This is a genomic window from Lacticaseibacillus jixiensis (assembly GCF_042847315.1).
Lineage (GTDB): Bacteria > Bacillota > Bacilli > Lactobacillales > Lactobacillaceae > Lacticaseibacillus > Lacticaseibacillus jixiensis.
This window is the reverse complement of the sequence record NZ_BAAFPR010000020.1, coordinates 1-56,611: the sequence shown is the minus strand read 5'-3', so window position 1 is coordinate 56,611 and position 56,611 is coordinate 1. Positions and strand designations below refer to the sequence as shown.

Genomic DNA, 56,611 nt, shown 5'->3' with positions numbered 1-56,611 from the left:
AAACTATACTTTGCATCGTAGTGACCTCCTATTGTCATTGGGTAAGGGCTTTTATTGTTCTGACAAACGATATTATGCCTCCGAATCCCAGGCCTGACAATCTAGGAGGTCACTTCATATTATCTAACTTTTGAGCTTTGCACTCGCCTGCGGCTCGCCTTGCAAATCTCAAAAGTTGCCGCGATCAACACCGCAAGCCATGCACAGCCCGCATGGCTTGTGGTGTTGATCGTTTCACGGCCTGACCGACGCTTTCCCCACGGTGCTCCGCCACCCCTGTCCTTCGGTAGTCGAATCAGCCGACAATTTGAGCAATCAATGTTGTTGTTCGCACACGATGCATTCTCAAACACAAAATGCGTTTCGTTTCCCTTGCGCTGCTTTGATGCGCATGGGAAAGAGTGGCGTCAATTTGGATTTGAATGCGGTCGCCAATTTCTGCAATTTCTTTGAATATTGTCTCGAGTAAACCTGATTCAGACCACTCGTTGTCTAACCTGGCCATTTAGAACCACCTCTCTCTTCTGGCATATCATGTTGGATAGGGGGATAGTATCTACGACGGATTTTCAGATGCGTCCTAGTGTTCTCGCCCTTACATAGGGCTAAGACTGTCATTTAGCACTTGTCTAAAGCAGACAGACGCACAAAAAAGGGACCGATTATCGGTCCCCAATGTTTATCGCGTAATATGTACCTTTAGTTCTCGCGGCGTTTTGCGGTTAATCCCAAACCGCCAAAGAGCGCGATGATCGCCGCACCAGCTAACGCCAAACCAGACTGATTGGCATCACCCGCTTTAGGCAAGGCCTCAGCGCTACTTTGAGAAGTTGCAGCTTTTTTCACAGATGATTGAGTTGCAACAGGCTTTGTGACCGCTGACTTAGAAGTTGAGCTTGCTTTGTTCCCAAGTGTTTGAACAGGCGTGCTAGTGGTTTCTTTAGTCGGAGTCGAAGTAGTTGTCCCTTTAGCTGGGGTAGAAGCTGTGCCACCCTTGGCTGGAGTTGCGGTAGAACTGCTCTTTACTGGAGTCGAAGTTGTTGTCCCTTTGGCTGGAGTTTTGGTAGCACTGCTCTTTGCTGGGTTCGAAGTTGTTGTCCCTTTGACTGGAGTTTTGGTAGCACTGTTCTTTACTGGGGTCGAAGTTGTTGTCCCTTTGGCTGGAGCTTTGGTAGCACTGCTCTTTACTGGGGTCGAAGTTGTTGTCCCTTTGGCTGGAGCTTTGGTAGCACTGCTCTTTGCTGGGTTCGAAGTTGTTGTCCCTTTGGCTGGAGTTTTGGTAGCACTGCTCTTAGCCGAAGTCGAGTTGCCCTTAGCAGGAGTTTTCGCAGCGCTGCTCTTAGCCGGTTTTGTTCCGGTAGATGGCTTTGATTGAGTTGACGAAGAATTCTTCGTGTAAACCAACCCAGTAACCTGAGTCTTTGTCCCTGCGATCGCTTCAACAACACTTGAACTAGGCGTGTAACCAGGGACTACAGGTGCCTTAACGAAGTAGTGGGTTCCAGCTTTTGGAAGAGCGTACATACCCACAGCAGCATAATGAGCCGTTGTATCACCATAAATATAGTACCCCACGTAAACCCTAGTCGGACCAGCAGGCGCAAGTGTAGCTGCATGAACAGTTTGAACAGGGCTCACAGCCGACGCTGTTTCAACCCCCGCACCGAACAATGCAACAGCAGCGATTGAAGTGAACAGAGCCTTCTTAGTAGTAATTCTCATAATATCCACATCTTCCTTTCCCCAATACCCCATTTTATTTTCATCGTAGAACAGAGTGATTGTATCACTTTACTAATTCGGCTGCAATCGTATTCAATGCCTGCTTTGAGGACTTTTTCTAACACGATAATTTCATAAAATAAAAGGCGGCAACCGTTGAATTGTCGCCTTTGCTTTGGGGTATTTAGTGCCTTAAGCATTTCGCTTGCGATCAGACAAAAACACGCCTGCTGAAAGGCAGGCGTGCTTGAATCAATCTATTCTTAGCAGATCTTATTGCCGAGTTGTTCTTGGACTTCTTTGGTTACCACTTGCGGCTTGTTAACCATCACAGCACCATCTAAGATCCCGGTGTCATCGCGCAACACCAAGGAGCCAAGCTGGTGATCTAAGACCAAGCCGTGACCGAGATACATTTGTTCCAAATCCCCGGTGGTCAATGGTAAGTTGGCGTTATTGCTTAATGGGAAGGCGTACTCAGGATCGAGTTCATCAGCCACTACAATCTGGAACTTGTTGCCAATCGCACAGGTCCCGCCAAGCTGCGAATACTTACTTGAGCCATCGTCTAACGCCAAGAACAGGTGCTGATCTGCCGTGAACTTATTGTGCAGATAGTTCAGTGCAGCTTCTTTGATCGTAATTTCCATAAGCGGCCTCCTCATAAAGGTTGTACACAACTTTCTTTACTAACATTAGTATAGCAGAATCTTGTGGTTCCGTCAATTCTGCACTGCTTGCACAACTCATCCCCAGATGTTATCCACACACGTCTGCCCTTGACCCCTAAATCTGGTATCGAGCTGTGAGTTTGACACTAGATAGTCAGGTTGTAAAAATCAAGGGAATTATTTTTACCAAGGGCTTATCCACAGTTGTCAAGTGTTCGGATACGTTTTTTGAAAGCGGCGCAACCCTTGGGCGCCAAGGGTCAAACCCGCGTTCGTTGTCGGGGAATTATTTTTATCCACAGGTTGTGCACAGCTCGGTTCAAAACTTTCACACACCCGCTCAGCCCACTTATAAACAGTATCCACAGAGTTATCCACAGGGTGGCCGGCAAGTTGTGCCCCAAGACTATCCACACTTGACAAGTAAAAGCTGAACAAATTGTGGTTAACCCTCCTAATCGACCGTAATCAAAAAAACGCTGCTCCCCGATTTAGGAAACAGCGTCATGGATCAGTTGCTGGAAGCGCTGGACGAATTCAGCGAATCCGTGGTTTGCGTCAGCTTAAGGTTAGTCGTCTTCTTGGTGCCTTCGTGATAGTAAGTGACTTTGACCGTGTCGCCAACCGCGTGCTTGTACAAAGCTGTGCGCAAGTCAGCGATGCTGGTCACGTTGTCGCTGCCGATGCCGACAATGACATCATATTGGTCAAGCCCTGCCGCCTTGGCGATACTGCCTGAAGTGAAGCCGGCGATCACAACGCCTCCAGTCACACTTTCCGGCAGCTTCAAAATCGACTTCTGCTGGCTGGCAGTGACGCTGGACAAGTCGCGGATCTCAACACCTAATGCTGGGCGTACAACTTTGCCATTCTCAACTAACTGATTGATGATAGAAACCACTTCGTTAGACGGAATCGCAAAGCCCATGCCTTCGATCGTAGCGGTGCTGGAATCACCAGAGTTGCTGGACAGCTTCATCGAGTTGATCCCGATGACTTGCCCTGACAAGTTGATCAAAGGCCCACCAGAATTCCCGGAGTTGATCGCCGCATCGGTTTGAATAACCGTTTGTTGGCCAACCGTTTGGCCAGAGTCTTCATCGGTAACATCCACCGTCCGGCTGGTTGCCGAAACGATCCCTTGCGTGACAGAGCTGGCATATTGGGAACCCAGCGGCGAGCCGATGGCCAGCACCGTTTGGCCGGCTTGCAAGGCACTGGAATCGCCGAAGGAAGCCACGCTAGTCACCTTGTCTGCGGAAATGGACAACACGGCTAAATCAGTTGTTTGATCGGTACCGACTTTCTTGGCAGTGACCTTAGTGCCATCGCTTAAGATCACTTCCAGCGCATCAGAGTCTTCGACCACGTGGTTGTTGGTGACGATATAGGCCTTACCGTCTTTCTTCTGATAGATCACCCCAGAACCTTCGGAATATTCTTCCAAATCGCTGGAGCTGCCGGAGCCGGAATTCGAATTGGAATCAGAATTGTTCGAATCACTGGAACCTGAGCCAAAACCATCAGAGCCATCACCAGAGCCGAAAATATCATTCCATTCATCCAAGCCGCTGGAGGTACTCTTGGCATTCTGCAAGTTCACCACTGATACCACCGCGCCTTTAACCTTGGCTGCGGCAGTAGTGGCAGAACTGGTTTCTTTAACAGAGACGTTAGACACAGACGTGGTACCAGGCTTTTGCGCGGTACTAGTCACGCCTAAGCTGCTGCTGGCAGTATTCTTAAAGCCAAGATAGGCCGCACCACCACCGACGCCACCGCCGATGACCGCTGCTACCACAGCAACCAGCGCCGTTTGCTTCAACCCATTGCGCGGCTTCTTTGGCTGCTGGTTCTCCTCTTTGAAGTTGTGTGATTGATTATCCATGATCTAGCCCTCCTCGAGTACGATCCTTATTTACATTATCTATACTACCGAGTGGATTTGATGAAATTATGACTTTTGTTCGCAAAACTCCGGAACTCTGTCACCAACTTTGTGAACCAATTCCACAACCACCACCGAATGAATTTGGAAGCTTGTAGCGATAGAAGCCATGCAGCGGCAAGACTTCACAACACCATCGCTTCAGTACTTAGCCATAGTGTTAGATTCACCCTACTGCACTGGTCCATCATCGCACTGGGCAGTGATCACCTGCTCCAAGCTTACGGCAAAACTCGCATTAGCTTAGGCCTCTGACACACACTGCGAAGTGTCCGCTTGCTTTACCTCGGTTTCCTCACCGCCCTTTTCAGATCCTGATTCACACAACGTAGGACAGGTATTGCGTAGGCGCGCGGGGGTCGGCGAGACGGTCAGGCCGTGAAACGATCAGCAGCGCAAGACAAGCGTTCTTTGCTTGGCTCGCGTTGCTGATCGCGGCAAGTTTCAAGACCCGCGTTGAGCGCAGCGATGCGGGGCTTGAAACTTAGGCGGAAAACGCGCGTTTCTCCGCGCGGTTGCAGCCGGCCGCACCGCCTGCACCGTCTCGCCGACCCCCGCGCGCCGAAGCAATACCTGTCCGGCATCCCCGCTTGATACGCTGTGGTCTTCGTCGAGCTGCGTGGCGCAACGCGGCGTGATATAAGTCGTGACGCCGCCAAGGCAAAGAGCGCCTTTGCGTCATCCCGCCTTATATCCACCGCTAAATGCGCGCCACTCCGCTCTGGTATAAAAAAAGCCGGTATCGCTACCGACTTTATTATCCAAGCTTCCCGCTTGCTGTGTCAAACTTTATGCATCCTCAAACCGTAAACATCGGATCGGCGATGGCTGGATCGGTATCATAAATATCAAAATCCCGACCAACCCCTAGACCTTGCTCCCGCAACATATTTGCCACGGTGATATGGGCTAATTCCTTAACGTTATTATGTGGCGACAAATGCCCTAAGTATACCCGCTTGGTGCGCGTACCGATCACATCCAAAATGGCGTTGGCACCATCTTCATTCGACAAATGCCCTGTATCGCTCAAGATGCGCTGCTTCAGCGGCCACGGGTACGGGCCCATGCGCAGCATTTCCACATCGTGATTGCACTCCATCACATATGCATCGGCGTCTCTGATCGTGCCTTCCACCGCATCAGACACATAGCCGGTATCCGTCAAGATCGCAAACGCCTTATCATCATGATGAAACTGATAGAACTGCGCATTGGCCGCGTCATGCGACACCGCGAAGCTTTCAATATCCAGATCCCCCAGGCTCAAGGTCTGCCCTGGTTCGAACGTCTTCACCTGCGCCGCCGGCAAATTGCCGATGGTTTGTGGTAAAGCTTCCAGCGTTAACTGATTCGCATACAGCGTGATATTAGGATAGCGCCGCGTCAAAACGCCTACGCCTTTAGAATGGTCGGTGTGTTCATGGGTCAGAAACAAGCTGTCAACATCGTGCAAATCGCGCCCGATGCTTTGCATCAACGCTTGTAACTTCTTGCCGGAAAAGCCGGCGTCAACTAATACCTTGTGCTTAGGCGTTTCAATATAAGTGGCGTTGCCAGAACTCGAACTGGCCAACACACTGACTCGCATACCATAATCTTCTGTCACGATCGTTTCCTTCCTCGTTACTGCTTTAACACTCATTGCTGAGCGGCTAATCTGATCCGTCGCGCTCTTTGGCCACTGTTTTGGTGATGGCATTGAGTTTCTTGATCGTCACACTTTTGGCGCCTTGGCTCTTCACCCCGACGAACCAAGTTGGCACATACACGGTACTGCCTTTAGTGTCTAGCAGGTAATTATACGCTAATTCCAGCCACTGGACAGTAGCAGCGTTGGGGATCTCGTTGTCTTTATACAACGTGACCACTGCTTCTTGCGGCGAGATCAGCTCCACATTGCTTTTCAACACGGTCATATCGGCGATATACGTTTGGGTATAGCTGACCAGCTTGTCATTGACCACCGTGAAAGTCACCTGCGCGCGCCGGTCGTAAACCAAATGTCCCCCGACTTTCTGCGCAAACACGAAAGTGCCGCCGCTAGACAGCCCAGTCGCATAGTGATATTGCGCACCATATAGCACATGCGCCGCGTTGCTCATCCACCGGCGCAGTTGCGCCACGGCCTTCTCATGGTCTTCTGATAAGCGCAGCGGGCTGCGCAGCGTCGCATGCAAAGTCCCTGACGCATATGCCGTATCCAAGCCGCTTAGCGTGTTGCGGCCGGTTTGCAAGGCATTGTTGGCTTGCGAAGCCAAATAGCCGCCGGTGGGTTTTGTGCTGCTGAGTTTAGGCAGCTTGATTTGATCTTGCTTGATGTCTTGGACAATTTCGCTGGTGGTCGATTCGCTAACGGCTTGATCGACTTCTTGGCTTTGATAGAAGCTGATGCCTAAGAAGATGTCCACCGCCACGAACACGACCAAGAAGATCCATTCGATGCGTTTGAAATCCATGTGAATGACCTCCTTTTACTCTTGTTCGACGGCTTGGACGCTGGTTTGGGCCTGCTTGTCTTTATTCGGGCCCAGCCATTGCGTGTAGCGGCGATAAGTCCCGTTCATCTCAACAAAATACGTTGGCGTCAAATTCACCACTTGTGAATTCTCGTCTTGCGCCGCCCAATAATACCCCAGCTGCAGGTCCTGGATCGCCGTTTGTCGATAACCGAGGCTCGTCAAGTGATCCAACACCGCTTGCGTCGTCGGTAATGTCACCTTGGCGGCATCAGTAGGAATCGGCACCGTCAAGTTGTTGCTGGAAAATGAGAGCTGCTGGCCATTGCCGGTAGTCGCCACGGTGACGCGCCCATAGAAATTGCCGTTATAAATCGGCAACCCTTGGGCAAAAGAGCGATACGTCACCGTTTTGCTAGGGGCATCATAATGTTCATAACGCATGCTGGTTTGACCTTGCAGCGCCATTTGGCTTAACGCCGTATAGCTGCGGTCAAGATTGGTGGCCAAAGACTTGCTGGCATCAGTCAATGCCGCGTTATCAAACAACATTTGCTGCGTATCGGTGTCTAAGGTCAAGCGATAATCGGTCCCAGCGGTATATACCGTATCGGTGCCTAATTCGCGCGCATCAACATTGCTGGTGGCCGAAGCCGGCATCAACAAGCTGACGTAATGGTTGGCACTTTGTTGATCCAACAAGAACACATACGGCTGCACTTGCGGTGCTTGCGTATACGCCACCACTTGTTTGCCATTATCCAAGCGCTTATTAGTCACGGCAAAGCCGCTGGCTGCCGCTTCTTGGGTTTGTGCCTTAAGTTTGGCAATGCTGTGTTTGGTCAAAATGCCGGTGTGACTGTTCTTGGTGGCATCATTGACAAATATCAGCGACCCGGTGTGCTTGGCCAAATTGACGATGATCCGATTAAAGGTGAAATCTGCATTGGTCACTGACGCTTTCTTGGTAAAGAAACTTTTGTTGAAAGTCTGGTAAGCCATTTTGTCGGCGTACACCAACTGCAAGGTCTCATCGGAATTCAACAAAGCATTATATTCGCTGGTGGTTAATTTGCCACCGGCAGTCACCTTGCCTAAGCGCCATGATTTCATGGTGTCACGCAAGTTCAACGCCACATCTTGATCTGGGGTGAACAACTGGCGCAAGCTGCCTTTGCTTTGATAGAACGCCGCAGTTGGCGCCATCACCACGCCGCGGTGTTTCGTTGTCGAAGTCGCGGCTTTGTGCTGCACTGTGATGGCTTGTTCTTGGCGGCCTTGCCGCGAAGGATTCTGCCAAATCAGCCAGGTGAAAACCAGCGACAAGCCGACCATAATGATCAACAAGATCCGCAATACCCATCCGCTAAGCTTCATCCCAATCGTCTCCTTCCTCTAATGGCTCATAAGGCAAGGAAATGTAGAACGTGGAGCCTTTGCCTTCTTGTGAATCGACCCAAATGCGGCCGCCTAAAGCTTCCACAACTTCTTTGGAAATCGCCAAGCCTAAGCCAGTGCCGCCTTGTTGCCGGGAGCGGGCTTTGTCGACACGATAGAAGCGATCAAAGACCTTGTTGATGTCTTTGCGCGGAATGCCTAACCCTTGGTCGGTGATGGACAAGATCACATGATTATGCGTCTCCACCAGCCGGGCGGTGATCACGCCACCTTCTGGCGAGTATTTGATCGCGTTGTTCATGATGTTATCGATCACTTGCATGAACTTATCTTGATCAACTTCCACCCACAAATCGCGCCGCGTGATCTCACGGCGAATGGTGTAGCGTTTCTTGCGGCTGGACGGTAATGGCTGCACGCGGTTGTTGTCGCCGCCAGCCGCTTCGTTATCGGTTTTAAGCATCATATCGAAGCGGTCGAGAATGTAATTGAAGAACTCGTTTAAGTTGATGGTTTCCATTTCGATTTTGCTGGTACCGGAATCCATCCGTGACAAGCTCAATAAATCGTTGATCATGCGGATCATGCGATCAGTTTCTTCTTGCGTGACCTTCAGAAATTGCGGGGCGATTTCCGGATCTTGCCATGCGCCATCAGACAAGGCTTCGATGTATGAGCGCATCGAAGTCAGCGGCGTGCGCAATTCATGCGACACATTCGACACGAATTCGCGCCGTTCCCGTTCGTTCTTCTGCTGTTCGGTGACATCATGCAACACCGCCACCAAGCCGGAAATAAAGCCGGTTTCGCGCTGGATCAGCGAGAAGTCCACCCGCAAGATCAAATCATGGTCGGCTTTGTCAGAGAAATCCAACAGCAATTCTTCTTGGTTCTCCAACAAGTCGCGCAAGGTGTAATCTTTGACAATATTCAGCAGCCGCAGAATCGACATGCCGATCACATCTTCATTGCGGGTGTTCAACATGTCCAGCGCCGTTTCGTTAATGATGATCACATTGCCGCGCCGATCAGTGGCGATGACGCCATCGGTCATATGCGCCAGCACCGAATCCAGCCGCCTACGCTCGGCTTCACTGGCTTCTTGGGCTTCTTCAACGCGCACCGACAAGTTGTTGACAGCCACCGCCAGCTGGCCTAATTCATCTTGGCCATAAATGCGTACCTGCCCGGAATAGTCGCCGCGGGCCATACGAATGGCTTGTTTCTTCATTTCGTCGATTGGCCGCGTGATCGCCCGAGAAATCACAATGGCCAAAATCATCCCTAACATCCCGGCAAAAAGGCTGGCGATCAAGAAGATCTTGACGATTTTGTCGATATTGCCATACACCGACTCCATCGACGCCGAAATCACAATGGCGCCAATGACATTAGAGCCGTCACCGGTGGCGTTGGGATTCTTCAACGGAATGATCTTGCTGTAAGCCGGCCCGGAACTGCTGGACTGAAAGCCTTCAAAGATCTGACCGTTATACAGCACCGACTTAACGTTGCCAGAGCCGGATTTCTGCCCGACGCCGGATTGATCGTTGATATCGGAATTGGCGCGGATCGTCCCTTTGGCATCGACCACCTGCAGCTGCGCCGAGTTGGCGATTTCCGCTTGCGAAATGGTGGTTTTGATGTCGGCATTGGCATCACTGGTGTCGGTGCGCATTAAATCAGTTTCCAGTTTATTCTGAATATAGGTGTCAACATTCAAGCTGGACTTGAACTGCTCGACGTTCTGTTGTTCCAAGGAACGCACAAAATACGCGCCAATGAGCTCCACAGTTACCAACAGTAACAGGATAAACACTAGCGCGATCTTGAAGTGGATCGATTGGAAAAAGCGGATCTTCTTGTTCATGAAAGGCTCCTAAAGCGTACGCATCCAGCCGAATTATTCAGCGTCTGGATTGCGCAAATAATAACCGACTCCACGCCGCGTCACCAGCCATTCAGGATGTGACGGAGCGTCTTCGATTTTCTCGCGCAAGCGCCGCACCGTGACATCCACCGTGCGCACGTCACCGAAATAGTCATAACCCCACACCGTTTGCAGCAAGTGTTCGCGAGTCATCACTTGGCCCAAATGACGCGCCAAGTAATGCAGCAATTCGAATTCACGGTTGGTCAATTCGATTTTCTCGCCGCGCTTAGACACAGTGTAAGCATCTGGATGAATGGTTAAGTCGCCAACGGTGAGGTCTTTATTCTCATCGTCTGGTTCTTGGGCTTGCAAGTTGGCCGATTGCCGACGCAAATTGGCTTTGACTCGCGCCACTAATTCGCGATTGGAGAAGGGCTTGGTGACATAGTCATCAGCGCCCATTTCCAGGCCTAAAACTTTGTCGATTTCCGAGTCTTTGGCCGTTAACATGATGATTGGTGTGTCGCGTTCTTTGCGCACTTGACGGGCCACTTCCAAACCATCGATTTTCGGCAGCATGAGGTCCAACAAGATCAAATCAGGATTTTCTTCTTTAACTTTGGCCAGTGCTTCTTCACCGTCATAGGCGGTGACAACTTCATAGCCTTCTTTAGTGAGATTAAATTTTACGATATCAGAGATGGGTTTTTCGTCATCAACCACTAGGATCTTCTTTGCCATATTTGGCTCCCTCCTTGGCTTTCGCTACAGGTTGCCTCTATTATAACGGTTTATGCGCAGTTGAGCAAAAGCACCCCCGCTCCTGCTTGGCCTTGCTAGCACACCTGCGCTTGGCGGCGTACAATAAATACTGATACTAATTCCTTTATGATGCGGGCCGGGAACGGCGAGCGGGGGCAGCTGGGACTACGGCCAAATGGCGTGGAACGTGGTGGGCGGCGGACGAGCTAACTCGACAACTCCGCTGCGCTGCGCCTGTCGAGTGGATCTCGTCCACGCGCCTTCTTCTAGGCGCCTCCGCGCTTTGCGCTCCGTTGCCAAGAAGAACGACACCACTGACGCCATTTGGCCTCCGCCCCAGCTGCCCCCGCTCACCGTTTCCTTCTGAGTTTGTTTCAAGTTCTGGTGCACCGCAACTATACATTCGTCTGTGGGGGTTCTAGCCCACTACGCCTGTCTGACGCCAAACGAGTAGACTAGAACATAGTCTGTATAACCGTTGATTGCTATACGCTATAACCAAATCCCACCGTGAAGTCACCTTTTCTTTACAGTGGTTTCGGTCCATCAATCAAGTGTTGTCCAGCAAGATTCTATTCCATTACGACTATCGTAGGGCAAGGGTCGCGGAGCACCGTGGGGCAAGCGTCAGTCAGGGCGCGAAATAGTCAACACAGTGAGAATTTAGACGCGCCAGCGAACGAATGGCTAAATCCTTACGCGTCAACCACGCTCACTTAGCACGCTTGAAGCTAGCAACACTGTTTACATCGACGCCTCGTCCTACCCTACATGAAACGCAGTTGATTAGAACACAATCCGATTAACAGTTGACCGATATTCAAAATAACCTAAACCCCATTGTGAAGGAACCGGCACCTGGTGGTCGCATTGTGCGGAGGTCAGATGGCGTCAGGGGTGTCGTTGTTCTTAGCAACGGAGCGCAACGCGCGGAGGCGCTTAGAACAAGGCGCGCGGCAGAGATCCACTTTGCATACGGAGCGCAGCGGAGATGCAAAGTTAGCTCTGCCGCCGCCCACCCCGTTCCACGCCATCTGACCGGAGCACAATGTAGCCACCAGGTGCCGGTTCCGGCCACGGTGCGCAGCAACCCTTACCTGGCCACTACGCCTAAACACAAATCATTGTATAACACTGAATTCGTATCACCAAACTGGAGGTGTGCAACATGGAAATCAAGCTCAATCAAGTTACCCTTTTCTACACGCAACAAGGCCACGGCCAACCGCTGGTGTTGCTGCATGGCAACGGCGAAGATCACAGCATATTTAATGATCTGATCACGCTGCTAGCCAAAGACTACACCGTCTACGCCTTAGACGCGCGCGACCATGGCCAATCACAACACGACGTCCCGATTTCTTACCAACTCATGGCAGACGATGTCATGGCCTTTGCCAAGGCCTTGGATCTGCAAGGCCTGGCGCTGGTGGGCTTCTCCGACGGCGCGATTGTGGCCATGTTAGTGGCCAGCCAACAGCCGCAACTGGTGCACAAAGTCGTGCTGGCCGGCGGCAACATGACCCCAACTGGCGTCAAGCGCGTCAGCCGCGTGGCGATGCGCTTGGATTTCTGGCGCACCCGCGATCCGCGCTTGGCCATGATGTTGGATGAACCTCACATCACACCAGGCGACTTGCGCCGGATCTCGGCGCAAGCGTTTGTGCTGGCTGGTGAGAAAGACGTGATCCGCAAAAGTGAAACCATCGCCATCGCCAGTGCCATCCCCACCAGCATCTTGCGCATCGTGCCAGGCGCGACGCATAGCTCTTATGTGAAGGACAATCAACAGTTCTACCATTACACCCGCGCCTTCTTGGTGCCGTTCCGCTCTGAATAATTTTTGCATATTTTCCCAAAAAGCTTGAATATTCCGCGATTTGGGTATATATTCAATAAAAATTCACTTTTAGGAGTTGGCGGAATATGAGAAAGTTTAAACAATGGGGCATCGCCTTGATCGCCGCCTTGGCGTTCATCATCGCCGGGGCAGCGCATCCAGCGCAGGCGGCAACCAGCCGCCTGCAGGCGATCAAAGATCGCGGCTATATCACCGTGGGCTTGTCCGCCGACTACGCGCCGCTGGAATTTCACGCGACAGTTGATGGCCAAGACAAAATCGTCGGCGCCGATGTGTCTTTGGCTCAGAAGATCGCCAAAGACGCCGGCGTCAAGCTGCAGATCAAGGAAATGGGCTTTGATGCTTTGATCGGCGCTTTGAAAACAGGCAAAGTCGACATGGTTATCTCTGGTATGAGTAAGACACCGGAGCGGGCCAAGCAAGTTAACTTCTCCAAGCCTTACATGTACGAGAAGCAAATCGTCGTGATCCGCAAAGCCGATAAGAAGAAATACAAGAACGTCGCTGATTTCTCCGGTGCAACAGTTGGGGCGCAGAAACAAACCACCCAAGAAGCCATCGCCAAAGCGCAACTGCCAGGCGCAAAGATCCACAGCCTGCAAAAAGCCAACGACGTGGTCGCCCAAGTGTCTTACAACAAGTTGGATGCCGGGGTCATGAGTTCCATTATCGCCGGGGCTTATGTACAAAAGAACAAGTCCTTGACCATGATCGATCCGCATTTTGCCACTTCTGCTTCACCAACAGTTGTCGCTTTGCCTAAAGGCGATACGGCGTTGACCAACCAGATCAACAAAACCATCAAAGACATGCAAGCCAAGAAACAATGGCCGAAGTTCTTGGATGCCGCCTACACCTTGCAGAACCAATCTGATGGCTTCTGGCATAAATACGGCAACTACTTTGTCAAAGGGGCTTTGAACACGTTGCTGTTTGCCTTCTTGACGGTTATCGCCGGCACCATCATCGGCACGATCCTCGCCTTGATGCGGCGTAGCAAGTTGTGGATCCTCAAGGCCATCGGCGCCATCTATGTTGAATTCATTCGCGGCACGCCTTTGATGGTTCAAGCCTTCATCGTGTTCTTCGGGACCCAGGTGTTAGGCATCAGCCTTTCTGCTTTCACTGCCGGCGCGATTGCCATGGGTATCAACTCTGGCGCTTATGTCGCTGAAATCATCCGTTCCGGTTTGAACTCCGTGCCGATTGGCCAAACCGAAGCCGCCCGTTCCTTAGGCCTGTCAGGTAAGCAAACCACCCAATACGTGGTCTTGCCGCAAGCCATCAAGAACATCTGGCCGGCGTTGGGTAACGAATTCGTCACCGACATCAAGGAAAGTTCCGTCTTGTCTGTCATCGGTGCTTCTGAATTGATGTTTGAAGGTTCCACCGTTCAAGGTGCTTCCTTCCAGCCGTTCTTCCCGATGATGATCGTAGCGCTGATCTACTTCGCCATGACCTTCATCTTGACTCGGGCACTTGGAGTTGTAGAACGGAGAATGAACTAAACCCCAGAGCGCAGCTCGACGACCAGAGCGGAGCAGCGCCCTTGCAGCATCATCCCAATTATGTTAAAACACGCATCCATGCATGAAAATCTAGGAGGAAATTGATTATGACTCAAAAGATCGTATTGGCTTATTCCGGTGGTTTGGATACTTCTGTTGCAATTCCGTGGTTGAAAGACCGCGGCTATGATGAAATCATCGCCGTGTGCTTGAATGTCGGCCAACCAGGCGCAGATATGGACTTTATCCAACAGAAAGCCTTGCAAGTTGGCGCTTCTGAATCCTACGCTATCGACGCGCAAGACGAATTTGCTGACAAATACGTGGCGCCTGTCATCAAGTCCAATGCCTTATACGAAGGCGACTATCCGCTGGTTTCTGCCTTGTCTCGGCCATTGATCATCGATCACTTGGTCAAGATCGCCCATGATCATGGCGCCACTGCCATCGCCCATGGCTCCACTGGCAAAGGCAACGACCAGGTGCGTTTTGAAGCCGCGATCCATGCTTTAGACCCTGACATGAAGATCGAAGCCCCGATTCGTGACTTCCACTGGTCTCGTGAAGAAGAAATCGACTACGCCAAAGAACACAACGTGCCGGTGCCGATCGGCAAGAAGTCCCCTTATTCCATCGATTGCAACTTATGGGGCCGTGCCAACGAAGCGGGCATCTTGGAGAACCCTTGGAACCAAGCGCCTGACGATGCTTGGGGCATGAGTGTTTCCCCTGAAGAAGCACCAGACGAAGCGACTTTCATCGACTTGACCTTCGAAAAAGGCTTGCCTGTTGCCACTGATGGTACCCCAATGCCTTTGGCTACGTTGATCAAGAACTTGAACAAATTAGCCGGCGACAACGGCATCGGCCGCATCGACAAAATCGAAAACCGGATGGTCGGCATCAAGTCTCGTGAAGTTTACGAAGCCCCTGGTGCAGCAGTGATCATGACCGCCCACCACGAACTGGAAAACCTCACCTTGGAACACGACATCGCCCACTACAAGCCATTGATCGAACAACAAATCACCAACATGATTTATGAAGCCAAGTGGATCACCCCATTGTTTGACGCGTTGATGGCCTTTGTTGACGAAACCCAAAAGAACGTCAACGGCGTGGTTAAGATGAAGCTGTACAAAGGCAACGTCACGGCTGTGGCCCGCAAGTCTGAGAACTCCTTGTATGATGAGAACTTAGCCACTTACACTTCTGCTGATTCCTTTGATCAAGAAGCGGCTGCTGGCTTCATCAAGCTGTGGACCTTACCGGCCACGGTTTACGAACAAGTCAACCACGTCCACTCCCAAGCAAAGGAACCTGCTAATGACTGATAAGCTATGGGGCGGCCGTTTCACCCAGAAAGCGGCGGCTTGGGTCGACAAGTTCGGCGCATCGATCGGATTCGACCAAGCCATGGCGCATGAAGACCTGGAAGGGTCGCTGGCGCATGTGGCGATGCTGGGCAAAACCGGCATCATCCCGCAACCAGACGCTGATGCGATCACTGATGGCCTCCATCAACTGCAGCAGAAACTAGACGCTGGTGAATTGCATTTTACCATCGCCAATGAAGACATCCATTTGAATCTGGAAAGCATGCTGACAGACTTGATTGGACCGGTGGCGGGCAAGCTGCATACCGCCCGCTCGCGTAACGACCAAGTCGCCACCGACTTGCATCTGTGGCTCAAACACCGCCTGCCGGAAATTAAAGAAGCGCTTTCTGGTTTGCAAAGTGTCTTAGTCGAAAAAGCCGAAGCCAATGCCGACACCATCATGCCTGGTTACACCCACATGCAGCACGCCCAACCGATCACTTATGGACACTACTTGCTGGCGTATTTCGAAATGTTCCAGCGCGATTATGAGCGCTTCACCTTCACCCAGCAACACACCGATATGCTGCCGCTGGGTGCGGCGGCTTTAGCCGGCACCACGTTCCCAATCGATCGCGAATTCGTCGCTGATCAGCTGGGCTTTGATGCGGTGTATCACAACTCGCTTGATGCCGTGTCTGATCGCGATTTCGCCTTGGAATTCTTAAGCAACGCCGCGATCTTGATGCAGCATCTCAGCCGCTTGGCTGAAGAGTTGATCTTATGGTGCACTTACGAGTTCAATTACATTGAAATGTCTGACGCCTTCTCGACTGGTTCATCAATTATGCCGCAGAAGAAGAACGCCGACTTCGCCGAGTTGACGCGCGGCAAAACCGGCCGCGTCTATGGCGACTTGATGGGCTTGTTAACGACCATGAAAGCTTTGCCTTTGGCCTACAACAAGGACATGCAAGAAGACAAGGAACCGATTTTTGACGCGTTTGATACCATCTTAGGGTCTGTGCACATTTTCTCTGGGATGATCGAGTCACTGACGGTGCATCCTCAGCGCATGCACGACGCCACGCTTAACGACTTCTCTAACGCCACTGAACTGGCGGATTACCTCGCCACCAAAGGCGTGCCGTTCCGCCAGGCGCATGAAATCGTCGGCGAGCTGGTGCTTAAAGGCATCCAATCTGGTCAAACCTTGCAAGACATGCCGCTGGCCGACTTGCAAAAAGCCGCGCCGCAAATTGAAGCAGACGTTTATCAAGAGCTCACCAGTGAAGCCGCCGTTAACCGGCGCACCAGCCTTGGCGGCACCGCCGTGGCCAATGTTCAAAAAGAAGTCGCCCGCGCCAAATCAGTGTTGGCTAGCCGCGACTAAAAAAATCAGCCCCGCAAAAGATGCGAGGCTGATTTTTTAGTCTTCTGTAGTTTGAGGCGCAGGCTGCTCACGCAAGAAGAAGCGCCAGAAACTGTTATGGCTGGTCGTCAGCATCGTGTCTGTTGGCAGCACCGTCACCACAAACATGAACAAGCTCAAGGCCACCGACAGCGTCTGAATAATCACACCAACTGAAGAATGCGTCGCCACACTCACATTGGTCTGGCGGCTGAGCAGCGCCAAGTGTCTAAAAGTCGTGCTGTACGAGTCGGCTGCGTTACCACAAGCCAGCGCATATTGCACGAGCAGCAACACGGCCACCCCGCGCCCGCGAATGCCAACATCGCGAAAGCGCCGCACTTTTAATGCCAACGACGGCAGCAGCGTTGCCAACGTCAAGACGATCAACAAGCCCAGCGGCCAAATCAGCGACTGCCAGCGAAAGCCTGGGTCTGCTGTGAACCCGGCCACCAGCCGGGCAATCAACCACCCAAACAAAACCACGAAGATCGCATCCAACACCAGCTGCACCCACCAATAACCGGCTCGCGTCGAACGCCCGAGAAATTCCACATACCCTTTGAAGTAATCTTTCAAGGCGCGGCCAAACCCGACTTGGCCTGGTTCTTCTTTGATCATTATAACCACCTCCATTTACGGTGATTATCGCAGATATGTGCCGCAAACACAATTATTTTACCCCATAACCAAACTAAGCACCGCTAATTGCTGGTCTGTTGTGATCAGCGATTAGCGGTGCTTAGTGATTGGCTGAAACGGTTTGTCTCAGCGATTATTGGGTAACAGCTTGTTGTTGGGCAGCAAGCTGTTGGCTGAAGCGGTGCAAGACCTTGTTAGCCCAAGCGTAGCGCCGCGCGGAAAACAGCGTGGCGTACTCGCCTAGCGGACTCGAACCAGTCCAATTAAAGAAGCCTGGCACAAACAGCTGCTCTTGGGTCAATTTAGTAAATTGATCGATCAACGCCCGATGTGAGCGGCGCAAATGCTTCAGCGCATCTTCGTACGTCACATCTTGATTGGCAGCTTGGATCTTCTTGCTTAGCTTGCCACAATCAGCCCAAGTGTAAGGTTGCGGCAAGAAGCGCACGCGCTTTTCGCCTGCCAAGTTGGTTTGGCTCCAATGCAAGTACATCTCCTGCCAAGCCGTTAAATGCACCAGAACGTCGCGCACGTTGCGGTCGCGGCCTTTGAACTGAAACGTTGCTGTTTTGCCATCTGCGGGCAAGGCGCGCAGTTGCGCCTCCAAGTGATCGAAACGTGTCCGTGTGGCAACCAGCAATTCTTGTCTTGAGTTTATCGACATTACAAAACCCCCTCCAAAAAAATGCCTATGTTTGCCTACAATTCCATTTTGGTCCTAATATTTTAATTATACAAGTGATGATAGTGGAAATATTTATCAAAAATGTGCTATGATGCACACGATACGGTGTTTTCAGAAAGGATCACGGCATGTTACTAACCACAGGCTTGCGTCTGATGACGTTCCTCACTAACTTGATCATCATGATCAGCTTCATCTGGCTGTACGTTTGGATCGAAAGCGACGCCAAGACCCCATTCATCCGGCGCCACCCAGACGCGATCATCATCGGACTGACTTGTGCGTTCCTGCTGTTCTTCCATGTCGATTCGCTTTTGAACATCGCCAATGAAGGACACCCGACTGGTTATGGTTGGACGTTCTTGAATTTCCAAATCGCCACGATTTTGTATGCCCTTTTGTCGGCGACCAATCGCTCAATGTTTGGCACCATGCTGGGCTTGGTTTCGGTGTGGTTCATTTGGATGAGCGATTTGCAACATATTTGGCTGGGCGTGTGGGCAGTGTTGTTGATGTGGCTGGCGCGCCGTTTTGCCTGGCAGCTGACCCACCATCGCTGGTTGTATTACCCGTTTTGCGTGCTGTTTGCGGCCCCTTTTTTTGCGATCAATGCCACCAAGCTGCATGGCATCGACGTCGGCTGGCCTTGGCAAATCGGCAGTTTCTTGGTCTTGGTGTTCACCTTGTGGATGGCCAACGAGTTGTTCAACTCCCGCTCCATCCGCGACAGCCGGCTGCGCAAAGAAGCCGCCATTGACCCGATGACGAAGCTGTATAACTTCGGCCAATTCGACAAAGACCTCTTGGCTGCTTTCGACCGTTATCAAGATCACGGCGAGGTATACGCGCTGTACACATTTGATATCGACCATTTTAAGAATATCAACGACCAATTCGGCCATCTTTCCGGCAATGAAGTCTTGCGCCGCGTCGCCGAGCACCTCGGTGAATTTGCCGACGCGCTGGAATACGAAGCCAGTGTTTATCGCACCGGCGGCGAAGAATTCAGCATCTTGTTGTTTGACGTGGTGGAATCCTTCGACCGCGCCACACAGATCTCTTCGGCTTTGCGCCGCGATTTGACCCAAATGGCCTTCAATTTCGACAATCAGCCGCTGACCATCACGATTTCCTTAGGTCAAGATCGCGCCATTGCCGAAGACAAGAACTATTTAGACATCTACCGCCGCGCCGATGCATTCTTATATTCCTCCAAAAACAACGGCCGCGACGCGTTGACCATCCACGGACAGCTGATCAAATAACCTCAAGCAGCCCAGCTTCTCACCACATGCCATATCAAAAATGCGCCTCTTGCCATTGCTGGTAAGAGGCGCATTTTATTCGCGGCATCATGATATTTATCATGGCAGCCACACTGCGGCTAAGCGGTTGCTGGCTTGTTCAATGTAATGTTGCGGCGTGTTGCAATTGGCCATCACCACCAACGCGTTACGGCCGTCTTCGGTAATGCGCATAAAACATTGAAAACCGTAGCCATAGCCGTTAGACAAGCGGAATTGTTGGGTGGCGTACAAGCCGCCGCCATAAGTCGTTTCAGAACCTGGTGCATACAACCACACCGCCATGCGCGGTGTGAACAATCGTCCGCTGACCAGCGCGGATTGCAAAGCGTACAAGTCATCAACACTCATAAACAGCTGGCCGGTGCCGAGTTCTTGATGTGAGATCTTAGCTGGCGTGTTGATTTGCGGTGCGTCTTTCAAGCCGTGTTTGCCCCAACCATAACCGCGCGCTTCGCCGCTTTGATCATAGGCATAAGCAAAGCGCGTGTGGCGCAAGCCCAGCGGTTTGATATACGCGTTAGTCACCAAGGTTTGATAACTTTGGTGCGTCACTTGCATCAAGATCCCCACTAACAGCACGTAATTTGCCGGCTGATAGCGGCCAACGCCATGCAGGCTCGGCACGTAATGCAGCTTCTTGATCAATGCTTGCACCCTGGCGGCGTCGCCGGTGTAAGTCGGCTCGTTGAAGGCGCCTTGCACTGACAAGCCAGCAGTCATATCCAGCAACTCGCGCACAGTGATTTGTTTGGCGCCTGGCACCGCCGGATAGAAGCGCGCCAGTTTGTCAGCCATTTTTAATTCATGCCGATTGATCGCTTGCATCACCAAGCCGGCGGTGAGCGACTTTTCTACCGAATCGATTTCAAACATCGTGTTGGCCGTGTTGCGAATTTCACGCTTGCGATCAGCCATGCCGCGAGTCAGCACTGCCACGCGCTTGTTGTGCAAATAAATCGCCGCGACGCCAGTGAAGTGATCTCTTGGCAAAGCATGCGCAAGCGTTTCGCGATGATCAATGGGGACTTTTTTGACATGCGGTACCGGCGCCACAGCCACCCTTGGCTTGTGCCACGCATAACCCAAACCGAATGCACCAACCACGACTACCAGCGCCGCAATGACCAAAGGCCATAGCGGTGCCGGGTGATACCTACCGCGTCGCATTGGCCCACGCTTTCGTCATGAAGCGCTGGTTGATATGATAATGATCCAGCGCTTGCGGCCGGCTTAAGAACGGGTGCACCGCTTCATCAACGGCGACCCAGCCGCGCCAGCCCAAATGAATGGTATCTTCCATGAAGAAATCTTCACCGCCGCGCTGCGACAAGTCCAACACGTGGCTGAAGCCTTGGCTGTGCAATTGGGTGTGCAGCTTAGCCACGGTTTGATCACACATTGCCTGGCTTAAGCCGGTGTAGTGCGCCCACTTCTGGTTGATGGGTGGGATGATGAATTGCACTTGCACATGATTCTGAGCAAATTGCGTCAACAATAATTGGAAATCATTATATTCTGGGGAACGCCGGTAATCGAAGTGGGCCTGCTTATTACGCATATGCTTGAGCTTATTGCCGCTGAGGCGCGTTTTGTAGAAATGATTGTCGATGCCTAAAGCATTGTTGCTGGAATCTTTGGCCCCGATCTTCACCGCTAAAGCGTCCAGTTGTTTATCAGTGGCAACAGTCGGCAGGCGCTTGATGCCTTGTTGCACCCGCGCGTACTTGCGATGGGAGAAGAAGCGCGAGAAAAGCGTGTCTTCATTGCGCAATAAGGCTGCTTGCAGCTTCAGGCGAAAGCGCACGCCGGCAGTGACCGGCTGCTCGGCGGCAATGTTCAACAACGCCGTGTGGATCGCGCCGCTGTGTTTGCCATTCAGCTGCAAGATCCGCCGTGCCGCATAACGATCCGTGGCACGATTGGGGTTGGCATGTTGAATGAAGGTGATGGTTTGCAGCGGTGAATAGAAATATTCAAAAGCTGCCGGCTGCACCCCTTGTGGCGTAAACCACTGCGGCGAAATAATAAACACCACCCGTTTGTTGCGATAGTGGCGGATCCATGATTGATCAGCCAAGAAGTGCGTCAGCGATTGCGTCCCTGCTGCGCCTAACAACAATGGACGATAATTGCGGTGATACTTAGCCGCCAACACCGACGGATGCAGCGGATCCAGGCGAGACAATTCGGAGCTGCCGATGAACGGTACGAACCTGCTGGCCAACGCTTGACGCTTGATAGCGGTGCCTAACAGCACATTATCGCTCATCGATACCGCCGCTTCATCCAATGCGTGATGGCTTAATTCAGGCCGCGGCAAAGGCGCCAGCAACAAACCCAACACCAGCGCACAAGCCAGCAGCGGCGGCCCGAACAGCCGAAATAGCCGCCCTTTCATCAAGCCGCCTGCACGTTAGCCACGATTTTGGCCGGCGTGTTCCAAGCGCTGCGGTCGAATTCCGACACCGGCACAGCGATGCCTAATTGATCTTGCAGCGACAAGAGCAATTGCACCGTGTCCATTGAATCCAGCAAGCCGCTATCAAATAAGTCTGTGTCCATTGCCTCATGCAAGTCTTCGCCAGTTAAGTCTTCTAAGATGCTCAATACCGTTTCTTCAGTTGTCATTATCATTATCCTCCTAGAAATAAGTTGTTAACCAAACCACAATGTGTTCAAGAAACCTGAGAAAATCAAGAAGCTAAAGCACACTACATTGAACGTGATCACGATTGCCAACGCCTTGGTATAGCGATTATGCGGCAAGCTTTTGCGGTGCTTCTTCTTATAGCGCAGCCAATAATCATTGATAATGATCGCACCAGCATGAAACAAACCGTATGTGATGTAATACCACGTGACCCCATGCCAGAAGCCCATCACCAAGAAGTTGATCAGATATGCCAGTTGTGAAACGCGGATGCGGTTTTTGACCAGCTTGTGCTTCATGATGAAGAAGGTCACGCGCATAAAGACGAAATCGCGAAACCAGAAGCTCAAGCTCATATGCCAGCGATTCCAGAATTCCTTGATATTCGGTGCGGCAAAAGGCTTGTTGAAGTTCATCGGCGTGTCGATTCCCATCAATAGCGAAATCGCCACGGCAAACAAGCTGTACCCGGCAAAATCAAAGAACAAATACATGCTGTAGTCATACATATACCCCACCAGCGGCCAAGACAGCCCGCCGATATGCAAGGCGATGCGAGCAAGCCTTGGCAACCAAATCGTGCCAAAAATATAACCCAGGATATATTTATACAAGCAGCCCAGAAACAAATAATGCACTGCCCGCTCCAACATCCCCAAATAGGTTTCACGATCTAATACCGCTTCTTCATCAGCTTCAAAGCGCCGGAAGCGATCGATCGGGCCGCTGGAAATTGTCGGCATAAAGCACATGAAGCGCACCAGCGGCCACAGTTTCAATTGCTTAATGACCCCATCGCGCAGCTCCATCACCATTTGCACGGCTTTGAAGGTCAAATAACTGATCCCCAAAAAGCCCACCAATGACGGCTGAGCCGACCACAATGGTGTCAGCTTCACCACCACCAATGGCGCGATCGCAAGCAGCACTGTACCGACGAAAACCTGAGTCGCATTGTGCTGCTGGCGATAATGTGCATAAGCGAAGATCACCACGCTTTGCCAAATCATGTAACCGACTAACGCCACTGCTTGCGGCCACTTATCGCCGCCAAACATCAACACGATAAACGCCAAACTCACCAAAGCTTCATAACTGCGCAGCCGTTTACCATGCCACAAGCCAATGATCAGCGGCAATAACGCGACCAGCAAGTACAAGAAGTACTTGGGATCGGCGTATGGTTGTAAATTGATCATGCGTTAACCACCTGCATCAATTGTTTGATCGCCACCTTGCCATTGGCCGTTAATGGCAACTTGTCGACATATTTGAAGCGCTGCGGGATCATGTAGCTCATCATGGTTTCTTGCAGATGCTGGCGGATCGCTTTGGTCAAAGCCAAGCCGCTGGGGGCGTCTTTGGTCGGAACCACATAGGCGATCAATTGGCTGACTTTGTGTTGCGCGTCATATTTCGGCACCGCCACGGCACTGGCGATCACCGGCGTAGCGTTCAAGTAGTGATTGACCTCTTCTAATTCAATGCGATACCCGTTCAACTTGATTTGAAAATCCGTCCGCCCGCTGTAAAACCACATGTCGCCGTCTTGATAGCCCAAGTCGCCTGTGGCATATCCTGCCGGCGTGAAGGCGGCCTGCGTTTTGTCAGGGTTATTCAAGTAACCTTTGGAAACGTTAGGGCCTTGCAGGTACAATTCGCCGATGCCATCTTGCACATGTTGCAGCGAGATCTTGGTGTCAGGCTGCGCCACGCCAATGGGCAAGCGCGGATACTGATCCAACACCGCTTGGGTGATCTTCACGGCAGTCGTGGCCACCGTGGCTTCGGTCGGGCCATAAGTGTTATACACGTCAGCTTGCGGAAAGCGTGTCAACAGCGTTTGGGCGACTTGATGGGTCAACTCTTCGCCGCAGAAATAAAACTGCTGCAAGGCTGGATAATGTGCCGCGTCGAAATTCTTATCTAACAAGCAGATGCTGACAAACGACGGCGTGGATACCCACACCTGCATGCCCAGTTTCGGCAGTGTTTCAAACAAGTCTTTCAAGTTGGCCGTGACCCTGGCCGGCAGCACTTCTAACTCGCCGCCTGCCACCAGCGTCGGATACAAGCTCATCACCGACAAGTCGAATGAATAAGGGGCTTGCACCAGCGCCTTGACCGCTTGGGGCCAGGCAAACGTCTGCATCCAGTTGACGAAACTCAACAAGTTGGCATGCGAGATCTGCACCCCTTTAGGCCGTCCAGTGGTCCCAGAAGTGAAAATGATATAGAAATTCTGGGCGCCTAACACCGGCTGCAGCACTTGCTGGCCTTGAAATTGCTTAGCTGCCTGCCAAGCAGCGCCGCTTAAAGTCGGCGTGTGCATCGTCAACGGCAACGCCGCTAAAGCAATGATCATTGCCGGCTGGGCGATTTCTTCGATCATCACCAAGCGATCATTAGGCGAATGTGTATCCACTGGAATATAGGCGTGGCCAGCTTTGACGCACCCTAACATCGCAACGATCGTGTCAAAGCTTTGATCACAATACAACATCACTGGACTGCCAGCTGGTAAATGCTGTGCCGCTAAGGCTTGAGCGACGTGATCGGATTCAAGCTGCAGCTGGCCATAAGTATAATGATGCCCTAAGATATTGACCGCCGGCTTTGCTGGATCCACAGCGGCGATCGCAGTTAAGATGTTCGTTAGCATATTGATTCTCCTTGTCATGCTTGAGAGACAGATGAAACCGTGAAGTGACGAGCGGTTGGTTTTTCGTACAGCGCCGCAAAGCAACGCAATTGCGTATAAGTCGTGACGCCACTTAGGCAAAGTGCGCCCAACTGTCATCCTGCCCTATATCCACCGCGCACCCGCTTTGCTCTGCTCTGGGTTAGAATTCGTTGTAAATAAATTTGCTTGCACCGACGCCGCGATAACTATACAGATATACCAAAATCAAGATGATCGCAGCGTACAGCAGCGTTTTGCCAATGAATACGACGGCAGGTTTCTGCCACCAATGAATGGTCTTCATGATTGCCTCCTTCAGTCGATGTGGGCGACGACATATGGGATCCGCGGCGGTTTGGGCCAGCGCAGTTGCCAGACGATTGCCGCCGCCAACACGACGTTAATCGCCAAGGACAACAGCGGCGTCCAGCTTAACGTTGCCACCCATACGACTGCCAGCATCACCACCCACCGCGACAAGTGTGGCCGCGGCGGCCGCGGTCCCAGCCACGCCAGGCGCTTTTGCTTAAAGCCCACTTGCGCCAAATCGCTTAACGCAAAGCCGCTGTGCGCCCAAGTGTGCAACATGGCCCGCCGCACGATCGCCGTCAAAGCAAAATCCTGAAACGAATCAAACTTACCACAAGCAAAACCGATCACATCAAAATGTCCCACGACCAACGCATCCACTAACTTCGGCAGCTGCACAAATTGTGCCATAAAGCGCGGATCCAACCCGATATACGCATCAGCTTGAATCGCCGCCAATCCTGCTTGCACCGCCCCGTAATAACCAAAATGCCTAGACAGATGCAAGCAGCGCAACTGTGGCGTGATCGCCATTTGCTGTTGCAGCAGTTCGCTTGTTTCAGCATTGACACCATCATCGACAAGCCACGGGGTGATCGTGACTTCCGGCCACAACACTTGACATTTGTGTAACTGCTGCTGCAATTTCTGCCATATCTTGGTCAAATCTTCTTGTGCCACCGGTACGATGATCGCGATTTGCATATGGGCCTAGCGCCGTTCCTTTCTCCAAAACAGTGATGCACCAAATTTGATGTCACCTGTTATTAGTCGTCATTTGTGTTGAATTAATTGCGCAATTGCTAACCGTATTCCAGTGATGCAGGAGCGATGTTGCGCCACTATGCTCTGGATTTCTTTGTCAAGCTGCGTGGCGCAACGCGGGTGCGGTTAGCTATGTCATCGAACTCGGGGCAAAAAGCGCCCCAAGCCCGATGACTACGCTACCCGACCCGCTAAAAGCGCGCCGCTTCGCTCTGGCTTTCTTCGTCGAGCTGCACAGCCCAACGCGGCGTGATATAAGTCGTGACGCCGCCAAGGCACAAACCGCCTTTGCGTCATCCCGCCTTATATCCACCGCTAAGAACGGGCTGCTCCGCTCTGGTACACAAATAGCGCCTCAATGCTTATGAACTGAGTCTACGTCAGTCCGCATTGAGGCGCCCCTTAGGTTAATTTAGAATTATCTGAGAAATTCTCAGAAAACCATCAAACTTGGTCACTGCCAGGCAAGGTGATAATAAACACCGCACCGTGCGGGTGATTATCGACCACGCGCAGCGACCCGTTATTCAACGCCACCAAGCGCTCGGCAATCGCCAAGCCCAAGCCGGTGCCGCCGATTTTCTTCTCACGTGACGAGTCGACGCGATAGAATCGATCGAAGACCTTATCCTTGGCAGCATCTGGAATCCCTGGTCCCAAATCTGCTACCGCAATGCGCACTTCACCAGGCCGCTGGGACACCGTCAAAGTCACTGCACCTTGCCGGGCGTATTTCACCGCGTTATTGATCAATGCCACCAGCACTTGACTGATACTATCGGCATTGGCATAGGCTAAAGCCTGCTTAGGCGCCACGACTTTCAACTGCATCGGCTCAGGCGTCGGATACTGCGCCACCACATCTTGCACGACTGGCACCACATCAAACCAATTGTTGGCCAAATGGGCATGGTCCATCCGCGACAACGACAACAGCCGCTCGATCAGCTTTTGCATTTTCAATGATTCTGCTTCAATCGTCGCCAACGAATCTGGAATGATTCCCGGATGCGTCGCGGCGTGCCGGCGGATCAAACCAACATGCCCGCGGATGGCGGCAATTGGGGTACGCAATTCATGCGACGCGTCTGAGACAAATTGATGATCGCGGATCACTTGGCGATTCAGCGATTGCAAAAGCCGGTTAAATTCGGTGCCTAACACGCTAACTTCTTCAGGCCCGGCTGGTACCGGCAGCGTTTCGTGATACGTCTGATCTTGCGCTTCGGTGATTGCCGTTGCGGCATGAGTCAGATCCACCAGCGGTTGATTCAAGCGCCGCGCTAACACGCGGATCGCCAACAACCCCACCACTAATGCCACCAGCGAGACACCAACGATCACAAACACCAACAACTCAAACAAACCAAGCATATTGTTGAGACTCAACCAGATCTCATAAGATACTGCAACGTGATTAACTGTGCGATGCTTCAGCAAATGGTAGAAAACGCCGCGATCATCTTGATACACAATATGCGAACTCAACGCCCAAGTGTCTGGATTGTCCGCCAGAAACGCTTTCGTCCGCCGCGTGTAATAATAACGTGCCTTGCGATTTGTAGGATGGACCTTCACCCGCACGTATGTTGTATGCATATTGATGTTGGCCGTTGCGCGCCAATAATCCCAATCTGGCGTGTTGTCGGCGAAACTTTCTTGCAATGTAGCCATCAAGTCTTGGGCGTCAACTTGCTTGTTGTGCACCAGCCGCGTCCCGACCGTCGTCAGACTGGCAACGACGATCACCGCGGCCAGAATGCTCATTAATATCATATATGCCTGCGACATTTGCGCCGCGCTAGTTGCGATCCTGCGTTTAGCCATGACACCAATCCTGACTCAGCACATAGCCGACGCCGCGCACGGTGTGGATCAACCCCGCCGCCGTACCAAGCTTGTGCCGTAAATAACGGATGTAGACGTCAACGATATTGACCTGTCCGCCAAAATCCGCTCCCCACACCGCATCCAACAACTCATCACGGGTCATCGGCGCATCTGCATGCTGCATCAGCGTCAGTAATAATTCATACTCCCGAGGCGTCAGCTGCGCGACTTGATCCTTCTTGTGCACCGTCCGTGCTTTGGTATCAAGGGTCAAATCGCCGCAAGTATACGTCTGTGCCACACTCGTCGCTTGACGCCTAATGCATACGCGCACCCGCGCCAACAGTTCCTCGATTTCAAAAGGCTTGGTGATATAATCATCAGCGCCATTATCCAACCCCGCGACCTTGTCCCCCACGTAGTCACGCGCCGTCATCATAATCACCGGCAACTGCGACGTTTTACGGATCCGCCGCAAGACTTCCAACCCGTCGAGTTTCGGCAGCATCCAATCTAAGATCACCAGATCCAACTCGCTGCCATGTGCTTGATAATACGCCCAAGCCGCCGCCCCATCGGCCACCGAATGCACCGTATACCCTTCAAATTTCAACTCTGACGCCACAAATGTCGTCAAACTGGTTTCATCTTCAACTAATAGAATATTCTGTGCCATGTCATCCTCCGCTTTCAAGAATAGCACGCACAAGCCACCAAGGACTCAACCGTCGCGTCCCTTAAGATTATTTAAACAACCTTCAGCAACCAAAAAAAGGCGGCTGAGCATCATTGTGCTAGCCGCCTTATGTGTGTACAACAAATACACGATCAGCATTCGCTATCGTGGAAATTTGTCGCAACAGGCTATGTTTCCTTGTGCCTGTTGGGTTTCGTCGAGCTCCGCAAAGCAACGCGATTGCGTATAAGCCATCCCGAGTCCATGGCCAAGACCGCCATTGACTCAGGCTGTCTTATACACATCGCTAAATGCGCTTTGCTCCACTCTGGTTTCGTCGAGCTGCGCAGCCCAACGCGGCGTGATATAAGTCGTGATGGCGCCAAGTGCGGGCTGCTTCGCTCTGGATATTCAGTTAAGTACTCAGCGCCGTAAGCCTACGTGCGCTGAGGTGGTCGTGGTGCAATCTGATAACGTCCTGGCATTGCCCAAGACTACGGACATTGGGCTTCATGGCGCTCTGGCGCTTTGAACGCACGAGCCGCGGTGCATGCCGTTACACATAACACCCTCAGATCAGCTCGTGTAGGGATGCCGGGTACAGACCAACTTGTACTTTGCCAGTCTCAACACCCCACTGCAGGTTGCAAGGATAATATAGCACCGCCGCCAATATTAAGCAAGCGTTTTACAAACTTTTTACAATTTAATTTCAACTGTGTTCTATCGTAATACAAAGCGCCTGAGACCGCGTCTCAGGCGCTTACGTTACTTATTGCGGCTCACTGTTGTTGCCAAGCGCATCAGCAAGCCAAACATTAACAATCCTCCGACGATTTTCCAAGTCTTCGCCGGCACAGCAGCGATCGTACTTCTGACGTCTTCTTTAGTTGGCATCATGTGGCATCGCCCCTTTCTAACTTAATCATAGCGGAGCGCCGGCAGTGTTAGCAACTTTAAGGCTAACCCATAATTCTTAGCAATAACCAAAAAAATCGCAACACTTTAGAAAGTGTTGCGATCTTATCTTGAACGCTTGTGCTAACCAGTAGCCTTAGGTTGATCGTCGCTGTCGTTTAACGACGCTTACGTTGCGCCAATCCAATCAATCCCATAGCCCCTGCAAACAACGCTCCTACCACACTCATCAAACCAGACTGATTATCACCAGTATCCGGTAAGGATGTCCGCGCCGTTTTAGCTGCACGGCTCGACTGTGCATTAGCTGATGATTGGGCCGATTCGACATTGGTATCTGGTAAAGCAGTCCGAGTCATTGTTGTTGCATACCCAGTCTGTGCATTGACCGATGTCTGTGCATTGACCGATGATTGAGCCGACTCGACATTAGTATCTGGTAAAGAGGTCCGAGCCATCGTTGCTGCATGCCCAGTTTGTGCGTTAACTGCCGGTCGATCGGAATCACCATTAGGCGACGATGTGTTGGTATTCGAAGCCTCGCCATTAGTATCTGGTAAGGTCACGCGCGTACCATTGGCCCCATCACCCGTTAATCCGGAGCCACCATTTGATTCAGTGCCAATACTGTTTCCGGCAGTGTTGCTGGAACCAGAACTGGAGATTGAGTTGGATGTGGAAGCGGAGGTACTGTTCGAGGTCGTAGTAGATCCGGAGTTACTGGTCGAATCCGAAGTAGAACCGGAGTTGCTGATCGAGTTCGTTGTAGAACCGGAGTTGCTGATCGAGTTCGACGTGGAGCCCGAATTGCTATTCGAGTTCGTTGCAGAACCAGAATCGCTGGTCGAGTTCGAGATGGAGCCAGAGTTACTGTTCGAGTTCGACGTGGAGCCCGAATTGCTATTCGAGTTCGTTGTAGAACCGGAATTGCTGGTCGAGTTCGACGTGGAGCCAGAGTTGCTATTCGAATCCGAAGTCGAGCCGGAATTGCTGTTTGAGTTCGAGGTGGATCCGGAGTTGCTGGTCGAATCCGAAGTAGAACCGGAATTACTGTTCGAGTTCGTTGCAGAACCGGAATCGCTGGTCGAGTTCGACGTGGAGCCCGAATTGCTATTCGAGTTCGTTGTAGAACCGGAATTGCTGTCCGAGTTCGAGGTGGAGCCAGAGTTGCTGGTCGAATCCGAAGTAGAACCGGAATTACTGTTCGAGTCTGGAATAGATACGGAATTGCTGTTTGAGTTCGAGGTGGAACCAGAGTTGCTGGTCGAATCCGAAGTAGAACCGGAATTACTGTTCGAGTCTGGAATAGATACGGAATTGCTGTTTGAGTTCGAGGTGGAACCGGAATTGCTGCTTGAGTTCGAGGTCGAGCCAGAGTTGCTGGTCGAATCCGAAGTCGAGCCGGAATTGCTGTTTGAGTTCGAGGTCGAGCCAGAGTTGCTGTCGGAGTTCGAGGTGGAACCGGAATTGCTGGTCGAATCCGAAGTAGAACCGGAATTACTGTTCGAGTTCGAGGTCGAGCCGGAATTGCTGTTTGAGTTCGTAGTGGATCCGGAGTTGCTGATCGAGTTCGACGTGGAGCCCGAATTGCTATTCGAGTTTGTTGCAGAACCGGAATTGCTGGTCGAGTTCGAGATAGAGCCAGAGTTACTGTTCGAGTTCGACGTGGAGCCGGAGTTGCTGTCGGAGTTCGAGGTGGAACCGGAATTACTGTTTGAGTTCGAGGTCGAGCCAGAGTTGCTGTCGGAGTTCGAGGTGGAACCGGAATTACTGGTCGAATCCGAAGTAGAACCGGAATTACTGTTCGAGGTCGAGCCAGAGTTGCTGTCGGAGTTCGAGGTGGAACCGGAATTGCTGATCGAATCCGAAGTAGAACCGGAATTACTGTTCGAGTTTGTTGCAGAACCGGAATCGCTGGTCGAGTTCGAGGTGGAACCAGAGTTGCTGGTCGAATCCGAAGTAGAACCGGAATTACTATTCGAGTTCGAGGTGGAGCCGGAATTGCTATTTGAGTTCGTAGTGGATCCGGAGTTGCTGATCGAGTTCGACGTGGAGCCCGAATTGCTATTCGAGTTTGTTGCAGAACCGGAATCGCTGGTCGAGTTCGAGATGGAGCCAGAGTTACTGTTCGAGTTCGACGCGGAACCGGAGTTGCTATTCGAATCCGAGGTGGAGCCAGAGTTGCTGTCCGAGTTCGAGGTGGAACCAGAGTTGCTATTCGAATCCGAAGTCGAGCCCGAATTGCTGTTTGAGTTCGAGGTGGAACCAGAGTTGCTATTCGAATCCGAAGTCGAGCCCGAATTGCTGTTTGAGTTCGAGGTGGAGCCGGAGTTGCTGGTCGAATCCGAAGTCGAGCCGGAATTACTGTCCGAGTTCGAGGTGGAACCAGAGTTGCTGTCCGAGTTCGAGGTGGAACCGGAGTTGCTGGTCGAATCCGAAGTCGAGCCGGAATTACTGTCCGAGTTCGAGGTGGAACCAGAGTTGCTGGTCGAATTCGAAGTAGAACCGGAAGTACTGTTCGAGTTCGATGCGGAGCCAGAGTTGCTGGTCGAATCTGAAGTACTGTTCGAATCTGGAGTAGATCCGGAATTGCTGTTTGAGTTCCAGGTAGAACCAGAGTTGCTGGTCGAATCCGAAGTAGAACCGGAAGTACTGTTCGAGTTCGAGGTGGATCCGGAGTTGCTATTTGAATTCAGCTGGCTAATGGAATTTGACTGGGAGACCAAATCACTCGTTGACGTCGACTGAGAGCTAGAGTCACTCGTTGACGTGGACTGGGAATCAGATTCGCTCGTTGACGTCGACTGGGAGTCAGAGTCACTTATTGACGTGGAAGCTGAGTCAGAGTCACTTGTTGACGTGGTGGACTGAGAGTCGGATTCGCTCGTTGACGTGGAAGCTGAGTCGGACTCACTCGTTGATGCGGACTGGGAATCAGAGTCACTTGTTGACGTGGTGGACTGGGAGTCAGAGTCGCTCGTTGACGTAGACTGAGAGTCAGAGCCACTTGTTGACGTAGACTGGGAATCAGAGTCACTTGTTGACGTGGTGGACTGGGAGTCAGAGTCGCTCGTTGACGTAGACTGAGAGTCAGAGCCACTTGTTGACGTAGACTGGGAGTCAGATTCGCTCGTTGACGTAGACTGAGAGTCGGAGTCACTTGTTGACGTAGACTGGGAGTCAGAGCCACTTGTTGACGTGGTGGACTGAGAGTCGGATTCGCTCGTTGACGTCGACTGAGAGTCAGATTCACTTGCTGACGTAGACTGGGAGTCAGAGTCACTTGTTGATGTGGAAGCTGAGTCAGAGTCACTTGTTGACGTAGACTGGGAGTCAGAGTCACTTGTTGACGTAGACTGAGAGTCCGAATCACTTGTTGACGTGGAAGCTGAGTCGGACTCACTCGTTGATGCGGACTGGGAATCAGAGTCACTTGTTGATGTGGAAGCTGAGTCAGAGTCACTTGTTGACGTGGAAACGGACTTAGAATCACTGGCAGACGCCGAGTTTGATACGCTATCACTTGCTGAGTCACTGGCAGAGTCTGATTCGGAATCACTCTTCGAATCAGATACACTTTCAGATACCGAGTTTGATACGCTATCACTTGCTGAATCACTGGAAGAATCCGATTCGGAACCACTCTTCGAATCAGATACACTTTCGGATGCTGAGTTTGATACGCTATCACTTGCTGAATCACTGGCAGAATCAGATGCGCTTTCGGATACCGAGTTCGATACGCTATCACTTATTGAGTCACTAGCAGAGTCTGATTCGGAATCACTTGTTGACTTGGCCTCGGAATCAGAGTCACTCGTTGATGTCGAAACTGATTCAGAATCACTTGCTGACGTAGAAACTGATTCAGAATTGCTTGCTGACTTGGACTGGGAGTCTGAGTCACTGGCAGAGTCTGATTCGGAGTCGCTCTGTGAATCAGATGCACTGTCAGACGCCGAGTTCGATAAACTATCGCTTACTGAGTCACTAGCAGAGTCGGATTCCGAGTCGCTCTGTGAATCAGACGCACTGTCAGATGCTGAACTGCTCTCAGATATTGAGTCACTGGCAGAGTTCGATTCCGAGTCACTCTGTGAATCAGATACACTGTCAGACTCCGAGTTCGATAAACTATCGCTTACTGAGTCACTAGCAGAGTCGGATTCCGAGTCGCTCTGTGAATCAGACGCACTGTCAGATGCTGAACTGCTCTCAGATATTGAGTCACTGGCAGAGTTCGATTCCGAGTCACTCTGTGAATCAGATACACTGTCAGACTCCGAGTTCGATAAACTATCGCTTACTGAGTCACTAGCAGAGTCGGATTCCGAGTCGCTCTGTGAATCAGACGCACTGTCAGATGCTGAACTGCTCTCAGATATTGAGTCACTGGCAGAGTTCGATTCCGAGTCACTCTGTGAATCAGATACACTGTCAGATGCTGACTTTGATAGGCTATCGCTTACTGAGTCACTAGCAGAGTCGGATTCCGAGTCGCTCTGTGAATCAGACACACTGTCAGACGTCGAGTTCGATAAACTATCACTTTCTGAGTCACTAGCAGAGTCGGATTCCGAGTCGCTCTGTGAATCAGACGCACTGTCAGACGCCGAGTTCGATAAACTATCGCTTACTGAGTCACTAGCAGAGTCGGATTCCGAGTCGCTCTGTGAATCAGACGCACTGTCAGATGCTGAACTGCTCTCAGATATTGAGTCACTAGCAGAGTCGGATTCCGAGTCGCTCTGTGAATCAGACGCACTGTCAGATGCTGAACTGCTCTCAGATATTGAGTCACTAGCAGAGTTCGATTCCGAGTCGCTCTGTGAATCAGGTACACTGTCAGATGCTGAGTTTGATAAGCTATCGCTTACTGAGTCACTAGCAGAGTCTGATTCCGAGTCGCTCTGTGAATCAGATACACTGTCAGATGCTGAGTTTGATAGGCTATCACTTACTGAGTCACTGGCAGAGTCTGATTCGGAGTCGCTCTGTGAATCAGATGCACTGTCAGATGCCGAGTTCGATACACTATCCGTTAATGAGTCGCTGGCAGAGCCCGATTCGGAATCGCTCTCTGAGGCGGATGCACTTTCGGATGCACTTATAGATTCGGATATCGAAATGCTATCTGGTGCTGCGGGCTGACTCATAGAAGTCGAGGCACTTGTCGAAGCGCTTGTTGATGTGCTTTCTGACAAACTTGCCTTGCCTGAATCTGCCGTCGAGGTGCTATCTGAGGCCACCGACTGGCTCGCTGAAGTCGAAGCACTTGTTGAAGTACTTTCTGACAAACTTGCCTTACCCAAATCAACCTTCGAGGTGCTATCTGAGGCCACCGACTGGCTCGCTGAAGTCGAAGCACTTGTTGAAGTACTTTCTGACAAACTTGCCTTACCCAAATCAACCTTCGAGGTGCTGTCTGAGGCTACTGATTGGCTCGCTGAAGCAGAAGCACTTGTTGATGCGCTTTCTGACAAACTCGTCTTACCTGAATCTGCCGTCGAGGTGCTGTCTGAGGCTACTGATTGGCTCGCCGAAGTCGAAGCGCTTGTTGATGTGCTTTCTGACAAACTCGTCTTGCCTGAATCTGCCGTCGAGGTGCTGTCTGAGGCTACTGATTGGCTCGCCGAAGTCGAAGCACTTGTCGAAGCCGACTGTGCATCCCCGGTTTCATCACTTGCCGGCTCATTGCCCCCATCTGACACAGAAGCACTCATCGACTCGCTAGTCGATGCGCTGATTGATTCGCTCATCGAAGCGGATGCAGACGTACTGGTGGATTCACTTGTTGACGCAGACTGTGCATCACCACTTCTGCCGCTAACCGAATCATTATCCACAGCTGACACAGAAGCACTCATCGACTCGCTAGTCGATGCGCTAGTTGATTCGCTCATCGAAGCGGACGCAGACGTACTGGTGGATTCACTTGTTGACGCAGACTGTGCATCACCACTTCTGCCGCTAACCGAATCATTATCCACAGCTGACACGGAAGCACTCATCGACTCGCTAGTCGATGATGATGTCGACACGGAAGCACTCGCTGAAGCGGACTCTGAAGCACTCGCCGAAATGCTTCGTGAATCTAATCTAGACCCACTGGCCAAACCAGAAGTTGAATCACTGTCTGGCTTATCAGCGGTGTTTGACAAAGAGCTGCTAGTCGACAAACTCATCGAACTTGAAGTCGACTCGCTAGTTGAGCTGTCGGATGTATTCGAGCCTGAATTGCTGCTTGGCAGACTCATTGATGTTGATAAAGACGCACTCGTCGACTCAGATAAGGATCCGCTCGTCGAATTATCCTTTTGTTGACTGGTCGATTCTGAGTTGCTCATCGACGAGGCAGGGATCTTCCCTGTTTGCTGAGTCGCCAGCACTTGCTGTTGATCAGCTTCAACTGTGACCGCTTGTGTGGCACTGGCAGACGCTGCAACGGTTGGCATGCCTAATATGCCGGCAACGATCCCGCTAAAAGTTGTGGTACCGGCAACGAGCCACTTCTTGCCATCTTTATAAAGGCGGAAACGAACCTTCTCGTCTGTAACAACAACATTATGATCACCTGATAGATTCTTCTTCATAAGACCCATACCTCCAACGGTGCGCGCACTCAACGCGTCCGTGACCTCCATAAACCTTGCATAACTCAATACCATGTATCCTCGATCGCCCCCACGACCAGCGCCACTCATGCGCTATACCATCGCTGTTGCACACTCACCAGCAAACGGCAGAGATACATTTTTACAAATATTTCTATACATAATATAACGCGGGTTCTGCACCAATCTAAATCATATTTCGTAAAAATCGTTTGTAGTTTATAGAACAGTTTACACAAGTACGGCTTGTGTGGGGCTAATCTGACAACACAAAATGCCTTCTCGCCACTTCAGTCTGATAGTGGCGAGAAGGCATTTTGTGACACGTTGTTTCTGCTTGATCACTTAACGCGCAGTTTCGTTAATGGCATCCCTGCTTGCTTGAGTTGTTCATACTCGTCCAATGACACCCAAACTTCATGCACATATGATACCTTGTTGGTAAGAATATCTGCGAGATTGCCGCGTACCCGCCCTTCTTCGTCAAAAGGCGATTCATTCATTCGCAAGACATTGTGCGACTGTGTCTGTGCCAACACATCTAACTCGATCCCCAAATAACCAATTGTGACCACATCCTCAGCTGATACCAGTTGACCGATTTGGGCACTTAAGAACGTATTGATCGTCGGGTAGTGGGCAATGACTTCATGAGTTTGCGGATCTTCAATAGTAATATAATTGATCACTTTATTATAGAAAAAGTAACGGACAACAGCTGCGTCAGCGTCATTATAAAAGTCAATTTCCTGAATATCATTATTATAGTAATAAATATCACTATAATGCTTGCCGTCCGGTGCAAACTCTTGGATAAAGTCCAGTGAGCCATCATCATTAACATACCGAATATCTTGTACCGCACGCCGCGTATTCGGAAATAGGTATTCACGCGCAATTGGATCACCAGCGTCTTCAACATAGATGCTGCCGTCTTGGTACATGTTAACTTTTGCGCCGGTTGGCACTGGCACATCATTGAAGAAGCGATAGCCTGCTGGATCATAATGCCGGCCAGCCACCAAATCAACCACAGTGCCACCAGTCAGGCCTGCTTGGGCTAATATTTTGGTAAATTGTTGGGCATTCTGCAAGCCGATCACCTGCGCAGCGTTGGCTTTGGCGCGAGCCACCATCGGCGCCCAATCCGCATTATCAGGTGCCGCGCGATTAATTATTTCGTAATGCATTGATCATCACCTGCCATTTCTCTGCGATTACGTGATCTTGAAAGTCCGCGACGGATGTTTGCGTATTTGCGGCCAGTGTCGCATAATCAGCCGCCAACAGCCGCTCAACTCCGGCAGCCAGTTGTTCAGCGCTGTACGTTTCTGAATCGCGCTTGAACGGTTGCAAGAAGCCGTTGATCCCATCTTGAATCAATTCTTGAGCCCCAAAGCGCGCCGCAAAAGTCACCACTGGCAATCCTGCATTGAGCGCTTCGATATAAGTCAAGCCAAAGCCTTCAGAATACGATGCTGAAACAAACGCGTCATATTGCGGATAAACCGTATCAAGATGGTCTGATAAGCCCTTCAACGTGACGATCGACCCAACGTTTTGGTCATCAATGGCTTGCTGGATCGTTGCTTGTTCCCCACCTTGGCCGTAAATATCCAAAGTGACTGGGATCTTCTTGGCATCTAAGATCGCAACGGCCTTAACGATCAAGTCGATATGTTTCTCTTTAGCCAACCGTGATGCCGTGATCAACCGCAAGGCGCCAGTTCGTTGATGAGCAGCCGCCGGTTTGCCCCCATCTGCCACCCCGCCTACAGGAATGGTGACCACCTTATCACCACTGTTTGGGAAGTCACGCAACAGATCTTGCCGTTGCAGCTGCGTCGCCACCACGACGCGATCGACAGCAGCCAAGTAATCAAGCAGGTACTCATAATGATCATTCCACAATGGATGCGCCGCCACGTCCCGATCAGATAAGTGATCAGCATGGACCATATACACCAGCTTGGCGTCTGGAATACGCGAAACCATCAAGGCTTGATCAACATTCTCGCCGCGATCGATCAAGAAAGTGCTCCCGCCGGCGTATGCGCGGTCAAGTTGCGCAAAGAAATACCGATGCAAGCCAACCAAGTTTCGAAAGTACAAGTGCTTGCCTGCTTCATCAAACAAATGAATGTTCACCACTTGGCGGCCGCGATGCAGATCATCACGTTCTTCATACATCACCTTGCGCTGGCCAGTTGCTGCATTAAATAACTCGGTGCGGCCGCTAGAAACCAACAGCATTGAGCTGTCTGGATGATGTTGATCAGGATATTTCACCAAATGATGCACGGCACGGATCCCCGAATCAAACACTTCGATCGACAAACGATGGGTTTGTGTATCATCGATCACCTTAGTTTGGCTGGACGCTTGCCGATGCGTCAAGCCTTGGGTAAGATAGTCCCCGCCTAAAACCAAATACTCCCAAATATTCAGCACATGGTCATCTTGCAGCCCCCATTTATCGATTGCCCGATGCAGATCAAAGATCAGATCCAAGAACACGAACCGATAAGGCAAGCCGGCCTGTTGAAACCGCCGCGCCCGATAGAATTGCGCATGTTCAACCCCTGAATTGCCGATTCCCATCGCCAAATTTACAAAGAAATTCATCTTACCGTCTCCCATCATCCACTGCTTGATCACCTGCTGTGTCCAGCAGCTCAAGCATTGTTTTAACATATGGCCTTAATGCGCGCGTTTGGGCACCCCATTGCGCTTGTTGCAAACGTTGTGTACCAAAGCATGCCATCAACGCCTCAAGTCGCTTTCGCACCCATGTCGCCGAGTCGCCGCAATGCGGCGGCGTTGGGATATACACGCATTCAGCAGCCGGTTGCGGCACAAAACTGGCGATCCACTGCTGCTTTGGCTGCAGTTGAATGACCAGCGGCAATTCGGTTTGCTCCCGCGGGGTCACCACGCAGAAGTCCCTGGCATGCATGTGAATCGCATATGCCGCCAATGTGTCGGCTTCGGCCAACACTAACTGGTGAAACCTTAATGCAGTGGCACTCAATGACACCAATTGCACCGCATAATTCATGTCTTCAGGCGCCAGCGTGAAATCCAGCGTCTTTTGATCGCCAACGATCCGATCAAGCCGAACGCCTTGCTTGGAGTAACTCTCCACCGCTAGCCCAACAGCGTCTGCTGGTGTCGCCGTCCACTCACCGGCTAAGCGATACGCGCGCTTTGGCAGCAACAGCGGCATGCAAGGCCCTGTCACAGGCTGTTGCTCACCGAATCCGCCATGCCATTGATAAATCGCCGCGCCTGGTGTTGCCAGCGGATCGACCCACTCAACTGTCCCATCAGCTTGCGGTACGATTTGCGCACCGGCGGCTTCAACAAAGCGCAAATCAGGCACCCAATTAAGCATATAGATCATGATTGCGCCTCCTGTTGGATCAATTGGATCTGATGACGCAGCTGCGTCACAAACCAAGTCACGATCCCATTGGTATCATCGTTATGGCGTCCAACCAACCCTTTAGCCAACAACCGCGCTTTGGGCCAGCGCGTCTTCAACCAGTCGCGCAAGGTGACAAAGGCAGTCGCGTCATAATCGTCATTTTGCATATACGCGATTGCAAAAGTCGTTTGTTGGTAATCGCCGGCTAAGAAATTCTCGTCAAAGCGCGCATTCAGCGCAGCGATCGCCTCAGCGCTTAGACTATTCTGATAGTACAACAGGCAATCTTTGGCGGTTGCAAAATCCTCTGGTCGCACCAGCTTACCGTTAGCCGCGATCGTGCCAAGATGGATCAACGGCTTGCCGATCACCACGGCCCGCGGCTTTAGGTATCTGGCATAATACAGCGCGCCATAAGTGCCCATGGATAAACCTGTCAAGATCAATTGATCGCTTGCAAACCCTAGGCGGTGCAGAGTATCGCGAATCACCCCAACCAATTGCGCAATCACTTGCGAATCCCCGAGATAAAACGCACCGCCTTCCAGTCGTCCGTCGGCGATCAACAGGAACGGCCCATGCAAGGCGCGCATCATGTGCTTGCCTTCAAACCCTGGCGCCTCCCGATACCCGGCAAAATACACCGTCAGCGGCGGGTGCATATCTCCTGCTTCGAAGTAAGTATACAAGTCAGATTCTGCACTTAACCGCTGACCATTGAGTTCAAACGCGCCATATGAACCGCGGCTGCGGGCGACTCGCACACTGCCGATTTCGACTGTACCAAAGCCGCGGGCATAAAAGAATAACTGCACGTGTACCCCATGCGCCCCTCCGGCAATCATCAGCGGCTGCTTGGTTGTTTGCTCAGCAACCGCTGACTTCAACTGCGCGTGGGTACGATTTGAAGCCACCACTTGCGCACGCACCTGTAATTGCGCGCCATGCGCGGCACTTTCAAAGCGCAACTCATTCACCGCATGCGGTGGGACCCAAAGTGCCCGCCGACTTTGCGCCACTAACTGCCACGCCTGACCGAAATCATCGCTGAGTCGATACTTGACGTTTCCCAATACCTGCCAAGGATGCGATCCGACTAGGGCAATCTTATCCAAATCCAATGCGTACCCGCCACCGCTTGAACCCATTGGAAAGAAGTCATCATTTAACAGCCGGCTCACTGCCGCAGGCTCCTTTAAATCCAAGGCAATGCCGCCACGCAACGCCAACAAAGCTTGTAATTGCGGCGAAAGCGCCAGATGTTGTGCATATAAGATCCGATTAGCCGGCAGTTGCTTGATCACCTCTGCATCCCACGCCCACGAGCCTGCCGACAGGATCATCAATGCCTGCTGATAAGCTTCGCCAAGTCTGTGTGCGGCAAATAACGGCTCCCCAGACTGCAGTTTGGCTTCTGGCTGCTCGGCAACTTCGAAAGTGAAGGCGGCGTCCAAACTTGTTGGATCAACCACAGGGGCTCCGCCCAGTTGAATAATCAGCGTGTGGTCCTTCATGATAATTGCGCCTCCCATCGTGCAACCAGCGTTTGTGCTTGATAATGTTCAGCCAAGGCAACATTTGCCACCACAGCCTGATTAAACCGCCGCAAATCAACGATATAAGTCCATGCTGCATCGGCAATGGCCAGCGGGTCGGTACAAATCATCCCGTTAACTTGCGCGCTGACTAACTCGTTAGCCTTCAAGACGACTTGCGGCACACCAGCAGCAACGGCTGCCAGTTGCGAGAACAGTTGCGGCTTTGTTGCCGTGCCAATGTAGACGCGTGCTGTTGCCATAGCCGCTTGCAGCGCGGCATCAGAACATTCCGTCACGTCAACGCGTTGCAAGTTCAGCAGCGCGGCTTGCAATTGGCCGTCATGCGCTGCATCTTCGCTTTTGGCATGTCGCAGAGGCTGCCGATGTGACAGCGCGGCTTGAGCCGCTGCCAACTCAGGCCAATCTGTCATCGTCAAGCCGGCTTCCTTGAGTGCCCAAGCATTGATAAGATTTTGCATCATGTTGGCTTGGGCCTGATCAACTGCCAACACACAAAGCCGAGCTGATGCGTGACTGGCCAGCTTCACCAACAACTGCCGCAACAGCGCCTGTGGCTCAAACGGTGCATCCCCGACTTCCCACACGATCAACTCGTGATCTTGCTCGTTACTCGTGCCTAACGCCAAGGAAATTGCCGCAGGTAACAAGACTTGAGCTTGGGCTTGCAGCTGTTGGCTGCTTCGCAAAGGCACCCACTGCTGCAAATACCGCACTTGATCTGCGGCGGTCATAAACACCAGGTGGGCATCACCATCGTCAAAATCCGGATTCCAGCCGCCAGCTTCACCGACCAGATACACCGTGTGCAGACGCTTGGCCAACATTTTGCCGACGACTTGATCAGCACTGATCACCATGCTTGAAGCGGGGTTCAACCAGCGCGTTAAGTATTCTTGAACGATCGCTGCCATATTGGGATATGCTTGCGCCTTGAAGCGCGCTTGGGCAGCTTGGGCGATGTGCACCTCGTTAGGTGTCTGCGTCATCACTACCTGTTCTTGGGCATTGTAATACACCCGGCGCACCAATTGATCTGCTTGATCATACCAAGTCGTCCACAAATGCCAGCCGCGATCATCGTATTGATCAACGTGACGGCCTTGTGGGGTGAACCACTCAACTTGCCAAACACAGCCGCGCGCATGCAGGTGCACACACAAGGTGCGCACGCCTGCGACATAATAATTAGTGGTCGGCCAAGCCACCAGCGGCAAAGCATCAGCAGGCACGTCAAGCGTCGCCAGCTCCTGTGGTACGCCGTCACAAGTTTGCGGCAAATCCAACATCGCATCAAATACTGACCAAGTCGCTTCAGTCAATAACCCAGCCGCTTGCAGGCGCCAATGTTGGTCAGGAACTGCCGCAATAATCGCCAAGGTGAAGGGGTGCTTTGCTTGCTGATACGTCTTAGCCAATGCCATCACCGGATCATGGGCTTGCTTTAAATTAGGGATCATTACTGGCATAGGCACCTCCTTGTGACTAGTCGTCAAATAATTGATAGCGATCTTTATTCCACACTGCCAAGAACTGCTGGCTAACGTTATCGCCCACTGTGACTAAGATAAATAAGTTACCGATCATTGGTGAGAAGTTGGCAATTCCAGGGATCGCCAGGCCAATCACCAATGGCAGCCCGGCAATGATCGTGATCACCGTATTGGCCACTAAGTTCAAAGCGATGACATGTTTCAACAAGAAGTGCTCAGTCGCTTCACCTGGTCGCACACTTGGAAAGTAATCCCCAGCCTCTTTCATTTGGCGCGCTTGGCGCCATGGTTGGACATTGATCACCGCAAACCCCCAACCTAACAGCCACACCACCAGCACATACGCCAACACACCTTGCCAATGGGTATAAGCGGTCCAGCTTAAGACCAGCCGCCCCCATGATTGCTCAGTGGCGCCTAATTTGGTCACGACCCAGCGCGGCAAGGTAAACAGCAGCGTTGAGAACATGAACGGCATGGCTCCGGCACCAAGCAGCCGCAGCGGCACATAGCCTTGCACCAACGGACTAGGCGCCAGTGGCCGGATGATCGGCAGCCGTACTTCAGCTTGATAGAAGCAAATCGCCAACGGCAGAAACACCGCAACGATCAGCAATGCGCCAACAATGTGGCCCGGTGTCAATGGATATTGCGTTTGGCCCCAGCCATTAGCCAACAGTTGCGGCAAGCGCACCAACATTCCTGGCATGATCAAGGCCAACGTGCCGCCGAACCCATGCATCACATTCAAGTTGCCCAAGAAAATGGTCAACATCGCCCCTGCAACCAACATCACCACAGTAGCGGCGAATGCCCAGTCCTGCCGACCGATTTCATAGCTGACTAAGGCTGGCGCAAGCGGTTTGGCAAAAGCGATCGCTTGCCCCACTGCCAAGATCAGCGCGATGCCATTTTGAAAGTAGCCATTCTGCCGCCGACTGAGGCGGTTAATACTGGGCAGATCTAACGCCGCCAGCACCTGCCAGCAGATCATGGCCGTCATGTACGGTGCCAGACCTAGCGAAAACAGCGTTGCCGCATCCAGCGACCCACCGGTCAGCGAACCGACGATTTGCCACCACGCCCCTTGGCGCAACACGTCAGCCGCATGCGCTTGATCGATCAAAGGCAGCGGAAGCTGTTGGCCTAACGCATAAACTGTGATCAAAGCCACTGTCCACAACAGCCGGCGTATGATGACTCGATATTTAGACAATAGATGATGCCACCTTATGGATAATTAATTGTGAGCGTGCCATCAGCTTCTGATAACACCTCAGCACACAACAGATTCTGCACGGTGCGGTGCGCAAGCGTTAATTTCATCTGAGCAAAAGCACGCCGCGCTTCTGTTTGATATTCAAACACCACGTCACGCTGGGCAACTTGCCGGCCGGCCACCACCGTCTTAAGTGTATCCAGCGCATCAACTTGCGCGATCCATGCATTATCGATCGCCTTAAGCAATACCACGCGTTGAAAATACAACCATTGATCCTCAGCCGCAAACTGGGCGCGCTGTGCGGCCAGCCGGGAAGTCATTAACGCAACCAGCCAGTCTTTGGTGGGATGCAGCGGCAGCTCATCTGGTTCAAAATCCCGATCGACTTCGTCATACAATAACTGCAACAATTCGCCTCGGGTGTGGCCGGCTGCCAACACGACCTTGGCGCCAGCCACTAAGCGGCGGTGCACGAATTCATCTAAGTTAGGTGCTGTCATGATCTGCTGGCGGGTTTGATATACCAAGTCGCGCTGCACGCGAAACACTTCCCCATATTGCATCGTGGTAAATCGCGCTGTGCGCTGGTCATCAGCGACCTTAGCCTGAGTGCGGCGGATCACGTGCGCAAAGCGGCTATGCCGAGACAAGGTTTGCCGCGGATCATCGTGGTGTTTCAAGACGAAGCGGTTGATTGCTTTAGGCCCATGGGCGATCAAGATCCGATCATCTAAGGCCGAATAGAATTGACTGGCGCCTGGTTGCCCTTGGCGGCCGGCCCGCCCTCTCAGCTGATCATCTACGCGCTTAAATGACATGCGTTCAGTGCCAATGACCAGCAAGCCGCCTAAGGCAATGGCGGCATCGTCGACATGGATATCGGTACCTCGGCCAGCTAATGATGTTGCCACCGTTACCGCCCCACACTGGCCAGCAGCGGCAATGATCTGCGCTTCTTTAGCAGCTGAATGGGCATTGAGCAGGCTATGAGGAATGCGCGCGGCAAACAGCATCTGCGAATAGCGCTGCGATAACGCCAACGAGCCGGTTTCGATCAACACTGGCCGGCCCAGTGCATGCGCTTCTTGCACCGCCAACATGGATGCGGCAAGTTTGGCCTGCGTCGTGATGAACAGCCGATCTGGCTGATCGATTCGCCGGTTAGGCAGATGCGTTGGCACTTTAACCACCGCCAAGTGGTAAATCTCCATGAATTCCTCAGCATCACTAACTGCCGTGCCGCTCATTCCCGCCAATTGATCGAACATCTTAAAGAGGTTCTGATACGTGATCGACCCCATCGCCTGCGTCTCAGGCGAAAGCTTCAGTCCTTCTTTGGCTTCAAGGGCCTGGTGCTGACCGGCACGCAAGCGCATCCCCACCAGCTTTCGCCCGTTATCAACATCCACCAACGCCAGTTCGCCATTTTCCACCACATAGTCGCGATCTTTGTGCATCAACACCCGCGCCCTCAACGCCAGCACCAAATGCCGATACAAATCGGCATGCGCTTGATCAAGGATATCGGCGATGCCAAAATAATGCTCGCTGCGCGCCAAGCCTGCCGCAGTGAACCAAACACTGCGTTGATCGTCACTTTGCGCGTAATCTTCTCCTGCCGTCAATAACGCGACAAAATCATCGGCGAGGTGATACAAGTTGGATTGAACCTTCGGCGCCCCGGAAATCACCAGCGGTGTTGCTGCCATGTCCAACAGCACGGCATCCACTTCATCGATCAACGCGAACTTGAATCCATTCTGGACCTGTACTTGGGCAGTCGCCGCCAAGTGGTCAAATAAGTAGTCGAAACCTAATGCGGAACTGGTCGTATACACGATATCACTGGCGTAAACGTCAGCTTTGTCAGCAGTTGCTTCGCCTTGGCGAGTGATCCCAGCACAACACGTTAAGCCTAAGAACTGATACACCACACCCATTTGCGCCGCATCGCGCACCGCCAAATAATCATTGGCCGTGATCAGAAAATTCCCCGGTCCCGCCAAACCATGCAGATACATGGGCAGCGTCGCCGTCAACGTTTTGCCTTCGCCGGTTTTCATCTCGATGATATTGTCAAACGCCATTGCCACGGCACCATAGACTTGTTCTGGATATGGCCGCTGGTGCAACACCCGCCAATCGGCTTCACACGCCACCGCATAAGCGTCGACGAGCAAAGCTTCCAAACGGCACCCATCAGCCAGGCGTTGCTTAAAGCTGGCCGTTTGCGCCTGCAGCGCTTCATCATCAAGGACAGCCAGCTGCGCAGTCTTGCGCAGAATCGCTTTGGTTAACCGGCGATATTTAGCTAACATATCTAAGCCTCCTTGCTTATGACAATAACGCGCGTTGTCGAACTGAGTCATGACCCAGCACCTTCGATCATGGCCAAACGCCTGGTTTACCGCAGTTGCACCGCATGCGATGGTGTTGCCTAATGATCAATGTGCTTACACTGTAGCATGAATTGGCCGCGATTTTGAATCAGATTTTATAAAAAATCTTTATGAGAATGGTTGCTGAGGCTGTGAGCCAACTAAATCACGCCACAACAAAAGCCCCAAGCAAGCGCTTGAGGCTTCTTAAATCAGTTAAGGCTTGGCCGCCACCCGCGGCGTCACCCGTTGCATGTACGCGGCAAAACGTCCCGCTTCAGCATGCCACGGCGCAGCCGGTGATGAGTCGGCGGCTTCCAGCTCATCAATATAGGCTAAGACTTGCGGCCACTGTTGCGCATTCTGGGCGGTCAATTCCGCCATTTGCGCCGTCATCGCCGCATCGCCGCCAGCTTGTGAGTAGAAGCGCACGATCGTTTTGGCCAAGGTTTTCACGTATTGGTCAGGTGCGATCTTCTGCAACAGCACCAAATAGCGTGTCATCATGCGCACCCAATCCAGCTGCAAGTGCTCCGGTTGCGGCGCCAGCACAGCATCTGGCACCGTGCGGCCCAGAAACTGCACCGACATTGCGGCCCCTAACTGCTGCGGCTGCTTAGCGACAGCGTCGATTAGCTGGCCGACAAACAGCTCCGTGTATGCGCCGAAATCTTCGAAGTGGATCTGGTTTTGCAACATCACTGTCCGTGCGATGAACCGCCCGCGCAGCAAATGCGTCGTGGCAGTTACCTCGTAAGTAAATTTGCGATCAGGCTGCATCGTTTCGTTGAGCAGCAAACCTGAGATCAGTTGAGCCTCTGGATGCGCCTTAACCGCCGCAAAGAGTTGTTGCAACACATCGACGGAATTAAACTGCATGTTCGGCCCTAAAAAGGCCACATATTGGCCAGTTGCCAGCATCAGCCCTTGTTCGAACGCCGTTTGCCATGACCAGATCTTGGCCGGCTTAATATAACGGAACTTCAGCCGATCAAACACCCGCAGCGGTTCCAAGTCTTCCAGCTGATAGCGGCCGTTATCGATCAGCAACACTTCGACTTGGCGAAAATCCACCCCGAGCTGATTGTTGATCGATGATAACGGCACCGCAAGATCCTGCACCGTCGCCGATTGCATTGCAATAATGAGGCTCAAAGTCTTACTCACGCTAAATCCTCCAAATAGTTAAGATACGCATCAATGGCATCCGTTGCCAGATCCCGCGCCTTAGCCTGCTTCAACACCAATTCACCCACCAGCTGGCGCACCCGCAGCAAGTGCCACCACTTGCTGTTTTCTTGCAGCAGGCGGCGTACTTCTTGCGTCACGGCTTGCGGGTTTTGCGGCGGATACTTTTGCATATGGCAATAAATACCCGCCAACAGCTCATAGAAATCATGCGCCGTACGCTGTGCATGATGTGCGTCAAGAAACTGGATCCGCAAGCGGCCAGAGCGCACGTATGCAGCACCATCATGTGCCATGGCAAAATTATCCCGGCGCCCAGTCGACTGCCAATTCAAGCGCCACACATAAGCCGGATCGCTTACCGTTGCGGTAGTGGTCGCAAGATCCAATGCCAGCGCTACAAAATAAACATCTTCATAAACCCGCAAGTCTGGATGAAACCGCAAGCCCAGCTGGTTCAGATACGCCCGCCGGTAAGCTTTGGCATAAACTGCCGAATGATCCTCTGCCGAATGTACAGCATAGGCCACGCCTTCGCCTTCCCGATGCTCCCCCCAAAACGGCGCCTTGACCACATCAGGCTGGTCGACGCATGCCTGCTTGAAATCATGCAACACCTTGGGGCTGGCCAACATGTCATCCGCATCTAGAAACATCACATATTCACCAAGCGCATGATCCAAGCCCACTTGCCGCGCGACGCCGGCACCAGCACTTTGCGCCAAGGCGTATTGGCGCAGCGGCCACCGCTTAGCCAGCGGCTCAGGCAGCGCCGGCCCGCCATCATTGACAGCGATTACTTCGACTTGAGTTAAGTCTACTCCAATCTGAGTGAATACAGAAGCCAATGCGCGATCTAAATCCGCGCCATATTTTAAATTATACGGAATGATCAGGCTCAGCCACGGCTCAGCCATGCTGCACCTCCTTGAGAAAGGCTTGCTTCAAGTATGCCGTCTGCGCGTTGAGATAAGCGTCAACGCCATCCAGCGACTGGCCGGCATAAAGATGATCTGGTTGCGCCAGCCATTTGATATATTTCCGGATTTGCGCTTGCCCGTCTTCAGTCCACAGCTGCCGATTCGCCACCAACAGTTCGGTTTGCTCCGCGATCAAGGCTGCCGGGTCTGCCGGCGCATGCACCTTCACCCGAAAGAACAAGTCTGCCATATACTGATAGAACTCTCGCAGCCAAACCGTCGGCTTCTTGGCGCGTAAAAGCGCCAGACTGTAGCGGTTCGAACGCGCCCAAACATGCAACTGGTGATCAAAGGCATGATTATCTTTGCGCACCGTGGAAGCTGGATTCCATAGCCAAGCATATACCGCACGATCCAGATATTTGAAATTCAGCGCCAATTCACACGCCAAGCCAACGAAATATGTGTCTTCGAAGATCCGCAGATCCGGCCGCCAGCGCAAGCCGATGCGCTCAATATATGCTCGATTATATAGCTTGGCATAGGCGGCTTTCCAGTCCAATTGCTCCGACAGCACATAATTAAATTGCTGTCCGAAGCGCTGCTGTTTGGTGTAGCGCGCGATTACCACATCGTAATCATTGGCCGCCAGCGGTGCCAGCAAATCTCTTAAAGCAAAGACATCTTGCAGCACATCGTCAGCATCGATGAACATGAAGTAGCGCCCGGTCGTATTGTCGATACCAGTTTGCCGCGCCACACCGGCCCCAAGGCTGGGTTGATAGGTCAATTGTCGCACCGATAATGCCTCAGGTGCAGCAAACATGGCCTTGGGCAGTGCCGAAACCCCATCGCCCACCAGCAAGACTTCAATGTCTTCATAATTGATTCCGACTTGCATCGCCACACTGGAAAATGCACGGCGCACTTGTTCCGGTTGCTCATTGTGATAGGTAATAATGATTGAAAGTTTTTTCATTAGGGTTTACCTCGTCAACTTTTATATGTAAGAACAAGCTGACCACCTCTTAGCGAGGTGCCCAGCTTGTCCGAGACTCACATCACTGTGAGTTTAGTACAGTGGTTCATCGTCGTCAGTCTCACGACGCTTCTTTGCAATTGCGAATGCTGCTACGGCATCCAGAATGGTTAAGCCAACGCCGGCCAAAACCACACCTTCATTGTTGGAGTTGCCAGTGTCTGGCAGCGAGTGTCGCCCACTCGTGTTGCCCGCAGCCGGATGGTACTCAACCACGTTCTGACCAAGTTGTGCATTCGCACCTGCTGCTTGACTGGTTTGGCTAGCAGGGATCTCAGTGACAACACCTTGATCTGTACCAGCTTCAGTGCCAAGCGTATCAGGCAATGTGGCCCGATCTTGCTGGCTTTCCTGAACCTTCTGCGCGGTTTCTTGGTTAGCAGATGGCTGCCCATTTGCATTACCAGTTGCCGTTGCGCCGTCGGCATCAGTATCAGGCAGATCGACGCGACCGCTGTTCGTAGCAGTGGTGCCGGTTGTCGTGGTGTTACCGCCATTGCTGCCGGTAGTCCCAGTCGTGTTGGTTTCGACGTTGCTACCATTAGTCCCAGTGTTGGTGTTCGTGGTAGTACCGTTGCCGCCGCTAGTTACAGTTGTTCCGGTTGTGGTAGTGTTGCTGCCGGTGCTGCCAGTGCCAGTAGTCGTACCACCATTGCTGCCAGTGCCAGTGCTGGTTGTCGTACCACCATTGCTGCCGGTGCCAGTGCTGGTTGTCGTACCACCATTGCTGCCAGTGCCAGTGCTGGTCGTCGTACCACCGTTGCTGCCAGTACCAGTGCTGGTCGTCGTGCCACCATTGCTGCCAGTGCCAGTGCTGGTCGTCGTGCCACCATTGCTGCCAGTGCCAGTGCTGGTTGTCGTACCACCGTTGCTGCCAGTGCCAGTGCTGGTCGTCGTACCACCATTGCTGCCAGTGCCAGTGCTGGTCGTCGTGCCGCCATTGCTGCCAGTGCCAGTGCTGGTTGTCGTACCACCGTTGCTGCCAGTGCCAGTGCTGGTCGTCGTACCACCATTGCTGCCAGTGCCAGTGCTGGTTGTCGTACCACCATTGCTGCCAGTGCCAGTGCTGGTTGTCGTACCACCATTGCTGCCAGTGCCAGTGCTGGTTGTCGTACCACCGTTGCCGCCGTTGGTGTCGGTGTTCGTGTTGCTACCGCCATTGCCGCCGTTGGTGTCAGTGTTGGTGTCGGTACCACCGTTGCCGCCATTGGTTTCAGTATTGGTGTCGGTGTTCGTGTTGCTACCACCGTTGCCGCCGTTGGTGTTGGTACCACCGTTGCCGCCGTTGGTTTCAGTATTGGTGTCAGTACCACCGTTGCCGCCGTTGGTTTCAGTATTGGTGTCAGTACCACCGTTGCCGCCGTTGGTGTCGGTGTTCGTGTTGCTACCACCGTTGCCGCCGTTGGTGTCGGTGTTCGTGTTGCTACCACCGTTGCCGCCGTTGGTGTCGGTGTTCGTGTTGCTACCACCGTTGCCGCCATTGGTGTCGGTGTTCGTGTTGCTACCACCGTTGCCGCCGTTGGTGTCGGTGTTCGTGTTGCTACCACCGTTGCCGCCGTTGGTTTCAGTATTGGTGTTGCTACCACCGTTGCCGCCATTGGTGTCGGTGTTCGTGTTGCTACCACCGTTGCCGCCGTTGGTGTCGGTGTTCGTGTTGCTACCACCGTTGCCCCCGTTGGTTTCAGTATTGGTGTTGCTACCACCGTTGCCGCCGTTGGTGTCGGTGTTCGTGTTGCTACCACCGTTGCCGCCGTTGGTGTCGGTGTTCGTGTTGCTACCGCCGTTGCCGCCATTGGTGTCGGTGTTCGTGTTGCTACCACCGTTGCCGCCGTTGGTGTCGGTGTTCGTGTCGCTACCGCCATTACCACCAGTATCAACGTCAACTGTCGTGTTGCCACCGATTACAATATTGTCTCCACCTTCATCTGTGGCTCCAGTGTCACCAGTTGCTCCGGTATCACCAGTTGCTCCAGTATCACCAGTTGCTCCAGTATCACCGGTTGCCCCAGTAGCACCGGTTGCCCCAGCATCGCCTTTATCGCCTTTATCGCCTTTGTCGCCTTTGTCGCCCTTGTCACCTTTGTCGCCCTTGTTGGACTGTTCGTAATCAGTCAAGTCGACCTTGCCGTCCTTATTCAGGTCGGCGCCGCCAGCTCGCATCCACAGCTCGAACGCCGATAAGCCGTCATCCGGTGCGTCTACCGTGCCAAGAATAACTTGATGGCCATCCTTATCAAGGTAGTAGAAGTTGTATCTGATCGTCTTGCCGTCAGCATCTTTAATCGGTTCAATCAGTGGTGTATGGCCATCATCGCCGTCCTTAGGTGCCGGGATAGTGCTGATCGGCTGCTCACTACCGTCTTCACCAACAGTGTAGAAGACATAGGACTTGCTGCCATCGACATTTTCAACCAGTTTGACTTGCGGTGTCTGGCCTGGTTCACCTTGATCGCCCTTGTCGCCTTTTGCCCCGTTAAGCACGGTGTAATCAACGCCATTGAGCGTGAAGGTCCAGCCATCGACCTTGCCTTCAACATCAGTGTGCGGCTTGACGGTTGGCGTCTGGCCATCTTTGCCATCAGCCGGTGCAGGCACAATGCCCACAGAAACCTGCTTGCCATCGTCGCCGATGTAGAAGAACTTGTAGCTCGTCACCTTGCCATTGGCATCAGTAACTGGTTCAACTTGCGGCGTCTTGCCGTCCTTCGGTGCGTCAACCGTGCCAACAGTCGTTTCTTTGCCGTCCTTGCCGACTACGTAGAATTCGTAGCTGGTAGTGCCGTCTTCGCCGACCACAGCGCGGATCTGCGGCGTCTGACCGTCTTTACCCTTATTCACCACAACAGTAGAACCGTCGGAGAAAATGATTTGGGTATTGCCATCTTCATCGATGAACGAATCAGTGACCGTCAGCGGCTTTGCATCTGCGCCGTCTTTGCCATCAACCCCATCTTTACCATCGGTGCCATCTTGGCCATCCGTGCCATTCTTAACGGTGTAATCAACCCCGCCAAGCGTGAACGTATAACCATCGACGTTGCCTTGGTCATCAGTGTGCGGCTTGACGGTTGGTGTTTCGCCGTCCTTCGGTGCGTCAACACGACCCGTAGTGACCTTCTCACCTTTATCATTGATGTAGAAGAATTCATAACTAATCGTCTTGCCGTCGCCGTCTTTGACTGCTTCGACTTGAGGCGTCTGGCCGTCTTTACCATCCTTTGGTGCAAGGACTGTACCGACTGTCGTCTCCTTGCCGTCCTTACCAACGACGAAGAACTCGTAGCTGGTAGTGCCGTCTTCGTTGACTTTAGCGCGGATCTGCGGTGTTTGACCGTCGTCACCCTTTTCACCCTTATTCACGGTGACCGTTGAGCCATCAGAGAAGGTGATCTTGGTGTCGCCGTTCTCGTCGATGAACGAGCCGGTAACGGTCAGCGGTATTGCATTGGTACCGTTCGTACCATCAACGCCGTCTTTACCATCTTCGCCATCCTTACCATCGACACCATCTTTGCCATCGACGCCGTCCTTACCATTCTTAACGGTGTAATCAACACCGTTAAGCGTGAAGGTGTAACCATCGACATCGCCATTGCTGTCAGTGTGCGGCTTAACTTCAGGCGTTTTACCGTCCTTAGGTGCTTGGATCGTACCAGTCGTCACCTTGTTGCCGGCATCATCGAGATAGTAGAAGTCGTAGCTGGTGATGTTACCATCGCCGTCTTTGACAGCCTCGATTTGAGGGGTCTTGCCATCTTTGCCAGCAGCGCCATCTTGAGGTGCGTCGACCGTCCCAACTGTGGTTTCTTTGCCATCCTTATCAGTGACGTAGAATTCATAGCGGGTCTTGCCGTCTTCACCTGTGACTGCGCGGACTTGAGGCGTTTGACCGTCTTCACCATCTTTGCCGTCAACGCCGTCTTTACCGTCAGCACCCTTGTCAATCTTGACTTGTGAACCATCGGAGAAGGTGATGACCGTATTGCCATCGCCATCAGTGATGCTGGTCTTGACAGTCAGATCAGCGCCATTCTTGACGATGTAGTCTTTACCGTTGAGGGTGAAGACATAACCATCAACGTTGCCATTGCTGTCAGTATGCGGCTTGACGTCTGGTGTCTGGCCATCCTTAGGCGCGTCAACCGAGCCCATGGAGACTTTATCGCCAGCTTCGTTGGTGTAGTAGAAGTTATAGTTAGTGATGTTGCCATCACCGTCTTTAACTGCTTCGATCGTCGGCGTCTGACCGTCCTTGCCATCCTTAGGTGCGTCGACCGTCCCAACTGTGGTTTCTTTGCCATCCTTATCGGTGACGTAGAATTCATAGTTGGTCTTGCCGTCTTCACCTGTGACTGCGCGGACTTTAGGCGTTTGACCGTCCTTACCATCTTTGCCGTCAGTACCCTTTGCAACTGTGACTTGCGAGCCGTCGGAGAAGGTGATGACCGTATTGCCTTCCTTATCAAGGGTGGTGCTCTCAACTGTCAGATCAGCACCGTTCTTGACGATGTAGTCTTTACCATCAAGGGTGAAGACATAGCCATCAACATCGCCGTTGCTATCAGTGTGTGGTGTAACCGCTGGCGTCTGGCCGTCTTTAGGCGCGTCGACTGTACCAACAGGGATTTCTTTGCCATCTTTATCAGTGACATAGAATTCATAGCTGGTCTTGCCGTCTTCGCCTGTGACTGCGCGAACGCTAGGGGTCTGAGCGTTATCTCCTTTCTGTCCTTTTGGTACAGTGATATGCGAACCATCAGAGAAGGTGATCACCGTGTCGCCAGCTTCATTAATGGTAGAGCCAGTGACCGTCAGCGCAGCAGCATCCTTACCATTCAGAACAGTGTAATCAACACCATCCAAGGTGAAAATGTAGCCGTCAGTCTTGCCTTCACTGTCAGTATGCGGCTTAACAGTTGGTGTTTGACCATCCTTAGGTGCATCAACCCGACCCATGGATACTTCTTCGCCAGCATCGTTGGTGTAGTAGAAGTTGTAGCCAATCGTCTTGCCATCACCATCAGTGACTGGTTCGATCTTCGGTGTCTTACCATCCTTAGGTGCTTCGACCGTTCCAACAGGAGTTTCTTTGCCAGCCTCATCGGTGACGTAGAACTCGTAGTTGGTCTTGCCATCATCGCCAACAACTGCCTTCACTTGAGGTGTCCGGCCGGCTGCACCATCTTTACCATCTTTGATCGTCACTTTGTTGCCATCAGAGAAGGTCAACGTGGTGGTGCCGTCTTCGTCCTTGGTGTTATCAACAATCGTAATTGGCTTTGGCGCTGCCACTTGACCCACAACGATTCGTTCGCCATCGCCGTTGACATAGTAGAACTCATAGCCAGTGACGTTGCCGTCATCATCTTTGACTTCTGCAACTTGCGGCGTTTGGCCATCAGTCCCGTTGAGCACCGTGCCAGATGGTTGTCCATTCAACGTGAAGGTGTAGCCCGTCACCTTGCCAGAGACATCAGTGATCGGTGTTACGACTGGTGTTTGACCATCTTGGCCATTGTACACAGTCTTCACATCTTGCGACCCATCAGCGTGCTTAATGGTCAGAATGTAGCCAGTACGCGGATCAGCATCTGTCGGTGTGATATCAGTCACCGAAATCGTATCGCCATCCTTCGGTGCTTCAAAATTACCTACTTCTTGCTTATCACCATTGCCATCGATGACATAGAACTTGTACCCAGTCGTTTTGCCAGTCTTCGGATCAGTAACTGCTTCTAACGTTGGGGCATCGCCTTTGTCACCCTTCTCACCTTTAGTACCATTGTAGATCGTGATTGGTTCTTGACCTGGATAAGTGATCGTGTAGCTAAGAACGTTGCCATCATCATCCTTATTAGGGGTAATGATCGGTGCTGTTGCGGCATCGCCGTTGAACAGGTTCTTCGTTTCGGTCGTGCCATCGGCGTGCGTAATCGTGACGGTGTAACCCGTCTTCTTATCGCTGTCGTCAGCCGGCTTGTAGTCACTCACCGCAATCATATCACCAATCGGCACGGTGCCAAGCGTCGTATCATCACTTGGATCGTCTGGCGTACCGTTATCCAGGTAGAAGATATAAGACTTCTTGTCGTCACTCAGTTTCGACTTCGGTGTTTCTGGTACATCGAAAGTACCGACCGTTTCGTGAGTCTGACCGTCGTCACCGATCACGAAGAACTTGTAGCCAGTGACCTTGCCAGTATCTGGGTCCGTTACCGGTTCAAGCTGCGGTGTCTTACCATCATTCCCGTTGTAGACAGGCGTGCTGCTCTTAGTCGTCCCGTCGCTACCAATGATCTCGACAGTGTAGCCGCCATTTGGATGTTCAGTGTCGCCCTTCAGCGGTGTAACGTTGATCGTATCCCCGTCTTTACCAGCTGCCGGCTTATCGATTTCTCCAAGCTTGGTGTCATCTGATGGATCATCTGGTGTTCCGTTGTCCAGATAGAAGACATACTTGTCCCCGTCTGCTTTGACCTTTGGTGTTTCTGGGGTGTCCACCGTGCCAACAGGTACATGCGTTGTCCCATCTGGTCCAAGCACATAGAAACTATAATGTGTCTTGCCGTCGTCGCCTTTAACAGCTTCAACTTGTGGTGTTTGACCATCTTGACCATTGAACAGATCCTTGGATTCAGTATTCCCATTGGCGTGCGTGATCGTGACCGTGTAACCGGTCTTCTTATCATTTTCGTCAGCTGGTTTGTAGTCAGTGACACTGATCGTGTCGCCTGCTACTGTTGGCACTTCTCCAAGATCGACATCGTCGCTGCCATCTTTTGCATCACCCGGAATCACGAAGTGGTTAGTCGTCTTGCCATCTTTGCCTTCAACGGCTTTGATTTCAGGCGTCTTCCCATCAATACCATTCTTCAGGGTGCCAACAGTTTGGCCGTTGACCTTGATGTCGTACCCAGTTACGTTGCCGTCCGCATCCTTAGTCGGTTCAAGAGTTGGCGTTGCACCATCTTTACCGTTGAACAGATCCTTGGATTCAGTAGTCCCATTGGCGTGCGTGATCGTGACCGTGTAACCGGTCTTCTTATCATTTCCGTCAGCTGGTTTGTAGTCAGTGACACTGATCGTGTCGCCTGCTGCTGATGGCACAACACCAAGATCAGTATCGCTACCATCGGCTTCACCACCAGGAATCACGAAGTGATAAGACGTCGTCTTGCCGTCTTCACTTGGTACTGCCTTGATTTCAGGGCTCTTACCATCGACACCATTCTTCAGAACACCGACAGGTTGACCGTTGATGACGATGTTATAGCCTTCGCCAGTTTCCTTGCCGTTTTCGTCCTTGATTGGATCCAACGTTGGTGTTTCGCCGTTGAACAGATTCTTAGATTCAGTATTCCCATTGGCGTGCGTGAT

At 52.1% G+C, this 56,611-nt stretch carries 41 protein-coding genes and 1 pseudogene; 8 read left to right on the top strand and 34 right to left on the bottom strand.

Translation table 11 applies throughout. The features are described from left to right. Positions 1–295: 295 nt before the first annotated feature. The 9 genes from ACGG90_RS11565 to yycF form a co-directional block, all read right to left on the bottom strand. Positions 296–505 (bottom strand): hypothetical protein, encoded by a 210-nt coding sequence (locus ACGG90_RS11565; RefSeq protein ID WP_390409572.1) that lies wholly within the window; start codon positions 503–505, stop codon positions 296–298. Positions 506–699: 194 nt separating this feature from the next. Next, positions 700–1,722: an LPXTG cell wall anchor domain-containing protein gene (locus tag ACGG90_RS11560; protein ID WP_390409571.1), complete on the bottom strand. Its 1,023-nt coding sequence runs from the start codon at positions 1,720–1,722 to the stop codon at positions 700–702. Between the two features lie 263 nt (positions 1,723–1,985). Further along, positions 1,986–2,372, bottom strand: a complete 387-nt coding sequence (locus ACGG90_RS11555) for an iron-sulfur cluster biosynthesis family protein (protein WP_390409570.1) — start codon at positions 2,370–2,372, stop codon at positions 1,986–1,988. A 532-nt stretch (positions 2,373–2,904) separates the two neighbouring features. Then, complete coding sequence (locus ACGG90_RS11550; protein ID WP_390409569.1) at positions 2,905–4,281, bottom strand: S1C family serine protease; 1,377 nt, start codon at positions 4,279–4,281, stop codon at positions 2,905–2,907. 859 nt (positions 4,282–5,140) lie between these two features. Further along, positions 5,141–5,986: an MBL fold metallo-hydrolase gene (locus tag ACGG90_RS11545; RefSeq protein ID WP_390409568.1), complete on the bottom strand. Its 846-nt coding sequence runs from the start codon at positions 5,984–5,986 to the stop codon at positions 5,141–5,143. A 10-nt stretch (positions 5,987–5,996) separates the two neighbouring features. Further along, positions 5,997–6,800, bottom strand: a complete 804-nt coding sequence (locus ACGG90_RS11540; RefSeq protein WP_390409567.1) for a two-component system regulatory protein YycI — start codon at positions 6,798–6,800, stop codon at positions 5,997–5,999. 15 nt (positions 6,801–6,815) lie between these two features. Further along, entirely contained in the window at positions 6,816–8,177 is a 1,362-nt protein-coding gene (locus ACGG90_RS11535) for a YycH family regulatory protein (RefSeq protein ID WP_390409566.1), read from the bottom strand. Continuing rightward, complete coding sequence (walK, locus tag ACGG90_RS11530) at positions 8,167–10,068, bottom strand: cell wall metabolism sensor histidine kinase WalK (protein WP_390409565.1); 1,902 nt, start codon at positions 10,066–10,068, stop codon at positions 8,167–8,169. Before walK ends, ACGG90_RS11535 begins: the two co-directional genes overlap by 11 nt. A 33-nt stretch (positions 10,069–10,101) precedes the next feature. Then, positions 10,102–10,812 carry a response regulator YycF gene (gene yycF, locus ACGG90_RS11525; RefSeq protein ID WP_390409564.1) on the bottom strand — a complete coding sequence of 237 codons (711 nt, stop codon included), beginning with the start codon at positions 10,810–10,812 and terminating at the stop codon, positions 10,102–10,104. Positions 10,813–12,001: 1,189 nt separating this feature from the next. Here yycF and ACGG90_RS11520 point away from each other — a divergent pair. From ACGG90_RS11520 to argH, 4 genes are all read left to right on the top strand, one after another. Then, positions 12,002–12,673, top strand: coding sequence for an alpha/beta fold hydrolase (locus tag ACGG90_RS11520; protein ID WP_390409563.1), 672 nt, complete (start codon positions 12,002–12,004; stop codon positions 12,671–12,673). Between the two features lie 86 nt (positions 12,674–12,759). Then, on the top strand, positions 12,760–14,202 hold the full coding sequence (locus ACGG90_RS11515; RefSeq protein WP_390409562.1) for an ABC transporter substrate-binding protein/permease: 1,443 nt from the start codon (positions 12,760–12,762) through the stop codon (positions 14,200–14,202). A gap of 107 nt (positions 14,203–14,309) precedes the next feature. Further along, the gene (locus ACGG90_RS11510) at positions 14,310–15,536 is read left to right on the top strand and encodes an argininosuccinate synthase (protein ID WP_390409561.1); all 1,227 of its coding nucleotides are present in this window, start codon (positions 14,310–14,312) and stop codon (positions 15,534–15,536) included. Next, positions 15,529–16,914, top strand: a complete 1,386-nt coding sequence (argH, locus tag ACGG90_RS11505) for an argininosuccinate lyase (protein ID WP_390409560.1) — start codon at positions 15,529–15,531, stop codon at positions 16,912–16,914. The genes ACGG90_RS11510 and argH overlap by 8 nt, the downstream gene beginning before the upstream one ends. A 36-nt stretch (positions 16,915–16,950) precedes the next feature. Here the strand turns inward: argH and ACGG90_RS11500 are convergent, their stop codons facing one another. Then, on the bottom strand, positions 16,951–17,553 hold the full coding sequence (locus ACGG90_RS11500; RefSeq protein WP_390409559.1) for a DUF805 domain-containing protein: 603 nt from the start codon (positions 17,551–17,553) through the stop codon (positions 16,951–16,953). A 154-nt stretch (positions 17,554–17,707) separates the two neighbouring features. Next, positions 17,708–18,238: a ClbS/DfsB family four-helix bundle protein gene (locus ACGG90_RS11495; RefSeq protein WP_390409558.1), complete on the bottom strand. Its 531-nt coding sequence runs from the start codon at positions 18,236–18,238 to the stop codon at positions 17,708–17,710. 149 nt (positions 18,239–18,387) lie between these two features. On the opposite strand from ACGG90_RS11495, the gene ACGG90_RS11490 reads away from it, so the two are divergent. Beyond that, positions 18,388–19,524, top strand: coding sequence for a GGDEF domain-containing protein (locus tag ACGG90_RS11490; protein ID WP_390409557.1), 1,137 nt, complete (start codon positions 18,388–18,390; stop codon positions 19,522–19,524). Positions 19,525–19,623: 99 nt separating this feature from the next. Here the strand turns inward: ACGG90_RS11490 and ACGG90_RS11485 are convergent, their stop codons facing one another. The 11 genes from ACGG90_RS11485 to ACGG90_RS11435 form a co-directional block, all read right to left on the bottom strand. Further along, positions 19,624–20,733 (bottom strand): serine hydrolase domain-containing protein, encoded by a 1,110-nt coding sequence (locus tag ACGG90_RS11485; protein ID WP_390409556.1) that lies wholly within the window; start codon positions 20,731–20,733, stop codon positions 19,624–19,626. Continuing rightward, positions 20,720–21,964 (bottom strand): D-alanyl-lipoteichoic acid biosynthesis protein DltD, encoded by a 1,245-nt coding sequence (gene dltD, locus ACGG90_RS11480; protein ID WP_390409555.1) that lies wholly within the window; start codon positions 21,962–21,964, stop codon positions 20,720–20,722. Before dltD ends, ACGG90_RS11485 begins: the two co-directional genes overlap by 14 nt. After that, a complete protein-coding gene (dltC, locus tag ACGG90_RS11475) occupies positions 21,964–22,194 on the bottom strand; it encodes a D-alanine--poly(phosphoribitol) ligase subunit DltC (protein WP_390409554.1) in 231 nt (76 codons plus the stop codon). Before dltC ends, dltD begins: the two co-directional genes overlap by 1 nt. A 27-nt stretch (positions 22,195–22,221) precedes the next feature. Continuing rightward, entirely contained in the window at positions 22,222–23,415 is a 1,194-nt protein-coding gene (gene dltB, locus ACGG90_RS11470) for a D-alanyl-lipoteichoic acid biosynthesis protein DltB (RefSeq protein ID WP_390409553.1), read from the bottom strand. Next, complete coding sequence (gene dltA / locus ACGG90_RS11465) at positions 23,412–24,878, bottom strand: D-alanine--poly(phosphoribitol) ligase subunit DltA (RefSeq protein ID WP_390409552.1); 1,467 nt, start codon at positions 24,876–24,878, stop codon at positions 23,412–23,414. The genes dltB and dltA overlap by 4 nt, the downstream gene beginning before the upstream one ends. 181 nt (positions 24,879–25,059) lie before the next feature. Next, a complete protein-coding gene (locus ACGG90_RS11460) occupies positions 25,060–25,203 on the bottom strand; it encodes a teichoic acid D-Ala incorporation-associated protein DltX (RefSeq protein ID WP_390409551.1) in 144 nt (47 codons plus the stop codon). An 11-nt stretch (positions 25,204–25,214) separates the two neighbouring features. After that, the gene (locus ACGG90_RS11455) at positions 25,215–25,913 is read right to left on the bottom strand and encodes a glycosyltransferase (RefSeq protein WP_390409550.1); all 699 of its coding nucleotides are present in this window, start codon (positions 25,911–25,913) and stop codon (positions 25,215–25,217) included. 504 nt (positions 25,914–26,417) lie between these two features. Next, a complete protein-coding gene (locus ACGG90_RS11450) occupies positions 26,418–27,800 on the bottom strand; it encodes a sensor histidine kinase (RefSeq protein WP_390409549.1) in 1,383 nt (460 codons plus the stop codon). After that, on the bottom strand, positions 27,793–28,479 hold the full coding sequence (locus ACGG90_RS11445; RefSeq protein ID WP_390409548.1) for a response regulator transcription factor: 687 nt from the start codon (positions 28,477–28,479) through the stop codon (positions 27,793–27,795). The genes ACGG90_RS11450 and ACGG90_RS11445 overlap by 8 nt, the downstream gene beginning before the upstream one ends. 768 nt (positions 28,480–29,247) lie before the next feature. After that, entirely contained in the window at positions 29,248–29,379 is a 132-nt protein-coding gene (locus ACGG90_RS11440) for a hypothetical protein (protein ID WP_390409546.1), read from the bottom strand. A gap of 176 nt (positions 29,380–29,555) precedes the next feature. Continuing rightward, entirely contained in the window at positions 29,556–29,756 is a 201-nt protein-coding gene (locus ACGG90_RS11435) for an LPXTG cell wall anchor domain-containing protein (RefSeq protein WP_390409573.1), read from the bottom strand. A 166-nt stretch (positions 29,757–29,922) separates the two neighbouring features. Between ACGG90_RS11435 and ACGG90_RS11430 the strand changes: the two genes are divergently transcribed. From ACGG90_RS11430 to ACGG90_RS11420, 3 genes are all read left to right on the top strand, one after another. Then, a complete protein-coding gene (locus ACGG90_RS11430) occupies positions 29,923–32,145 on the top strand; it encodes a hypothetical protein (protein ID WP_390409544.1) in 2,223 nt (740 codons plus the stop codon). A gap of 633 nt (positions 32,146–32,778) precedes the next feature. Further along, positions 32,779–34,548 (top strand): hypothetical protein, encoded by a 1,770-nt coding sequence (locus ACGG90_RS11425; RefSeq protein ID WP_390409542.1) that lies wholly within the window; start codon positions 32,779–32,781, stop codon positions 34,546–34,548. A gap of 39 nt (positions 34,549–34,587) precedes the next feature. Continuing rightward, positions 34,588–35,721 (top strand): hypothetical protein, encoded by a 1,134-nt coding sequence (locus ACGG90_RS11420; RefSeq protein WP_390409540.1) that lies wholly within the window; start codon positions 34,588–34,590, stop codon positions 35,719–35,721. A 119-nt stretch (positions 35,722–35,840) separates the two neighbouring features. Here ACGG90_RS11420 and ACGG90_RS11415 read toward each other — a convergent pair. The 12 genes and pseudogenes from ACGG90_RS11415 to ACGG90_RS11360 all read right to left on the bottom strand — a co-directional run. Then, a pseudogene (locus ACGG90_RS11415) lies at positions 35,841–35,990 on the bottom strand (KxYKxGKxW signal peptide domain-containing protein); the annotation flags it as partial. Between the two features lie 362 nt (positions 35,991–36,352). Further along, on the bottom strand, positions 36,353–37,201 hold the full coding sequence (locus ACGG90_RS11410; RefSeq protein WP_390409538.1) for a hypothetical protein: 849 nt from the start codon (positions 37,199–37,201) through the stop codon (positions 36,353–36,355). After that, a complete protein-coding gene (locus tag ACGG90_RS11405; RefSeq protein WP_390409536.1) occupies positions 37,182–38,636 on the bottom strand; it encodes a glycosyltransferase in 1,455 nt (484 codons plus the stop codon). The genes ACGG90_RS11410 and ACGG90_RS11405 overlap by 20 nt, the downstream gene beginning before the upstream one ends. A 1-nt stretch (position 38,637) precedes the next feature. Next, a complete protein-coding gene (locus ACGG90_RS11400; RefSeq protein WP_390409534.1) occupies positions 38,638–39,414 on the bottom strand; it encodes an accessory Sec system protein Asp3 in 777 nt (258 codons plus the stop codon). Further along, a complete protein-coding gene (gene asp2 / locus ACGG90_RS11395) occupies positions 39,411–40,952 on the bottom strand; it encodes an accessory Sec system protein Asp2 (protein ID WP_390409532.1) in 1,542 nt (513 codons plus the stop codon). Before asp2 ends, ACGG90_RS11400 begins: the two co-directional genes overlap by 4 nt. After that, positions 40,949–42,463, bottom strand: a complete 1,515-nt coding sequence (gene asp1 / locus ACGG90_RS11390; protein ID WP_390409530.1) for an accessory Sec system glycosyltransferase Asp1 — start codon at positions 42,461–42,463, stop codon at positions 40,949–40,951. Before asp1 ends, asp2 begins: the two co-directional genes overlap by 4 nt. Before the next feature lie 16 nt (positions 42,464–42,479). Beyond that, the gene (locus ACGG90_RS11385; protein WP_390409528.1) at positions 42,480–43,703 is read right to left on the bottom strand and encodes a preprotein translocase subunit SecY; all 1,224 of its coding nucleotides are present in this window, start codon (positions 43,701–43,703) and stop codon (positions 42,480–42,482) included. 14 nt (positions 43,704–43,717) lie between these two features. After that, on the bottom strand, positions 43,718–46,027 hold the full coding sequence (locus ACGG90_RS11380) for a preprotein translocase subunit SecA (protein WP_390409526.1): 2,310 nt from the start codon (positions 46,025–46,027) through the stop codon (positions 43,718–43,720). 276 nt (positions 46,028–46,303) lie between these two features. Next, positions 46,304–47,254 (bottom strand): glycosyltransferase family A protein, encoded by a 951-nt coding sequence (locus ACGG90_RS11375; protein WP_390409525.1) that lies wholly within the window; start codon positions 47,252–47,254, stop codon positions 46,304–46,306. Then, on the bottom strand, positions 47,251–48,192 hold the full coding sequence (locus tag ACGG90_RS11370; RefSeq protein WP_390409523.1) for a glycosyltransferase family 2 protein: 942 nt from the start codon (positions 48,190–48,192) through the stop codon (positions 47,251–47,253). The genes ACGG90_RS11375 and ACGG90_RS11370 overlap by 4 nt, the downstream gene beginning before the upstream one ends. After that, positions 48,185–49,174, bottom strand: a complete 990-nt coding sequence (locus ACGG90_RS11365; protein WP_390409521.1) for a glycosyltransferase family 2 protein — start codon at positions 49,172–49,174, stop codon at positions 48,185–48,187. The genes ACGG90_RS11370 and ACGG90_RS11365 overlap by 8 nt, the downstream gene beginning before the upstream one ends. A gap of 93 nt (positions 49,175–49,267) precedes the next feature. Beyond that, the gene (locus tag ACGG90_RS11360) at positions 49,268–56,551 is read right to left on the bottom strand and encodes a hypothetical protein (RefSeq protein ID WP_390409519.1); all 7,284 of its coding nucleotides are present in this window, start codon (positions 56,549–56,551) and stop codon (positions 49,268–49,270) included. Between the last annotated feature and the right edge of the window lie 60 nt (positions 56,552–56,611).

Coding starts and splice junctions, on each gene's coding strand:
- yycF (WP_390409564.1), bottom strand. CDS start 10,812: ATGGCAAAGAAGATCCTAGTGGTTGATGACGAAAAACCCATCTCTGAT.
- argH (WP_390409560.1), top strand. CDS start 15,529: ATGACTGATAAGCTATGGGGCGGCCGTTTCACCCAGAAAGCGGCGGCT.
- ACGG90_RS11545 (WP_390409568.1), bottom strand. CDS start 5,986: ATGAGTGTTAAAGCAGTAACGAGGAAGGAAACGATCGTGACAGAAGAT.
- dltA (WP_390409552.1), bottom strand. CDS start 24,878: ATGCTAACGAACATCTTAACTGCGATCGCCGCTGTGGATCCAGCAAAG.
- ACGG90_RS11435 (WP_390409573.1), bottom strand. CDS start 29,756: ATGACTCGGACTGCTTTACCAGATACCAATGTCGAATCGGCCCAATCA.
- ACGG90_RS11450 (WP_390409549.1), bottom strand. CDS start 27,800: ATGGCTAAACGCAGGATCGCAACTAGCGCGGCGCAAATGTCGCAGGCA.
- ACGG90_RS11365 (WP_390409521.1), bottom strand. CDS start 49,174: ATGAAAAAACTTTCAATCATTATTACCTATCACAATGAGCAACCGGAA.
- ACGG90_RS11405 (WP_390409536.1), bottom strand. CDS start 38,636: ATGAATTTCTTTGTAAATTTGGCGATGGGAATCGGCAATTCAGGGGTT.
- ACGG90_RS11565 (WP_390409572.1), bottom strand. CDS start 505: ATGGCCAGGTTAGACAACGAGTGGTCTGAATCAGGTTTACTCGAGACA.
- ACGG90_RS11490 (WP_390409557.1), top strand. CDS start 18,388: ATGTTACTAACCACAGGCTTGCGTCTGATGACGTTCCTCACTAACTTG.
- ACGG90_RS11560 (WP_390409571.1), bottom strand. CDS start 1,722: ATGAGAATTACTACTAAGAAGGCTCTGTTCACTTCAATCGCTGCTGTT.
- ACGG90_RS11445 (WP_390409548.1), bottom strand. CDS start 28,479: ATGGCACAGAATATTCTATTAGTTGAAGATGAAACCAGTTTGACGACA.
- ACGG90_RS11495 (WP_390409558.1), bottom strand. CDS start 18,238: ATGTCGATAAACTCAAGACAAGAATTGCTGGTTGCCACACGGACACGT.
- ACGG90_RS11380 (WP_390409526.1), bottom strand. CDS start 46,027: ATGTTAGCTAAATATCGCCGGTTAACCAAAGCGATTCTGCGCAAGACT.
- ACGG90_RS11535 (WP_390409566.1), bottom strand. CDS start 8,177: ATGAAGCTTAGCGGATGGGTATTGCGGATCTTGTTGATCATTATGGTC.
- ACGG90_RS11510 (WP_390409561.1), top strand. CDS start 14,310: ATGACTCAAAAGATCGTATTGGCTTATTCCGGTGGTTTGGATACTTCT.
- dltD (WP_390409555.1), bottom strand. CDS start 21,964: ATGAAAGGGCGGCTATTTCGGCTGTTCGGGCCGCCGCTGCTGGCTTGT.
- ACGG90_RS11440 (WP_390409546.1), bottom strand. CDS start 29,379: ATGATGCCAACTAAAGAAGACGTCAGAAGTACGATCGCTGCTGTGCCG.
- ACGG90_RS11485 (WP_390409556.1), bottom strand. CDS start 20,733: ATGCGACGCGGTAGGTATCACCCGGCACCGCTATGGCCTTTGGTCATT.
- ACGG90_RS11455 (WP_390409550.1), bottom strand. CDS start 25,913: ATGCAAATCGCGATCATCGTACCGGTGGCACAAGAAGATTTGACCAAG.
- dltC (WP_390409554.1), bottom strand. CDS start 22,194: ATGACAACTGAAGAAACGGTATTGAGCATCTTAGAAGACTTAACTGGC.
- ACGG90_RS11520 (WP_390409563.1), top strand. CDS start 12,002: ATGGAAATCAAGCTCAATCAAGTTACCCTTTTCTACACGCAACAAGGC.
- dltB (WP_390409553.1), bottom strand. CDS start 23,415: ATGATCAATTTACAACCATACGCCGATCCCAAGTACTTCTTGTACTTG.
- ACGG90_RS11515 (WP_390409562.1), top strand. CDS start 12,760: ATGAGAAAGTTTAAACAATGGGGCATCGCCTTGATCGCCGCCTTGGCG.
- ACGG90_RS11460 (WP_390409551.1), bottom strand. CDS start 25,203: ATGAAGACCATTCATTGGTGGCAGAAACCTGCCGTCGTATTCATTGGC.
- asp2 (WP_390409532.1), bottom strand. CDS start 40,952: ATGAAGGACCACACGCTGATTATTCAACTGGGCGGAGCCCCTGTGGTT.
- ACGG90_RS11555 (WP_390409570.1), bottom strand. CDS start 2,372: ATGGAAATTACGATCAAAGAAGCTGCACTGAACTATCTGCACAATAAG.
- ACGG90_RS11400 (WP_390409534.1), bottom strand. CDS start 39,414: ATGATCTATATGCTTAATTGGGTGCCTGATTTGCGCTTTGTTGAAGCC.
- ACGG90_RS11540 (WP_390409567.1), bottom strand. CDS start 6,800: ATGGATTTCAAACGCATCGAATGGATCTTCTTGGTCGTGTTCGTGGCG.
- ACGG90_RS11410 (WP_390409538.1), bottom strand. CDS start 37,201: ATGCATTACGAAATAATTAATCGCGCGGCACCTGATAATGCGGATTGG.
- walK (WP_390409565.1), bottom strand. CDS start 10,068: ATGAACAAGAAGATCCGCTTTTTCCAATCGATCCACTTCAAGATCGCG.
- asp1 (WP_390409530.1), bottom strand. CDS start 42,463: ATGCCAGTAATGATCCCTAATTTAAAGCAAGCCCATGATCCGGTGATG.
- ACGG90_RS11370 (WP_390409523.1), bottom strand. CDS start 48,192: ATGGCTGAGCCGTGGCTGAGCCTGATCATTCCGTATAATTTAAAATAT.
- ACGG90_RS11500 (WP_390409559.1), bottom strand. CDS start 17,553: ATGATCAAAGAAGAACCAGGCCAAGTCGGGTTTGGCCGCGCCTTGAAA.
- ACGG90_RS11550 (WP_390409569.1), bottom strand. CDS start 4,281: ATGGATAATCAATCACACAACTTCAAAGAGGAGAACCAGCAGCCAAAG.